Origin of the sequence: Noviherbaspirillum denitrificans (genome assembly GCF_002211445.1) — a bacterium.
GTDB classification, from domain to species: domain Bacteria; phylum Pseudomonadota; class Gammaproteobacteria; order Burkholderiales; family Burkholderiaceae_D; genus Noviherbaspirillum; species Noviherbaspirillum denitrificans.
On sequence record NZ_LSTO01000001.1, the window covers coordinates 563,626 to 618,636 of the forward strand.

Consider the following 55,011-nt stretch of genomic DNA (forward strand, 5'->3'; position numbering starts at 1 on the left):
AAAAAGAAAGCCGCAATACAAATGACCGAACACAAGAGACGGCGCGTCTACTTGATGCGCCATGGCAGCGTCACCTATTTCGACGACCAGGGAAAACCCTTCCTCCCGGAGCAGGTTCCACTCAACGAACTCGGCCGCGCGCAAGCGACGGCAGCAGGCAAGGTCTTCGCACAGGCGGGCCTGAAGTTTGACCGCGTGATCGTTTCCGGCCTGCCCCGCACCGTCGAGACAGCGACTCGAGTACTTGCCGAAACCGGCCAGCAGATCGAACTCGAACGCTGGCAAGACATGGAAGAACTGCGCGGCGGCAAACTGTCGGCCATCCCGGATGAAAGCTTGCGCGAAGCCTTCGTCGGCGCCTTCGACGGCCTGGTGCCGGAAGAGCAGCAATTCCTCGGCGGCGAAACCATTGGCCAGCTGATGGACCGCATCCATCCCTGCATCGACCGGCTGCGCGAGGACAAGTCCTGGGACACCGTCCTGCTGGTCCTGCACGGCGGCGTCAACCGCGCCATCCTCTCCTACGCGCTGACCAACCAGCGGCTCTTCCTCGGCAACCTCGCCCAGACTGCCGGCTGCATCAACGCAATCGATGTCGGCGATGCGCAGTCCGACTGGGTGGTACGCATCGTCAACTACTCGCCGATCTCGGAACTCCAGGGCGAAACGCGCCACACCACGATGGAAGTCCTGCTGGATCAGTACAAGAAATCACGGGGCCTGTAAGCCCCGCCCCAGGAATCGCACGACCGTACGTTTTTCTGTTGTAGAATGTGGCGATAACCATTTCGCTCGTTTCGCAAAGGAGACAAGATGTTCGAAGAATTCATGGGCACACGTCCGGTATCCGACCGCCAGAAGTTCGATGTCGGCGCCATGCAGGACTACATGCGCAAGCACGTCGAGGGCTTCAGCGGCGAGCTGGCTGTTGAGCAGTTCAACGGCGGCCAGTCGAACCCGACCTTCAAGCTGACCGCGGACGGCAAGAGCTACGTGCTGCGCACCAAGCCCGGCCCGGCCGCCAAGCTGCTTGCCTCCGCCCATGCGATCGACCGCGAATTCCGCGTGATGGACGCGCTCAACAAGGCCGGCTTCCCGGCTGCCAAGCAGTACGCGCTCTGCCTCGATGAATCGATCATCGGCCGTGCGTTCTACATCATGGAATTCGTGCAGGGCCGTGTCCTGTGGGACCAGTCCATGCCCGGCATGACGCCGGCCGAGCGCGCCGCGCACTACGACGAAATGAACCGCGTCATTTCGCAGCTGCACACCATCGATTACGCCGCCATCGGCCTGGCCGACTACGGCAAGCCGGGCAACTATTTCGTCCGCCAGATCGACCGCTGGACCAAGCAATACAAGGCATCCGAGACCGAGAAGATCGAGGCGATGGACAAGCTGATCGAATGGCTCCCCGGCAATATCCCGCCTGGCGACGACACCAGCATCGTCCACGGCGACTACCGCCTCGACAACATGATTTTCCACCCCACCGAGCCGCGCGTGCTCGCCGTGCTGGACTGGGAACTGTCGACGCTGGGTCATCCGCTCGCCGACTTCTCCTACCACTGCATGAGCTGGCATATCGCGCCCGGCCAGTTCCGCGGCATCGGCGGCCTCGACCTGAAATCACTCGGCATCCCATCGGAAGAGGAATACATCGCGAAATACTGCGAGCGCACCGGCAAGACCATCCGCAAGGAAGATTTCAACTTCTACCTCGCCTACAACATGTTCCGCATGGCGGGCATCCTGCAAGGCATCATGAAGCGTTACGTCGATGGCACTGCATCGAGCGAGCAGGCACTGAAGGCCGGCAAGTCGGCGCGCCCGATGGCTGAAATGGGCTGGAAATACGCATCCGGGGGATAAACCCTAGAAAACGAGGAGACAACATGGAATTCGAATACTCAGACCGCTGCAAGCAACTCCAGGAAAAGCTGCTGCGTTTCATGGATGAGCATGTCTATCCGAATGAGAAGTCTTTTGAAGCGGAGGTCGACCGCAACGGCCGCGAAAAAGGCAACCGCTGGATCCCGACGCAGATCGTCGAAGACCTGAAGCCGAAGGCACGCGCCGAGGGCCTGTGGAACCTGTTCCTGCCGAAGTCGGCCCGCGCGCCGGAAGGCCTGTCCAACCTCGACTACGCGCCGCTGTGCGAAATCATGGGCCGCGTGCCCTGGGCGCCCGAAGTGTTCAACTGCTCCGCCCCTGACACCGGCAACATGGAGACCATCGAACGCTACGGCACAGAAGAGCACAAGCGCCAGTGGCTGGAGCCGCTGCTGCGCGGAGAAATCCGCTCCGCCTTCGCGATGACTGAGCCGGCCGTCGCCTCCTCCGACGCCACCAACATCGAGACGCGCATCCAGCGCGACGGCGACGAGTACGTCATCAATGGCCGCAAGTGGTGGATCTCGGGTGCCGGCGATCCGCGCTGCAAGGTGTTCATCCTGATGGGCAAGACGGATCCGGATGCGCCGCGCCACGCGCAGCAATCAATGATCCTTGTCCCCGTCGATACCAAGGGCGTCACCATCAAGCGTCCCCTGTCGGTGTTCGGTTACGACGATGCGCCGCACGGCCATTGCGAAATCCTGTACGAAAATGTGCGTGTGCCCGCGTCGAACATCCTGCTCGGCGAAGGCCGCGGTTTCGAAATCGCCCAGGGCCGCCTCGGCCCAGGCCGCATCCACCATTGCATGCGTTCCATCGGCGTCGCGGAGCGTGCACTCGAACTGATGTGCAAGCGGCTGAATGAGCGCGTCGCCTTCGGCAAGCGCATTTCCGAGCAAAGCATCTGGCACGAGCGCATCGCGGAATCGCGCATCATGATCGACACCGCGCGCCTGCTCACGCTGAAGGCCGCCTACATGATGGATACAGTCGGCAACAAGCATGCGAAGGCCGAAATCGCGATGATCAAAGTGCTGGCGCCCAACGTCACGCAGAAGGTGCTCGACTGGGCCATCCAGGCCTATGGCGCGGGCGGCGTCTGCGACGACTTCCCGCTCGCGGGCCAGTGGGCAGGCAACCGCACCCTGCGCCTGGCCGACGGCCCGGACGAAGTGCACCGCAACGCCATCGCCAAGCTGGAGCTGGCCAAGCACATCCCGATGCCGAAGAAGGACCTCGAACTGCCGATCACACGCTCCTGAGCATCGAAAACAAAACCGCTGCATAATCATGCAGCGGTTTTGATTCCAGTCCAGGAGAACAATAATGATCGACGTTTACTCGGCCGCCACGCCCAACGGCCACAAGATCCACATCATGCTCGAGGAATGCGGTTTCCCCTACCGGGTCCACTACGTCAACATCCGCGAGGGGGACCAGTTCAAGCCCGACTTCCTCGCGATTTCCCCCAACAACAAGATTCCCGCCATCGTCGATGCCGATGGTCCCGACGGCAAGCCGATCTCGCTGTTCGAATCCGGCGCGATCCTCGTTTACCTCGCCAGCAAGGCCGGAAAATTCCTCGGCAAGACCGACCGTGAGAAATTCACGACGCTGCAATGGCTGATGTTCCAGATGGGCGGTGTCGGCCCGATGCTCGGACAAACGCACCACTTCCGCGTCTACGCGCCCGAAAAGATCGACTACGCAGTCAACCGCTACACGAATGAAGCGAAGCGCCTGTACGGTGTGATCGATACGCAACTGTCGAAGCACGCCTACCTTGCCGGCGACGAATACACGATCGCCGACATCGCCACCTTCCCGTGGCTGCGCTCATCGAAGAACCAGGGCATCGATTGGGACGATTACCCGAACGCGAAGCGCTGGTTCGACGAGATCGCCGCACGCCCCGCAGTCGTGCGTGGCGTGCAGGTGCTGGCATCGGACAGCAAGCCGATCACCGACGAGAAGTCGCGCGAAATGCTGTTCGGCGCGACGCAGTACAAGCGTCACTAAGGATAAAAAAACCGGGGCGCAGGTCTCGCGCCCCTGCTTTCTGTTTCGCACTCATGGTGCCGGCGCCGCATCCCGCCTCACGTCATTAACCGGCACCGCTGACAACGTCACCTTTGCCGCCTCCCGCCGGAGTTGGACGCCGGCATCCGTTTCGAACACGCTTTCCATCTAGTTAATACCCGAGGCAGTTGCCCCCATCTTCATCCAAACGCATTTGCCTGAGCGCCGATGTGGCCGTGGATTGTGAACATTTCCTCTTGCAGACGTGCGGCAGAGTTTTTATAATTGATTCGTATTGTACAACCAAGGTGTACATTGTACAACCACACTGCTCGGTGGCTTAATTTGTGAGCCCCGCCCGCAACGCAACGACCAGGAGAGTACCGTGCAGCACGCGATGGAGACTTTACCGACACCGCTGGAGGTGTCGACGATGCGAAAGGTAACGCTTCGTCTCGTTCCCTTTCTGATGCTGTGCTATTTCTTTGCCCTGCTCGACCGCGTCAATGTCGGGTTCGCATCACTGGAAATGAACAAAGACCTCGGCCTTTCGGCTGCAGTTTTCGGATTGGGCAGCAGCTTGTTCTTCGTGTCCTACTTCTTCTTCGAAGTACCCAGCAATCTCGCGCTGGAAAAGTTTGGCGCAAGGCGATGGATCGCCCGAATCATGGTTACCTGGGGCATCGTCTCCGCATGCATGGCACTGGTAGTCGGCCCGTACTCTTTTTACGGCATGCGCTTGATCCTCGGCGCGGCGGAAGCTGGCTTCTTCCCGGGCGTGCTCTTGTTCCTGACGTACTGGTTTCCCGCCGCTTACCGCGCGCGGATTGTCGCCACATTCATGGTGTCGATCCCGGTGGCCAGTTTCGTCGGCTCGCCGATCTCCGGCCTCCTGCTCGGACTGGATGGCCTTTGGGGTATGAAGGGCTGGCAGTGGCTATTCATTATTGAGGGCGTGCCGACCGTCCTCCTGGGTACGATGTGCTTCTTCTTTTTGACGGATCGCCCGGCAAATGCCAAATGGCTGACCGCGGAGGAGCGCGAGTGGATCACGACGCGCTTGCAGCATGACGTGAAAAAGGAGAAGACGAGCAGCGGTCATCTCTCCATGTGGCAGCTGTTCCGCAACAAGCATTTCCTCATCATGGCCATGGTTTGCGCAGGCGCTTCGGCAACAGGAAGCAGCCTGTCGATCTGGCAGCCGCAGCTGATCAAGTCGTTTGGCCTGACCAACTTCGAAACAGGATTGATCAACTCGATCCCCTATGGCGTGGCTTCAATCCTGATGATCCTGTGGGGCCGCCACTCCGACCGTACCGGTGAGCGTCGCTGGCATACGGCGCTGGCGCTTCTCCTGATCGCATGCGGGCTGGGATCACTGTTTTTTGCCAAGTCCATGCTGGCTGCCACCATCTTTGCACTAAGCGCGGTGCTTATCGGCGCCTATTCCTTTAAAGGCCCGTTCTGGGCGCTTTCGTCCGGATGGCTCGCCCCTTCGACGGCGGCAGCCGGCCTGGCCGGTATCAATGCCATCGCCAATCTGGCAGGCGGCGGCGCAATTTCCCTGGTTGGCGTCATCAAGGAAGCGACCGGAAGTTATGGAATCGCCATGCTGCCGCTGGTCGCCCTGACAACCATCGGCGCCATGTGCGTCCTGTACATCAGCCGGCCGCAGCGCGCCGGCGCGGCAGTCAGGACGACGGCGGAGACATCGCAAGGAGAGCGATCCGCCGCTTGATCATTTCGACGGCGAGGTTGACTGAACAACGCGAATTGCCGCGATAAAAAAAACCTCCGCCCCTTTGAAGGTGGCGGAGGTTTTCATTTCCTGAAGCTTATTCGTAGCGCCGCACAATCGACTCCGCCACGCACACCGGCTTGTCGCCGCCTTCGCGTTCCATCGTCACCAGCCAGCTGACCTGCACGCCGCCCTCGATGTCTTCCACATCCTTCAGCGTCATGCGCCCGCGCACCTTGCTGCCGACCGGCACCGGTGCGGGAAAGCGCACCTTGTTCAGCCCGTAGTTCACGCTCAGCTTTGCTTCCGGCATCGATATGGCACTCTGCACGATCATCGGCAGCAGCGACAGCGTCAGGAATCCATGCGCGATCGTCGTGCCGTACGGCGACTCCTTCTTGCTGCGCTCGACGTCGAGATGGATCCATTGATGGTCGCCGGTCGCTTCGGCGAACTGGTTGACCCGTTCCTGGTTGACGGTAAACCAGTCGGTGACCGCGACTTCCTGGCCGACCAGCTCCCTCAGCTCCTGCACTGATGCGATATGCCGCATGTTGTCTCCTGTCTGTTTTCTAGTTTTGCGGGCGGCGCCCGAACATGCCCATGCCCTTGATGGTCGCCACCACCTCTCCGTGCTGGTTCTTCGCCTCCCACAGCGTGACGACGACACCCCGGTTCGGCTTGCTTCCGGACGGCCTGACTTCGAGCGCGGTGGTCGTTACGTGCAAGGTATCACCGCCGCGCACGGGCTTGATCCAGCGGATCTCGTCTACACCCGGCGAACCAAGGCTGGCCGCCTGGTTGAGGAAGCCGTCGACCATCAGCCGCATTATCATCCCGCAGGTATGCCACCCGCTGGCGATGATGCCGCCGTACATCGACTTTCCCGCCGCGACCTTGTCGATGTGAAAAGGCTGGGGGTCATACTTCGTTGCGAACTCGATGATCTCTTCTTCTGTTACGGTCAGCGTTCCAACCTCGATGGTCTTGCCAGGCTCGAAATCTTCAAAGTACCACTTCACCTGCGACATATATGCCCCCTTTCGGACGTCAGGCTGCCTTGCGGAAGCCGGGCAGCGAGGCGAACCGGGCCAGGTGGTGGTCAGTATCGCCCAGCGTCAGTTCGATCATGGTCAGGCGCTTGAAATGGTGCGCCGCCGGCAGTTCATTGGTCACACCCATGCCGCCGTGCAATTGCACCGCCTGCTGGCCGACGTATTTCAATGCCTGCCCCACGCGCGCCTTGGCAGCGGACACGTTGCGGCGGCGTTCGTTCGCGTCCGGCGACGAGACCTTGACCGCGGCCAGCGTGGCCATCGAACGCGCCTGTTCCGCCTGCATGAACATTTCCGCCATGCGGTGCTGCAGCGCCTGGAACTTCCCGATCGGCACGCCGAACTGCTGGCGGGTCTTCAGGTATTCGAGCGTCGCACCATTGAGCGCATCCATGGCGCCGACCGCTTCTGCGCACAGCAGTGCGCAGCCGTAATCGGCAGCGGCATCGAGGATCTCCCAGCCCGCTCCTGCCTTGCCCAGCAGCGCCGATGCAGGAACCCGCACATTAGCGAACGTGATGTCAGCAGCATGCTGGCAATCGATCGTGCGATAGTCCTTGCGGGTCACGCCGGCAGCATCGCCGTCAACGAGGAACAGGGACACGCCTTCGGTATCGCGCTGGCCCCCGGAAGTGCGCGCGGACACGATGATCTTGTCCGCTTGCGCGCCGTGGATCACGACGGTCTTGGTGCCATTGAGGACGTAACCGTCGCTGTCTGCCTTCGCCGTCGCGGCGATGTCGAACAGTTCGTGGCGCGACTGTTTTTCACCGAGTGCGGCCGCCAGCTTCAGCCCGCCGCCTGCAACCTGCTCCAGCAGCTCGTCATGCCCGCCCGCCAGCTTCAGGAATTGCACGCCGAGCACGGTGGCGAAGTACGGCTCGATGACGATGCCGCGTCCCAGTTCCTGCATCACGACCATCATGTCGACGGCGGAGCCGTTGAAGCCTCCCTGCTCTTCAGGAACCGGCAATGCGGTCATGCCCAGCTCGGCCAACGTGGCCCAAGCTTCGTCGGAGACGCCTTTTTCAGAATGCACGATCTTATTGCGATGCTCGAAGGTGTAATCCTTGTCGATGAAGCGGCGCAGCGCATCGCGGAATTGTTGCTGCTCGGGGGTGTAGTTGAAGTCCATTATTGTCTCCGCCTCACAGTCCCAGGATCATCTGGGAGATGATGTTTTTCTGAATTTCGTTGGAACCGCCGTAGATCGATGTCTTGCGGAAGTTGAAGTAGTACGGCGCCAGCGGTGCGGCATCGTCGTCCTGCGTGACGCTGTGCTCGTGCTCGCCTTCCAGGTAGGCCGGATCGAAAGGCATTGCATACGGGCCCGCGGCTTCGACCATCAGTTCGGTCAGCGCCTGCTGCACTTCCGTGCCCTTCACCTTCAGCATCGACGCTTCCGGTCCCGGGCCGCGCTTGGCGCTTTCCTGTGACAGCACGCGCAGTACGGTCATTTCGAGTGCCATGATCTCGATTTCCAGGCTGGCGACCTTGGCCGCGTAGACCGGATCTTCCAGCAGCGGCCTGCCCCCCTTCATCTGCTTGCCGGCGAGACGCTTCAGGAACACCAGCTCGCGCTTGGCGCGGCCGACAGCGGCAATGTTGGTGCGCTCGTGGCCGAGCAGGTATTTCGCGTAGGTCCAGCCCTTGTTTTCCTCGCCGATCAGGTTCTGCACCGGCACCTTCACGTTGTCGAAGAAGACTTCGTTCACCTCATGCTCTTCATCGAGCATGATGATCGGACGCACCGTAATGCCCGGCGTATGCATGTCGATCAGGAGGAAGGAAATGCCTTCCTGCTTGCGCGCATTCGGATCGGTGCGCACGAGGCAGAAGATCATGTCGGCATGCTGCGCCAGCGTGGTCCAGGTTTTCTGGCCGTTGACGATGTAATAGTCACCGTCGCGCTCGGCGCGGGTCTTCAGCGATGCGAGGTCGGAGCCGGATCCCGGTTCGGAGTAGCCCTGGCACCACCAGTCGTCGCAGTTGAGGATGCGCGGGAGGTAATGGCGCTTCTGCGCTTCGTTGCCGAAGGCCATGATGACCGGGGCAACCATGTTCACGCCGAACGGCAGGATCGCCGGCGTACCGGCGTGCGCGCATTCTTCTTCCCAGATGTGGCGCTGCACCGGCGTCCACCCCGTGCCGCCGTATTCGACCGGCCATCCTGTGCCGACCCATCCCTGCTTGGCGACGATCTTGTGCCAGCGGACGAAGTCTTCCTTCGACAGGCGCTTGTGGTTGAGTACCTTTTGCTGCAGATCTTTGGGGAGGTTCGCTTCGAGGAAGGCGCGAACCGTGTCGCGGAAGGCCAAATCTTCCGCCGTGTAGTTCAAATCCATGCTGTCTCCTAGTTGTCCCGGCTTAATAGCACGACCGTTCGAAAACGATTATACAGCGGATTTTTCCGATATGTGTCGAATTAAAAATAGCGGAAAATCAAGCGTGGACAACTTGTCAACGCGGAGTGGCGAGAACCTACTGGAGAGGCTGCTTCAGGGCGTCGGAAATGGGAAGCGGAAGAACGTCGATGCCTTCCTCGGAAAGCGCAGCAAATTCCTGAGCCGACGCGACACCGCGAATGGCGCGGTCCGGTGCTTCGTTGTAATGAATGCGGCGGGCTTCTTCCGCAAAGCGCTCGCCGACGTCTTCAGTGTTGGCAACGATCTTGCGAACCATTTGCAGGAATTGCTTCTGCACCTGCTCCACCTCGGACTTGGCCGCCTGCATACCTGACAGGCTCAGGTGCGGTGCCGACGGCAGCTTCTTTATGGCATGGCTTTCACACACGGGGCATCCGATCTGGTGTGCTTCATTCTGGGACTTGAAATCTTCTTCCGAAGAAAACCAGCCTTCGAAGCGGTGATCGTGCTCGCAGATGAGGTTATAGACTTTCATGCCGTGGTGCGGATGGAGGGGAAGCGCGTGTTACATGGCAAACCATGCTTGCATTCTACTTCCTTCCTGCTCTATCCGCTCGGCACAACTCCATGACGCGCCGCGGCAAGGGAGGGATTATTGCTTGAATTCGAATTGCTGCTGGCCGTGGTCCAGCAGGCCTGGAAGGCGCTGCGCCAACAGCACGGCCTTGGCACGCCGGCGTGCGGAATGCGCCTCCAGCACTCCAGTGAGGCGCCGGACGTTTTCCTTTATTTCAACAACCTGCTCCGCCTTGGCAAGCCGCACGAGATTGCGCAGGTTTTCACGAAAAAGGTGTCGTTGCCGCGCAGGCGCATCTAGGCCAAGCGTGGCTGCGATCAGGTTGTCGATGACATCGTCGGTATCAAGCTTTCTTTTCATGGCCTGGCGCTAACTCGTGGTGGGGAGAAAAGGTAATTTTCTGAGCTGCAAGTATGCGGAATTTGCGGTGGGGAATGATTGAGAAATCTCAACGCACATGTAAGAAGGTGTAACGAGAAAGCATCATGTAAGAAACACCAAAAAAAATGCCCGCACGCTGGCGGGCAAGTACTTCCTGGGAGGCTTAAGGGGCCGAGTTCATCCTACATTTCCCGGTTCCCGCCACATTTGCGATTACGCAATGATCTTTGCAGGCAAAACCTCGGTGTTGATCCTTGTCATAAGTTATCCACGGCAACTGTGAAGAACCTTGTTGATAACACTGTTGATAGTGCTCCATCCTCCTGATTTAAAAGGAGAAACTTCGGGGGCGATTCCAATAGGCAACGAAGCGTTACTCTTTCGGAATCGCCTTGAATTCGCCCTTCGCCTGCAAGTCCGCGTGATAGGAGGAGCGCACCATCGGACCGGACGCGACATGCGTGAACCCCATCTTCTCGCCGGTCACGCGCAATTGCTCGAATTCTTCCGGCGTGACATAGCGCGCCACCGGCAAGTGGTGCGCGCTGGGCTGCAGGTATTGCCCAAGGGTCAACATGTTGATGCCATGTGCCCGCATATCGCGCATGACCGCTTCCACCTCTTCCAACGTCTCGCCCAGCCCAAGCATCAAACCCGACTTGGTCGGCACCGACGGGTGCTGTTGCTTGACCTGCTCGAGTAAGTCGAGTGACGTGTCGTAGTCAGCCCCAGGACGCGCCTGCTTGTAGAGGCGCGGCACCGTTTCCAGGTTGTGGTTGAAGACGTCAGGCGGCGTCTGACCCAGGATCTCGAGCGCCTTGTCCACCCTGCCGCGGAAATCCGGCGTCAGGATTTCGATGACGATGCCCGGATTGATGCGGCGGGCCTCGGTAATGCAGGCGGCGAAGTGTGCGGCGCCGCCATCGCGCAGGTCGTCGCGGTCCACCGATGTGATCACCACGTATTTGAGCCCCATGGCACGGATAGTCTCCGCCATGTTCTTCGGCTCGTCGGGATCGAGGGGATTCGGGCGTCCGTGGCCGACGTCGCAGAACGGGCAGCGGCGGGTGCAGATGTCGCCCATGATCATGAACGTCGCCGTGCCGCTCTTGAAGCATTCGCCAAGGTTCGGGCAGTTCGCTTCCTCGCACACGGTATGCAGCTTGTTCTCGCGCAGGACCGCCTTCAGCCGCTGCACTTCGCGCGATCCGGTGAATTCCGAGCGAATCCATTTCGGCTTGCGCAGGTACTGAGAGGGCTCGGTCGGAACGACCTTGATCGGAATGCGCGCCATCTTCTCCGCGCCGCGCAGTTTCTCGCCAGCCTTCACGCTTCGCTGCTCAGGCTGGTCACCCGTCGTGGCCTTCGTGTCGCTCATGGCTCAGCCGCGGTAGTAGCGTTGCGGTGTGAACGGCGTCTTTGCCACTTCCACCGGAACAGGCTTGCCGCGCACGATCGCCTGCAGCGCGGTGCCGAGCTTCGCATGTGCGGTTTCCACATAGCCCATCGCAATCGGGCCGCCCACGGTCGGCCCGAAGCCGCCGCTGGTCACCTTGCCAATGACTCTGCCCTCGGCATCCACAAGGTCCGCGCCTTCACGCACCGGCATCCGGTCCTTGACCAGCAAGCCGACGCGCTTGCGTGCAACACCCTCAGCCAGGTTGCGCAGGATGACGTCCGCGCCGGGATAGCCACCGGGACGCGCGCCATCCGCACGACGCGCCTTGGACAGCGCCCACCCGAGGCTGGCCTCGACCGGCGTCGTGCCGGTGTCCATGTCGTGGCCGTACAGGCACAGTCCCGCTTCGAGGCGCAGCGAATCACGCGCACCGAGGCCGATCGGCGCCACTTCTGGCTGCGCGAGCAGCAGGCGCGCCAGCTCCTCTGCCTTGTCATTCGGCACGGAAATTTCGAAACCATCCTCGCCCGTGTAACCGGAGCGGCTGATGAAGCACTCGGCACCAACGAGGGTCACCTTCCCCGTATTCATGAAAACCATCCGCGCGGTCTCGGGAGCCAGGCGCGCCATCACGGCGCCGGCTGCCGGGCCTTGCAGTGCCAGCAATGCGCGGTCGGAAAGTTCCTCCACCTTGCAGCGGCTTCCTATTTGCTTCTTGAGATGTTCCACGTCCTGCTGCTTGCAAGCGGCGTTGACAACGACGAACAGATGGTCGCCGCCATTGGACACCATCAGGTCGTCCATAATGCCGCCCTGCTCGTTCGTGAACATTGCATAGCGCTGCATGTTGACCGGCAGGTCGACGATATCGACCGGCATCAGCGATTCAAGTGCAGCCGCTGCATCGGGGCCGGACAAGCGGACCTGGCCCATGTGCGAGACGTCGAACAGGCCAGCCTGGGTACGGGTATGCGCATGCTCCTTCAGCACGCCGGTCGGGTACTGCACCGGCATTTCGTAACCGGCAAACGGAACCATGCGCGCGCCGAGTTCGACATGCAGGTTGTACAGCGGCGTACGGGAAAGTGCTTGCGTGGCTTCCATCATTCCATTCCTTTTTTATTGAATCGCTACAGATCGAATCAGCACTCGATCACATTGACCGCGAGCCCTCCGCGCGCAGTCTCCTTGTACTTGATCTTCATGTCGGCACCGGTCTCGCGCATGGTCTTGATGACCTTGTCCAGCGAAACGAAATGGTGCCCGTCGCCGCGCAGCGCCATCCGTGCGGCATTGATTGCCTTGATCGAACCCATTGCATTGCGCTCGATGCAGGGTACCTGCACCAGTCCCCCAATCGGATCGCAGGTCAGGCCGAGGTTGTGTTCCATGCCGATTTCAGCGGCGTTTTCCACCTGCGCCGGCGTGCCGCCCATGACTTCCGCAAGCGCACCTGCGGCCATCGAACACGCGACGCCGACCTCGCCCTGGCAGCCTACTTCCGCCCCCGAAATAGACGCATTTTCCTTGTACAGGATACCAATGGCCGCAGCGGTCAGCAGGAAGCGGATAACCCCCTCCTCGCTCGCGCCCGGAACAAAGCGATGGTAGTAATGCAGCACCGCCGGAACGATGCCCGCAGCGCCGTTCGTCGGCGCGGTCACCACGCGCCCGCCCGCCGCATTCTCCTCATTGACGGCCAGCGCATACAGGTTCACCCAGTCCAGGGTCGTCAGCGGATCGCGCAAGTTGGCCTCCGGCTGGCTGGACAGCTTGCGATAGAGTTCGGCCGCGCGGCGGTTCACCTTCAAACCGCCGGGCAAGGTGCCCTCCTTCTCGCATCCACGCTTGACGCACTCCTGCATCACCTGCCAGATCCTGAGCAAGCCGCGCCGGGTTTCTTCCTCGGGACGCCAGGCCTTTTCGTTCTCCAGCATCAGCTGGCTGATGCTCATGCCCTTGTCACGGCAAGCGGCAAGCAGCTGTTCCGCACTCTTGAACGGAAACTGAACCTGCGTGGTATCCGGCACGATACGATCCGCGCCGACAGCATCTTCATTCACCACGAAGCCGCCGCCAACGGAGTAATAGACCTTGTTCGCGATTTCGGCGCCGCTGCTATCGAACGCAGTGAAACGCATCCCGTTGGGATGGTGCGGCAGCGACTGCCGCTTGTAGAGCAGCAGGTGTTCGCTCTCGATGAACGGCACCGGGGCTTCGCCCAGCAGGGCGATGTGCTTCTCGCTCCTCACCTGCGCAAGCTTTGCATCGATCGTTTCGGTATTGACCAGGTCGGGCGCCTCGCCCAGCAGGCCGAGAATGACCGCCTTGTCGCTGCCGTGCCCCTTGCCCGTCGCACCCAGCGAACCGTAGAGCTCCGCCTTGACCTGCGCAACCTCGTTGAGGCGACCAGCTTCCTTCAGGCCGCTGACGAACTGCAGCGCGGCACGCATCGGGCCCACGGTATGCGAACTCGACGGCCCGATGCCAATCTTGAACAACTCGAAAACACTGATGGCCATGTCACCGCCTTTGCCACCGGCCGGAAAGCGCGGCGGCGTATACCGTTCAAAACCAGGCTGCCGCAACTCGCACGGCAGCCCATCCGGTTTTACTCGTAGTCCGACATCGGCGGGCAGGAGCAGACCAGGTTGCGGTCACCGTAGACGTTGTCGACGCGACCGACCGGCGGCCAGTACTTGTTACCGCGCAGCGAAGCAACCGGGAAGGCCGCCAGTTCGCGCGTGTACTTGCGGTTCCACTCGCCGGAAATGATGTCCGACGCAGTGTGCGGTGCATAACGCAGCACGCTCTCTTCCGCGGTCATCTCGCCATTTTCGACGGCGCGGATTTCCTTGCGGATCGCAATCATCGCGTCGCAGAAGCGGTCAAGCTCGTCCTTGGCCTCGCTTTCCGTCGGCTCGATCATGAGCGTACCCGGAACCGGGAAGGACATGGTCGGCGCATGGAAACCGTAGTCCATCAAGCGCTTGGCCACATCATCCACGGTCACGCCGGTCGCATCCTTCAGCGGACGCAAGTCGACGATGCACTCGTGCGCGACGATGCCGTTCTCGCCCGCGTACAGGATCGGGTAATGCGGCGCCAGGCGCTTGGCGATGTAATTGGCGTTCAGGATTGCTACCTGGCTCGCTTCCTTCAATCCCTGGCGGCCCATCAGCTTGATGTAGGTCCAGCTGATCGGCAGGATGCTGGCGCTGCCCCAAGGCGCGGCCGAAACCGGTGCGACATGGTTTTCCATGGCGCGATGGCCAGGCAGGAAAGGCGCGAGGTGCGACTTCACCGCAACCGGACCGACACCCGGTCCGCCACCGCCGTGCGGAATGCAGAAGGTCTTGTGCAGGTTCAGGTGCGATACGTCGCCGCCGAACTTGCCGGGTGAGCACAGGCCGACCATCGCATTCATGTTCGCGCCGTCGATATACACCTGGCCGCCGTGCGAATGCACGATTTCGCAGATTTCACGCACCGCTTCCTCGAACACACCGTGTGTCGACGGATAGGTAATCATGATCGCTGCGAGGTCGTTCGCATGCTTCTCGGCCTTCGCCTTCAGGTCTGCAACGTCCACGTTGCCGCGCTCGTCGCAAGCGACGACCACGACCTGCATGCCGGCCATCTGCGCGGTAGCCGGATTGGTGCCATGCGCTGAACTGGGGATCAGGCAGACATTGCGGTGCGCTTCACCGCGGCTCTTGTGATAGGAGCGGATTGCCAGCAAGCCGGCATATTCGCCTTGCGAACCGGCGTTCGGCTGCAGCGAGACGGCGTCGTAGCCGGTGCAGGCAGCAAGCATCTGCTCGAGTTCGTTGATCAGCTGCTGGTAGCCCTGCGCCTGGTCGAGCGGTGCGAATGGATGAATGTTGCCGAATTCCTTCCAGGTGACCGGAATCATCTCGGTCGTCGCATTCAGCTTCATCGTGCACGAACCGAGCGGAATCATCGTGCGGTCGAGCGCCAGGTCCTTGTCGGCCAGCGCGCGCAGGTAGCGCAGCATCTGGGTCTCGGAATGGTGGCTGTTGTAGACCGGATGGGTCAGGTATGCGCTGGTACGCGCGAGCGCGGACGGAATGCGATCGATCGCATCCACTTCGCAGGTAGCGAAGGAAGGCGCCGGCTTCGCGCCGGCAAAGACTGTCCAGAGCGCTTCGACATCTTCACGCGTCGTCGTCTCGTCGACGGAAACGCCAATGGTAGTCGCATCAACTTCGCGCAGATTGATCGAGCGGCTGCGTGCAGCAGCGTGGATTTCCTGGGTGCGCGCGCCAGTGCGGACGATAAACGTGTCAAAGAAAGACACCGTAGGCACGTCAAAGTCCAGCTTGCGCAAGCCTTCGACCAGGGTCGTGGCGACGCGATGCACGCGCTGCGCGATCGTCTTCAGCCCTTGCGGACCGTGGTACACGGCATACATGCTCGCGATGTTGGCCAGCAGGACCTGCGCTGTGCAGATGTTGCTGGTTGCCTTCTCGCGGCGGATATGCTGCTCGCGCGTCTGCATCGCGAGGCGGTACGCCTTGTCGCCGTGGCTGTCAATAGACACGCCCACGACGCGGCCAGGCATCACGCGCTTGTTTTCATCCTTGGTCGCAAAGTAGGCAGCGTGCGGGCCGCCGTATCCGAGCGGCACGCCGAAACGCTGCGCCGAACCGATGGCCACATCCGCGCCGAATTCGCCGGGCGGCGTGAGGACGGTCAGGGCCAGCAGGTCCGCTGCAACGACCACCAGCGCATTCTTGGCATGCGCCTTCGCCACGGTATCGGCGTAGTCGTTGATCTCGCCGTTCAGTGCCGGGTACTGCAGCAGGACGCCGAAGCATTCGGCATTGTCGAGGTCCTTGCGATGATCGCCGACGACAACTTCCACGCCGATCGGCTCGGCGCGCGTGCGCACCACATCGATGGTCTGCGGGAAGCAATCCTGCGACACGAAGAATACCTTGCTCTTGCTCTTCGACAGACGCTGGCAGAAGGTCATGGCTTCGGCCGCCGCCGTCGCTTCATCGAGCAGCGACGCATTGGCGATCGACAGGCCGGTCAGGTCGGAAATCATGGTCTGGAAGTTCAGCAGTGCTTCCAGGCGGCCCTGCGAAATTTCGGGCTGGTAAGGCGTGTACGCGGTGTACCAGGCCGGGTTTTCGAGCAGGTTGCGCAGGATGACGGTCGGCGTGTAGGTGTTGTAGTACCCCATGCCGATGTACGACTTGAACACCTTGTTCTTCGATGCGATCTTCTGCAGCTCGTCGAGCACTTCCGGCTCGCTGCGCGCGCCGTCCAGGTTCAGCGGGGTTTCGGAGTGAATCGCGTCGGGAATCACTTTCCGGATGAAGGCATCCATCGACTCGAAGCCCAGCGTTTCCAGCATGGCCTTCCTATCGCCCTCGCCGGGACCGATATGCCTGTCGATGAAATCCGTGTGCTGCTGCAAATCCTCGAAGGCAGCCCGTTTCTGAACCATGGTTTCCTCTCAATACTTGAAAAATCGGTGTGCCGCGCGGGGGCGCGGCGCGGTCGCGGACAGATCAGCCCTGCGACTCGACGAAAGCCTTGTAGCCTGCCTCGTCCATGAGACCGTCCAGGTCGCTCGCCTGGCTGACCTTGAATTTGAAGAACCAGCCTGCGCCCATCGGGTCTTCATTGACCTTGCCCGGCTCGTCGGCCAGCGTACCGTTCACTTCGGTGACGACGCCTGCTACCGGCATGTTGATCTCACCCGCAGCCTTCACGGATTCGATGACCGCAGCCTCGTCACCCTTGGCGAGTTCCTTGCCGGCTTCCGGAAGCTGAACGAATACGAGGTCGCCGAGATGATCCTGGGCGTAATCGGTGATGCCAACCGTAACCAGACCATCCTCCTCAATGCGCAGCCATTCATGTTCCTGCGTGTACTTGGTCTTGCTCATCTTCTTATCTCCAAAAAATTGATTGAACAGAATGCCGTCGGCAATAGGGAAAAACGATGGGCTGCTACGGAAATGCGCGGTTTAGCCAATGGCGCAACCTCAGCCGTAGCAGTTTATTCATGCGGCAAAATTTTAGAGGGTTCCATGTCTTTATTGTGCTCAATACACCCGCCAAAACATTTAACTTTTTAAATTTTTGCAGATGCTTTGATTATTTATGAAAATTCGACCGCGGAATTTTTCATTGCCGAAAGCGCAAAATGCATCCGCATTTTGGGATCGAAAAGACAAGGAAAAGCCAGCCAAGGACAAGTGTGCCCATGTATGACACATGGACAGGAATGGATGTTCCAGAGGGAAGTAAGGATGTGTGGTGACTTGGTGCCCGAGACCGGAAACCGAATTCCTTAATAATCAATGACCTTGCATGAAGATTCGTAGATCTTTCGTAGGCGCATGGAAACTTCCAAATGTGAAATGCGTCGAAATGCGAGAGGTTTCGGGATTCGGTGCGGTTCCCATATAAACAGGTACTAGGTATACCTCTAAGGCGCGCTCTTCAATGGAGGCGGGGCAGAAATCGCTCCAGCCGCTTTTACACCCGCCTTTGCTTGAGCTGCTGCAATTACTTTTTGCATGTGTTGTTCACGCTCGTAGCGATGGACATACCACTCCTCCAAAAGGACCTCGATCAGGCCGATCAGCAATTCGGCTTCATCCGGGTCGACATCTACAACAATGTTGATGTCCTTTTCCATATGCGCGCCGATATTCCCAATCTTTCTCACTGCATCGATTGCATCCCATGTAACGGAATCAATTTTTCCCGATAGTGCATCAATTTCGTCAACTAGGCGGGCCTTCTTGATATTCCAAAAATCACGGATGATGCCTTGCAGGCAACGCCGGGATAACGTAGCGGACGCTTTAGGACTAAGCGATGCAATCTTGCACGCTTCTTCATAGTCTTGACGAATTGCCTCCGGAATATAAGCGGGGAAAGATTTCGCTTTTGAGTCCGGCTTCAGACTCCATGTGAGCAACGGGGAGCCGACGACTGATCTGTTGGGGGCGTACTTTATTCGGTATAGCGCAGCTTCAATTGTATATTCCTTGCAATCTCCATTCGGGCAGACAATTACGCTCGTATGAATGCCCAGATCCCCTTCTTTGTTGTCGCAATTAAAATAATGAATGTTGCCACTGCGATTGGCGTCGATAATCGTTGCGTTTTGTTTGCAATAAGGACACGTCCACACATTTGCCATGGCTCACTCTTTCTAGATAGCCCAAAAGGCAGACTGTACTATACTTTCTCTCGATCCCCCCTTAGTTCAAGGGATAGAATCCCGCACCAGCACTGGCTTAGCGCCGACCCCGTATCACTCCCGTATCACTCGAATTTCTCAGCAACAAAATGAGTTGCTTCGCTTTTCCCTACGAGTAACCACCAGGCGCGACAATGGATTGCCGTCAGCGCTTGTCGGGAGAGCCCGTATGCAAGTGCGCGGCCGAGTTCCGGCGAGGATCTCCGCCAACCCGGCGCTCCTCGCGTGATGCCTCGACCAGCTCGATCTCGCCATAACGCGCCCTGGCATCGGCTTCGGTGAGCTTGTACCGCGTCACCGCTTTCCGCTTGCGGACTGGATCGAAGTAGCGGACGAAGTAGACGATTTCAATGCGCTCGGGATCCATGGCGAAATACTGTATAAAAGATCAGTATAGTAGCGCCACGAAACCCCGCAGGCAATCAGGAAGATCGTGCCGGCGCTCACCTTGCGCCGCTCCCTTGCGCCAGCATTCGCGTCTTGTTCTGCGAGTCCGAGCTGGACCCGTAGTAGAAATTGACCACCGCGCCCCAAGCTGCGCCGAGCGCACCGAGCATGATGAGCAGCGCCTGGTTCTCGGACGTCTTGAGCATGCCGCTCATCATGCCGAGCAGAATGCCGAAAAACCCGACCGTGATCAGGATTGCCAGCGCGCCAGGGATTCGGCTGCTGGTCGTCATTTGCATGGTCCGAGCACTGGCGCGATCGTCGGCCGCAATCTTCTCCAGGGCCTGCACGTTCTGGAAGCCCAGCTCCTGCATGCGGACCGCGAACTCGGAATCCGCCTTTTTAAGTGCGAGCATCTGCTCCGGCGTCGCGCCCGACAGCGCCTGCTTTAAGGCGGCCTCCGTCTTGTCAGGCAGGCCGAACGCGTCCGCGATTGCGGAGACGGCCATCCCTCCCAGCGGCCCGCCGAGAGCGGTGCCGATCCATGGCGCAACGGCCGAGACAATGCTTTTCCATTCCATTTATGCATCCTCCGCTTGATACCGCAAATTGCCGGCGACTCGACGCGCCCACCCCTTGCCGAACTCCGGCCAGGTGGACAGCTTGGTGTAGAACTCCAGCCGCTCCGCGTTGAAGCGCGACAGGACGTCCGTGATGCTCATTGCCTTGAGCGCGGCCAGGGAGACCGGCCCGAAGTGACCATCATCGGCGACGCCGATCGCGCGCTGCAGGAACCGGACGGCCGTCTCGATTCCATGGTTGTAGGCCGCATCGAACACCTGGAACCCGATCGCGCCGTCATACTGGTCCGCCTGGACGCGATCCCAATACGCCGCCTTGGCAATCTCCCGCGCCTTTTCCCGGCTGAGCGTGCGCATCGGTCCGGAATAACCGTGCGCACGCGCAACCCTTGCCGTCACGCCGAACATCGTTTCCCCGCCGGGATCGGACGGATGGTTCACATATCCGCCCTCATGCCCGATCAGGCGATCAAATGCCTGGTTGAAATCCATTCCCGCTCTCTCCTATTTAGACGGCCAGTTGCCGTGCAGGATCTGCCACATCATCAAGCCAAATCCATAGAGCGCCGTGCCGGCGGCAGCGATGCCGCCGAGCCACTTCGCCCCGGTCCCGATCCAGCCAAGCACGCGGAACCCGCCCTTGACCGCGTTGAACACTTCCAGAAATTCCCTGGTGTCCGCCTTGAGTTCCTCGGTCAACCTGGTGTTTTTCTGGATCTCGGCCGTATTGGCATTGATGCCGGCCTCCAGCTTGTTCATACGCTCAGTGCCATTGCGAAATGACTGTGCGACGTAGTTTTTCCAATCATCTTCGGTCCTCGGCATATCGTCCCCCTGCAGCTGCTCTACCACATAGCCCCCCGTTGCCTATTTATGTTTGCCCAGCAGGTATGGCCCCGCCGCTCAGCCCTCGGTGATCGGAGTGGTCGACGCGCCGGATCCACCTGCTGCCAGGCAGGCGCTCGCAGATGCGCGCAAAACTGTTTGGATTGAAGCGCCAGGCTTCAGAGAGGCCGCCGGCCGTGCCGACCGCTTCATTGCAAAACCACTTTCGAATAGCCTGCCGAAACGGTGCCGACGTCGCCAGCAAGCCGACCAGGTCATAGCCATCGCCCCTGTGATCGGCAAACCAGCGCAGCGCGTCCTCGCCTGACATGGCCGGGACGTCGAGCAGGTCCCAGTGCTCCGGATCCAAGGTCATCACCTTTTTGCGCACGCCCCCGTCCATGTAGGAGGACGACCAGCAAAGCACGGCTCCGGTCATGCCGCTTCCAAGCTCGAAGACCGCCTCGCAGTGCGAGTAAGGTCCCGATGTCCACCAGGACACAAACCTGTTAAACAGGCGACTCTTACCCCGGTAAAAGGCGATCAACATGACTCATCCTCCATAGATCGACGGCCAGCCGGCACTAAAGTCGTAAGTAGCGGGGTTCGCTGCCGCCTCCATTGCCGCCTTGTGCTGCTCGGCCTTGGCGAAAACCGCCTGATCGTGTGCCGCCACCGCTTGGAAGATCTGCGCTGCGAGCGCCGGCGTCATCGCAATGAAGGAGCCGTCCATCGTCTTCCACTGCAGGCCGGCGGGAATATTCGCCCCCATCATCACGAGGCCGATCTGCTGGATCCGACTCGTATCGTCCGAGTGGAACCACTTGTCACCCACCCTCACGCCGCCAACCTTGCGCCTGTCGCGCTCCTCCTTGATCCGCTCCCACACGACCTGCGATGCCACTTCTGCAGCGCGAGCAATACGCGCCTCAATCTCGGCATTCTCGTCCGGAGTAGCGTCACGTTCCTTTTGCACCTTTTCAACCGCGTCCCAATAGCAAACTTTGTGGGTCATCATTTCACCTGTCAGGTATTGTTGTAGCCGTAGATGCGGATCTTCCCCGTCGCCGCGAAGTTATTCCCGCTACCCCAAAAGAAGCGGACTCCTGAGATTACATTTGCCGCTGGATACGCCGTATGAGCACCATTCAAAACAAATGTTGGAGTCCCGGCGTTTTGCCAAATCACCTTTCCCCCTAGCACCTTCAGGCTTGCCGCATCGTTGGCGTTCAATATTTGTAGAGCAAAACTACACCCTTTTCCTGTCGAGACGACCGATGCCCCACTCGTCAGGACTACGCCTGTAGTAGCTGCAGAAATTGCACCTCCTGCCTCACCACTTTGGTTGTAGTAGTTCGAACCGGCATCAGCAGCACCTGCAACGGCAAATCGAAGTTGAAGCGAGTCGCTAGCCGCCGGCAAAATTCCTTGCCCGAGAATCAGGTAATTGTCGTATGCCGCCGTAAAGACATTTAGTGCGTCAACGTTTGCAGCTGCAGTTGGCGTAAGCACTGCGAGCGGAGATGAAAGGCCATTCTGCGCGGAATCACCCTTGTCTCCCTTTGCGGTGAAATATGCAACGAGAGGATCTCCATTAACGAATGGATTTGCAGCGCTCGACGCCACCGGAGCAACCGTGATGTTCTTGTAGCCGGCCGGAGATGCAATCGACGAGACACTGAAAATCAACCACTTCGTTGCATCCGTAGCCTTTACCAATCGAATGAAGCCCTTGATTGTGCTGGTCGAGTCGTCCCATGTATCAATCACGCTAGTCCACGTCGAGCCATCAGATCCCGCGACGTCGAGGCGAATTACTGTCGATGTGTTTTGCGTCGCGCTGCTCAGTCGCAGCTTTCCCGCGCCGGGATCTGCGTCGCTAGTGGTCGAATCAAACGTATACGGAATAGTCATCGCACCACCTGCAACCATCGCAGTTATGGCCGCGGCCAAGGCATTTGCCTCGGTCACAAAGGTCGGCAGCGCGGCCAGGAGGCCGTCAGCAAGTGCGGCAAAGGTCGAAGGATTCGATGTGCTAGGCGGTGTCGGAAGCGACGTAATCGGCATGTTTAAATTTCCTCCAGCTCAAGGCTGATAACTGCATGTTGAGGGTGTCTGAGGTTGATACTGAATCGCTTGTAAATCCCGAGAATCAGGAGCGCCTCGAAGTAGTCGTCGGAACTGTCATCCAGGCCTGCCCATACGGCCGGCGTTGCGTTGAGCGCATCCCGCAAGTCGCGCACGCGGTTGACGCGGCTCTTTTCAAGCCAGATCTGCTGAACCGTCTTTGGCACGTTCCGGCGCGGCACCAGTTCGCTGCTGCCGTCGAAATTCCGCGTCACCGTCGAGAAGTTCAAGACGTCGGACTCCGCCGAATACTGGACATCCCCAATGTATTCATAGGACCCGAGCACGCACGCGCCACACTGCACATTTCCGGACGTTGCCGTGAGCGTGACCGTGATTACTGCGCCGGTATATGGCGGGAGGTCGAATAAGGCAAGGCTAGGTTGCGTCGCAAATGCACGGAAAAAGTAGTCATACCAGTCCAACACCTCGCGCTTGTTCAGGTCCTTGGTGATCGTGTACACGGTCGAACCACCGTTTGTCACCGTTATGGTTGCCGAGTTGGCGACTACGCCAAGCAAGGCAATTGAGTCCACGCGCCGCCCCGGCGTGATCACCACCGTCAGCGAACCAGGGACGGACGTTGCCGTGTTCCGCAGGACGTCGAACATCGCCCATTTGTTCGTCGGACCGATCTCCAGCCACTTTGTCGTGTTTGTCAGCGCGTTCCCTGTATTACCGGCGGCCAGCGACTCGTAGACCAGGTGCGCCGTCGCATCGATCACCCTATCGCCTAGCGCATAGGTCGCACCACCGGAATAGGTTTGATAGGTCGTCCCGATGACCGTCCACCAGCTCGGCGAACTCGCTGGCGTGTTACCGGTATTGCCGCCTTGCAGCGACTTATAAATGGTGAGCAAGCCCGCGCTGCCAGCAACACTGGCCGTTGCATCAAGCGCATACGTTGTCGCCGCATTGTAGGCAGCCGGCGCTGTCTCAACGACGGTGCTGCTCGTCAGCATCACATCCGTAATATCGAGAGGAGGAATTACATTCATGCCGTCACCGTCACGTTAATCGACGCTCCGTCCGGAGAGATCCGGCGGAAGAAACTTTCTTGCGCATTCGAGCTCGCCGCAATGCGCTCTAACGCCGCTTGCTGTTGCTCGACCTTTTGCGTCAGGCGCTCAACGGCGCCAGCGAGAACCGCGCTGCCACCGCTGAGAATTTCCTGCGTCTTGGCCGCATTGAAGATACGCGCCGCACCGGTATTGATGATTTCCGGACCGTCCTCACCAACCAGCGCGATGCCGGCTGGCTTATCACCTCCACTGGCATAGCCGCGCACGGCCTTCACACTGTCCCGGAATGCCTGCTCAATTTCGGGAAGCGGGATTCCCTTATTGAACTGGCCAGCCCAGTACGCTCCGCCCTCCTCCGTCAAATAGGACATGTCACTAAAGGTCGCATAAAGTCGTTCGACGGCAGACAGCTTATCGGTCGCGCCCTGGCCATTCGCAGCGCCGCCGTATCCGCCACCTGCACCGTAACCGGATCCACCAAACACGGCGCTATTGGCTCCGCCGCCGGTCGCACCTGCTACCGTCGCGCCCGCGATCGTGGATTTGAAGGAAGTGAGCGCATCAGCCACCGACATGATTGACGTGTCGATTCCCCTCAACACGTCAATCTGTTGCTTCGCCGAATTGACAATGTCATCCAGTCGCTGAGTCTCGGCGCGGTAACCATCCTCTGTCGCCTTCTTCTGATCCTCCAGCGCCTTGAGCGTCTTTTCCTCAACAGAGAGTTGCGCATCCGTCAGACCGGCCAACTCCTCAATGTTGTTGCGGTCGCGCATGAAATCGCGACGGAAGTCAGTGAGCGTCGCATACAGCTGCTCGTTCGGCTGCGCCACGGTGTCCAGCGCGCCCGCCAGTACATCAGCGTCCGGAAGAACGCCGCCCGCCCTGGCGATTGCAAGAGCGGCTGCGATCTGCGCCGAAGCCTGCGCACGGCCAGCCGCAGAATCGGCCGGGAGCCGCATCCGATCCACCGTGGATTTCAACGAGCTGGCCAGGCTCGACAGCTTGCCGATCCTGCCATTGACCGTGTCAATGCTGACGCTCAATCGCGCCATCGCATCTTCATATGCCTTGGCGACGGTGTCTTTCTGCGCCTGGACGGCACGCTGCAGCGCAGAGAATGCACCATCGACGGCACCCATCGCCTTGTCCAGCGTAGGCTTGCTAACCTTTTCCGCCGATTCCATCATCGTTGCAAACGCACCGGACACCTTGAGAAGCGCCGCCACTGCAGGAGCGCCAGCTTCACCGAGCGCCATCTCTGCATCGACCAGGGCACGGAATTGCTTCTTCGTCTCCGGCACGGTCAGGCCGACTTCCTGCAGGACGTCGGCAATCTGCTTCATCGTATTGGCACGCTTCTCTTCGTCGGAATAGAAGTTGTCATAGTACGAACCCGCCGCGCTCGCCAGCGCATCGATACCCCCTGCCGCCTTGATCAGTGTGGAAACCGCCTTGTCACTCAGATTCGCAAATCCCTTGAGCGTATCGCCCATGATGACGAGCGCCCTCTGCGTCGCGTTGATCTTGTCGACCACCGTAGCGAGATCAGCAAGCGCCGGCGAATCGCCGAGTTGGTCGAGCATCGACTTCGCCCAGTCCGGCAAACCGACGTCATTGAGCGCATCGCGCACGGACCGGCTCAACGCGGCCAGGTACTCGTTGCGACCGGCTTCGCCGTCGTTGAATTCCCGAGGTGCCCAACGGCTCTGGCGATTGCTGTCCCAGTCGATCAGCGTCTGCCCCATCTTCTGCACCAGCAGCGCGCCCCATGCGCCATCCTTGCTGGTGTCGTCGGCAAACGCGGTTGCGGCCGAATAACCGGCCGACTTCCCGAAGGTCTCGGCGGTGCTGTTGAGGATGCCGGCAATGCTGGAGGCCAAGCCGGAGACCATTGCCTCCGATTCCTTTGCGGTCGCAATGTCCATAAAGCCGAGCGACCGTGCGTCGATCAGCGCTGTCCCGAACTGGTCGGAACGCGCAGCGCCGCCGGTGTGCTTAGTGCCGGAGTCGTCCAGATGCTTAACCAGAGCCACTACCGCACCGATGCCAAGTGCAATCGGTCCGAGGTAGCCCGCAACCTGCCCGAGTGCCGTCGATAGCGAGCCCGCCCCGACGTCGAGCGCCGACGACAAGGCCGACAGCGGATTGACCCCGGCCGTCAGCTGCGCGAATCCCGCAGAGATCCCGCTCCCGAAGTTGCCGGCAAGTGCACCGATGCCCGACATGATCCCGCCAACGTTGCCAAGCGCCCCGGCCTCGCCGGCAGCGCCGGCCGTTGCCGCGCTGGCAGCGCCTGCTCCGCCCATGACGCCCGACATCACGCCCTGGATCGCAAACTTGAGGCCATTCGTTTTGACGTAGTTGCGAATACCGTCCCAGAATGACTTAAAGAAGCCCTTCCCGGCTTCAAAGCCACGATATAGGGAATCGGTCAGGCCTTGGCGGACGCTGTCATTGAACTTGGTCCACTCTTTGGCCGCTTCCTCCGCCTCATCGGCGAGAACCTGCTTTGCAGCCCCGTCACGCTTCGCGTTTGCCAGCTTGTTCTTGGCAGCGGCCGCACGCTCCAGGTCAGCCGCATACTGCAGATAGGCGTCGTGCAGAGGTCCGGCATAATCCGCCGCCGCTCGAAGAGCCGCAGCGGCCTCTCGATCGGAGGCCGCCTCCAGGTCGATTTTTTCCGCAATCAGGTCGGCGATCTGCTCCTTGCTCAGACCGATCTCTGCGTTGTGCTCGCGCTGTTTTTCCAGCTCGTCCTGAACCTTTTTGACTTCCTTCTCACCGACGGCAATCAGCTCGTTTGATGCCTTGGCCATTTCGCGCTTGATCGCGACATTGCGCTCGGACACAACCAGCGTGTCGAGCAACTGCCGGACGCGCGCCTCTTCCTTCTCTGTCAGGCTGATTGTATTGTTTTCCAAGTCAGCGTTGACCTTGGCAAGCAGCTTCTGCCCGTCCGTCGCCTTCTCATCGATCCGCAACTCCATCTCCTGGACCGAGATTTTTTCCTTGAGCGTCGCGACCAGCTTCTGATAGTCGGAAATGCTTTCCTTCTTGTCCTTGTCCTTGTCGTTGATGTTCGTAAAGTCGAGCTTCTTCTTCACGCCCTCAGCAGCGGTCCCAGCGGCCGCCATGTCTGCGATCCGCGCCCGGAGCTTCTGACCAAGGGTTTCTTCGGACCAGGTTTCATCCAGGGTTTGCTTCAAGCCGTCCCAGATCGCCTTACCCCGCACGCCGCCGGCCTCGAAGGCTTTCAGCGCGCCGGAGAAATCGCCACGCTTGACGGCGTCGAACACTTCGGCGACCGTCGTAAATTCGCTGCCGAGCTTGGCCGCCACAGCACCAATGATCTCGCCCAGGCTGAGGACCACGCGCTTGACACCGGCAAAGGCATCCATGACATAGGTTGCACCGGTAATCGCGTTCTGCGTCCAACGCGCAATGCTGCCGTCGGCCGACAGTCTCCGGATTTCTTCCCGCAGTCCGCCGGTCCCGTTCGTCACATCGAGGAACGCCTGCAGCCCGATATTGAGCGCAGGGATCATGCCGACGGCCAATTCCTTCTTCCACGCCCCGCCGCTGCTCGTCAACTTCGTCAGGTTGTCGCCGAAATTGTCCGCTGCGGCAGCCTGCTCGGTCGTGATCTTTGCCTGCAGGTCAGCAGTTTCCGCGAGATCTTTCATGAAAGGCAGCATCTGCGCGCCTTCCTTGCCGAGCAGCGCCATTGCAACAGCCGCTTTGCCGGAGCCGTCCTCGAACTTGTTCATTGACTCAGCAATGGTGCGCATCTGCTGGTCGGGACTGAGGTTTTTGAAGGTGTTGAAATTGATACCAAGAGCTTCGAGCGCCTTGCCAGCGCCCTTGCTTTCCTCGGTCGCGCCGGACATGTTCTTGGCCAGCTTGTTCATCGAGCCGGCGATCTGCTGGACACTGACGTCGCTGTATTTGCCGACTGACGCAAGGCCCGACAGCGCCTCGACAGATGCACCAGTCTGGATGCTCAGGTCGTGCAGCGCACCGGCCGCCTCGGTTGTGTCCTTGACGATGCCTGCAAAGGCCGCGATCGAAAGGCCGCCACCGATTGCAGTAAGGCCGGCGATCGACGCGGACACCTGGCCGATCCGGTCCCCTACCTGCTTCAAACCGCCCATCACGGTCTGAACGCCTTCCAATGCCAACTTGATTTTTGTTTCAGCCATGATGGGAGTCTTGTCCGTTATTGTGCCGCTTGCTCTAACTCGTCAAGGTATGCCGCCTCCATCGCGCGCAACCCGTCAAACAGCTCTTTTCGCTTCTTCTTCGGCACCAGGAGGACGTCTTTCATGTACGCCACCACCGAACCGTAATCCAGACCTTCCTTGCCGTTCACCCCTACGCGCCACTGCGTCTGAACCTGCAACCAAAGATTGAAGTTTTCGACGCATTCAGGCCATAGGGCAAACTCCTCTTCGACCTCCAACCGCCCCTCAGGAGACAGACCGAAGAAGGCGGCCGCGGCGTTGACCTCCGCCTCGGGCTCGGGGTCGCTGCCATCCCTGGACGGAATTCGCAGCTTCCCGCGTGCCAGAAGCGCCGCCGCGCGCCTTAGTTTTTTTCCTTCGCTCCACACTCCTTGAGGTAGGAGTTGAAGGCGACGGCGGGCAGGCCCGGCAGGCTGAGCATGACGTCGAACGCTTCGGCGCTGAAAGGAACCGGATTGTTTTCGTCGTCGATCACCAGGCGCTGATCGCTCCAGTTCCGCGTGACCCCCTTCATGAAGTCCGAAATCAAGCCATCGCCCTGCTTGGTCTTGGCCGTGATTTCGTTCTGCATCAAGCGGGCGCAATCGAGCGAGAAGTTGTGCTGCTCCTCCTTGCCGGCGTTGTTGACGGTGAACTTCACCGGCACGATCACGGTGTTGGCTACTGCGAGTTTGAATGCCATGTTGTTTTGTCCTGGTTATGTAACTGGTTGAACCCGCCGCTTACACGCAGGCGAGACGGAATTCGTCGTTGCCGGACTGCGGCACGAAGCGCATATCGAAGCCGATGAGGCGACGCCCATTCTTGTCGACCTTCTTCGGATTGATCAGCTGCACCGCCGGCGCATGGATGATCATCTTGTAGCCGGTCGCCGTGCCGATCGTGAAACCAAGGCTTTGCAACGTGTTGGCCTTCACGCTGGTCATCAGCGTGACTTCCTGTGCGGCCGTCAGGTCCAGCTCAGTAGATCCGGTTACCTGCCGATCGGTAATGTCGACGGTCTCCGAGCCAAGCAGCGCGGTGAAGTTGACCGAGTTGCCCAGGTTGATCTCGATGCCGGAGCTGGAGTAAGCGGTGCCGCCGGAGAGCGCCCCGGTTGCGTAGCTCGCGCCAAGCGTCACATCGACCACGTTGCTCATCTTCATTGCCACCGGAGCCTTCCACGCGGTATAGGTCGGCGTTGCGTTTGCGGTCGCAGTCACGCCGCCGTCCACGCCGACGACGTCGAATTTGAGAACCGGACGCTCGCCCACCTTTGCGCTCAGCGTCACGTTGCCCATTACGCCGAGCAGCTTGTGCAGGACGCCGTCGTCGTAGTAGTAGACGGTCGCCGTCTTCAAGGACGAAGAGACAGGCGTGTATTCGACGCGTGCCGGTGTCGCGAGAATGCCTTCGGCGATCGCGCATGCCTGCATTGCAGCACCCCATGCCGGAGCCGTGCCTGCAGCGCCAGAGCCGGCAAGTTCCAAAGTGAAGGATGCCTTGACGCTTGCGACGCCTACCAGCTGCTCACTCGCTCCGAAGTAGCCGCGCATCAGGTTGCGGTCGACGTTCTGCGCATCCAGCGGCGCGATGCTCATGTCACTGACGAGCAGCGCATTCGCGGCACCAGTCGGAACGGCATCGGTGCCCGCAGTAACTTCATTTTTCAGCAGGATGACGGTGTTGCGAATATAGCGGGGCATGATTTACTCCTCGGTTTGGTTCGTCGGTTCAGTCGGCTGCTCGCGCGGAATCCATTGCTTTGCATCGTCATCCCACGTCCAGCTTCCGCCGCCAGGCGGGTTGGGAATCGTTTCAGGCTGTTGCTGAATCGTTTCGGGCTGTTGCGGAATTGCCTCCGCCTGGCTGTTTCTCGATTTGCTCATGGTCAGTCCAGTGTTGAGTTGTTGGTACGGTGCTCGACCGGATACATCATCCGAATCCAGCCTGTTTTCTGCCCCTTCGAGTCATACTCCGCGTCGATCGACGGAATGCCAACATAGGCAACAACACCGCCGAGCGTCGGATCTGCTGCGATGCGCTCATAGACACCCTTAAGCAGCGGATCAACTGCGAGGTCCCCCGTCTGCGCGGTGCTCTTTGCATACAGTTCGACAGAGATCATCGAAATCCAGTCGATTGGAGCGCCTGCGATCGTCGACTCTTTCGGCCTCGCCCCGTCGAATTGCACATTCACGGCATTCGTATGTTGCTCGGCGATTTCACGCGGCATCGCGCGTAAGACGTTGCTCGACACCGAGGGGCTTTCCTCTAAGCGAGAGACGAAGGCGGCAACGATGCCGGCAAAGATGGTATTGCTCACGCCGTTTCCTCCAGCAGGAGAATGCTCATGCCAGTCCCGTCCGGATGGTGCTCAGCGATCGCATACGTCACGCTGCCCACGATAAGCAGCTTGCCAACGGGATTTGCAGGAACGCTCTCGGTGCCCAGGGTGAAGGCAGGGTTTGATACGGCCATGCCGACACCAGCGCCGGCATGGCTGTAGGCGTTGTCGAAAATACCGCGCACGGAGACGCCGTCGAGCATGGCTGCGACGCCGAAATCAGAGAAGAACGGAGCGGTATTTTCAACAAACATTACTGACCGCCTGCGCCGGTGTTGTCGTTTTCGTTGCCGCCGTTGCCGTTGGCGCTGCCGTCATTGCTGCCGGTCTGTCCGTCCTGCTGCTGACCGCTCGCGCCGTCCGTCGTCGCGCCCTTGGCAGCGCTCTTTGCAGACCCCTTGGCCTCGGCCTTGACGTACTCGGCACGACCCATGCCGACAACAACGGCCGCGTCATCCACGTCCACCTCGACCTTGACGCCGCGTGCGTAGGACTGGCCGCCGATCATCACCGGCTCTTTGATCTTGATCATCGCTTTCATTGCTTGCCCTCGATTGGTTTGGAAAATGGCGGACGCCTGGTTAAAGCGTCCGCCGTTCAAAGTGCAGACGTCTGCACTTGTGGCTTGGTCAATTACGAGGTCAGGCCGTCAGTCATCGCCGAGAAGCTGGCAGCCAGACGTACTGCCACGTCGATGTACTGGTTCGCAGTGAGGATCACTTCGCCCGTGCCTGCTGCGGTGTACGGATCCACCACGATGTCCAGGCCGCCAAACAGACCGATTACCAGGTCCGACCAGTCGGAGCCGAACGCCAGCGAGGAGCAAACGCCGTTCGCCGTGCCCTTGGTGCCAGTGCTGGACATCGTGTTGGTCACGGCAGCGCGGTAGCCGTTGAGCGGCTGCGCAGCGTTTTCCCAGATGAACGGCAGGTTGGCGGCCTTTTGCTTCTGCTTGAGCCAGCCGCGAGTCTTGGTGTTGACGATGTAGCCGGAACGCTGGTCAGGCTCCGCATTCGCGTTCGCGCATGCGGTTTCCAGACCAACGATGTGGCTCCAGTCGATCTGCGCGCCGTTCGTGCCGCCAATTACCGAGCCGATGCCAGCAGTTGCCAGCAGGCCGCGCGCCTCGTTGCCGGTAGCGGTGCCGTTGATCGCCTGGTCCTGAATCTTGACCGCGATCGTCTGCGTGAGGTCGTCGCGCAGCATTGCGTCCACGTCGAGCGAGCCCTGGAGGAGGGCTTGCTTGGAATACGGGACCTTGCCGGTCACGCGCTTCGGATTGAGCGCGATCTGGTTGGTTGCAACCGAGCCGGACGATGCGTTGCCGTTTTCACCCGGCATGTTCACGGTGGAGCCGGATGTCTTGCGCGGAATGGCAATGTTGCCGGTGAGGCCGCCCAGGAAGCGGACGCCCATCGCAGCCAGGACCATGTTGTTGCGCAGAACGTCGACGAACTCGTTACCCAGGACCGAGGTCTGGATCAGATTGCCGCCTTCGGCTGCAGTGCCTGCAGCAAAGCTGCGAGTAAAGCTGTCGACGGGCACAAAGAATCCCTCCGGCGTCATGCCGGCGCGCTTCGCGACCGCTTCCGATGCGGCACGCTCCAGACCGGCCTTGGACCAGTCGCCGGAAAGCTGAGCCTGCACGGCGCGCAGGATGCTGTACTGCTTGCGCTCTTGCGCGCTGAGACCGATCTCGGCCTCGGCCGCGCTGGAATGACGCGAGGAGATCTTCTCCATGAGCGCATCCTTGAACTGCTCGACCGTCTTGCCGCCGCGAATGAAGTCAGCGACCATTTCGCGAGCGCCGAATTTTTCGTAGGAGTCCGCGATCGCGAGCAGATCTGCGGTGCGTTTTTGTTCGGCCTGACGGCCTTGTGCGACTGCGTTGTCATCCATGACAATGACCCTTTCAGGTGTTGGGGTTGTGGGTTGGGAACGGACTTCGACAGCAGGCGGAGTCGCCTCCGGCCGCTCAATGATGGTTTCGACGTCTTCGGCTCCCGCCGATCTGCCTACACCGACAGTGGGATCCGCAGGAACAGCAACCAAGCTGATTTCCATCGGCTCCCAATCTGTAACTCGATACACTTCTTTTTTGAACTCGGCCTCTTCGAGCACCATCTTGTGCACGATGTAACCGACCGAGATGCAGGAACGGATGCCGTCAACGACATCCTGGAAAATCTCTTCTGCCCGCGCGCTTCGCGAGAAGCGAACGATTGCGCGACCGACGCGGTCCTTGTCGATCCACGCTTTCTCGATGACGCCGATTTGCTCGGAGGTCCGGTGATCCAGCAGGAACGCGCAGCAGCCCGAGGCTAAGCGATCGAGGCGGACGGACTTCGGGCCATGGTCAAGAATCTCGGTGCCGAAGTAGCGCTCATACGGCTCCTCCGAAGAGAAGGCGACAGGAACAGTGCGCGCCTCCTGGTCGACCCCGTCGCGTTGCAGGCTAAAGTCGCGATACAGAGTTCCGGTCTTGATTTTCGACGTTGTCATGCGTGCTCTCGCTTTCGTGTGTTACGTCTGGCCGATTACTGCGCCGGAGTGAAGTCGACGTAGAACTCCTGCCCAAGACCGAATTGCTTGCCGGCCTCACCGTTGATCGTTGCGAGTTCGATCTGACCGCTCGGCGTCGCAGCGTAGAACGCTGCGTTTTCCTCACTGCCAGACGTAACAGGTGCCAGACGGACCGTCTGGATCTCACCCTTCGCTTTGTCCCAGTGCTCTTGCCTGGTGATGCTGGTGACTTTGAACTTTGCGCGGACGGTCATTTGTTTCCCTCAATAATCACGTTGACGATGTCCGGCATGATGCGTGTTGCCGCGTGACATTTTTAGGGAAGGATGTCACTTTCGATTAGTCGTAGCGGATCGGCACCCGGATGACGCCCCCGGAAATCCGCTCGATACTGCGGTCATCTGGCAGGTTGGCGGTCAATGGTTTGCGATTGGGACAGTCGACGTGTGAGCATCCAATCTCGAATTGCTTATTGCACACGGGGCACGGCTGCTGCTTCGTCTGTCCCATACGCTCTACTCCTCGGCCGCCGGCGCAGGAGCCGGATCCGGAGTCGGAGGAACGGGCTCGCCGCTGAGATTGATCTTGAGGCGCCGCGCCTCTTCCTCCTCGGCGGCCAGCTGCTGGAACACCTCATCGATGTCGCCGCCCTGCTCCGTGATGATCTGCTTGCGACTCTTGAGCCCGCCGCGCACGGCCGCCATGTTGGCCTCGACGTCCTTGAGCGGATCCACCCACGCCCAGCGACGGCTCTGCCATGCGTGCGCGCCGAACTTCTCCAGCTTGGCGATCGGCAGCGCGCTCCCGTTCGGCATCGTGATCGCGCCCCGCATGAGCGCCATCTGCAGCCAATCCATGAACACTGGCTCGCAGAAGGACTCAACCATCCAGGCCTGCAGCGCCATCCACACGTCACGCTCCTCCAGGAGGCCGGCACGGATGGAGCTAAAGTTCACGCCCTCCAGATCGTTGGCAAGCGAGTTGTAAGAGACCAGGAGGCCGCTCGCGATCCCACGCAGGCAGAGTTTGATAAAGACATCCGTGTTTTGCGCCGGATAGTCCGGATCCCATGCCTTGAAGTCGTAGCCCTTCGGAAGGACGCTGAACGTTCCCGGATCCGCGTCCGTGACAAATTCGCCCTCCTCGTCCTCGCCGTCGGAAAGCGGTTCGGCATCGCCGTCCGGACTGGTGAAAAAACCCATCTTTGCCGCGCCGGTGCGGGCCGCGACAACAACGGCCTCCTCATAGCCGGCCAGCATGTTCATGCGCAGCATGGCCGCATGCGCCCAGGGAATCCCGCGAGACTGCTCCAGGAGCTCCGGCACGAAGCAATGGAAGATGTCATCGGCCGGCACGCGCTCGACGCGGACAGACTGCCCGTTGATCGTCACCGGCATGCTCTCGCCTGGATGCAGCGTGAGGAGGTGATAGGCAACCGGCCGCCCGTAGGAGTTCATCTCGATCCCCATACGGATGAAATTGCCGTTGGAGAGCGTCTGATTGAACGCGACCGGCAAGCGGGAGATGTCCAGCACCTGTAGTGCATAGCCGAACGCATTGACCGTCTTGCCGCGCACGCGCCGGATCAGGATCTCGCCATCGCGGGCGACCGACTTGATGAACAGCTTTTGAATGTCGACGAAGCTGAGACGCCCCGTCACATCGCAGACGCCGCGCTTTGCCCACTTGAGAAACGCTGCCTCAATCGCATTGTTGGCCAGCTCGTCCTTTTTCCCGCCCGGATCCGTGACTTGGCACTGCAGCTGGTGCCCCTTCGGGCCGACAACGCCATTGCCCACCATGTTGAGGAACTTGCGGAAATAGTCGTTGTTGTTGCCGAGGTCCCTCGATCGCGCCCGCATGACGTCGAGCGATCGGAAAATATCCGCGTCCGCGCTCACGTTGCTGACATTCCATCCTGCAGTAAGGCGCGAGCTCGACGCAGCGGCAAAGGTGCGGACCCGAATCGGACGCAGGACCGGCTCGGTCCTGACGATTGCCGGCTGCTCTTTCACGTAGCCAAGGCGCGAAGCCAGGCGCGTTAATACATTTGCCATTAGAACCTCACGCGGATTTTGTTCTTGGGTTTCTGGCCGCTGGCAATGCGCGCTGCGCGATCCTCGGCGTTGACTTTGTTCTGCCAGTATTCGATCTGGTTGAGGATCTCGACGGCCGAATGGAACTTCATGCGACGACCGGCAATTTCATACTCAGCGACGTGCGCATTGCCGCCGGTGATGTATGTCTGATACGCGGCCTGCAGGGCCTCCAGGGACTTGCGCGCATCGGAGCGGCCGTCGTAGGTATTGAGCGTCGCAAGGTTCGGCTTGACGATCATGCGGCTGGACGCCACGGTCAGGCGCTCAGCTCCAGCCTCGACCCATGCGGTCCAGTCATACGCACCGGCCGGATAGTCCTTGCTCGTTGCGGCCGGAATCTGCACCAGGTGATCCGCGCCGGACGCACCGGCCGTGATCTCGATCTTGGCCGATGCGTTAAGCAGGCGATACTTGAGCGTCCAGCCGGAGGTTGCCGGGAAGTCGGCCAAGGACCGCAGCCAGGAGATGGTGTCGCCGGCGACGATGATCGCGGGCTCTGTAGTCGGAGTCGTCATGCGGGCATGATGCTGGTTGCCGCGTGACATTTTTAGGGAAGGATGTCACTTTCAAGCCGCTCGCGGTTTGGCGTGCACGATGCGCCGGATCTGGCGCTCGTTAAGTTTGAAACGCTTCCCGAGCTCAGCATAGTTCGCGCCGGTAAACAATGACCGGATCAGCCCGTCACGCTCGGCGCGGCTCTGACTTCCGCCCACCTTCGGAATGTAAATCTTTTCCCCGCCCAAGTTGGTCCGCAGTTGCTCCTCCAGCACCGTAGCGACGACATCGGCAACGGCCTTGGTGAAGGCAGGATGTTGCACCACGCGCTTAGCCAGGTCCTTGATAAAGTCGCTCATTGGTTATCCCCTCCAGCCCTGAACAAATCCTGATTGCCGCACCTTGCGGGTTTTTGTCTTGCGTGCCGGCGCGGCCGGCGCTTGCTCCGTCGCGCCCTGGTCGACCTGCTCGGCCGTCTCCTGCGCCGCCTCTCGCTCGATCGGCGGCTCCGGCAGCGCGAAGAGATCGCCCGTCGGAGGCTGGACGATGGACTCCAACTTGTCCCACATCTTCTGCGTGTATCGATGCAGGTCGAGCGCGTGCGCGGCAAAGGTTGCATAGACTGTGCAGTCCAGCACCTCATTGCGCACGCCGGCGCTTTTCTTCACCCATCGATAGACCTCGCCGACAGCGGTGCGCTGCAGGATCCGGATCTCCGCCGTGAGCTGCGTATAGAACTCGTCCGGCAGCTCTTTCGAGAAATGCACGAATCCGGGCCCCGGCGTCATCACCTTGAGCTGTCCATGGATCAAGTCCTTGGCCGTGTCGGTGCCAACAAACCACAGTTTGACGCCGCGCTTGATCACCTTGCCCTTGCTGTTGACGTCCTGCATCGAGGCCTTGCCCTTGATCGGCACCCCTTGCTTGTTGTCACCCTTGACGGCGAAGATCCGCCGGCGCGCGCGCATGCGGCAGAAGTCATACACCTGGTGCGTGAAGTGACCGCCGGTGTCGATCGCCGCGGCCTCGATCGCGAGCAGCTGGCCGCTCGCGTGCCGGAACTTGGTCTGCAGGTACGTGTCGAGCTTTTCCCAGTCCCGCTCATCGGCAGGATTGGCCTGCAGGACGGTGTAGTCAATCGTCCACCGCTCCATGCCTCGCCCCCATCCGTAGACGGTGATCTCGAATCGGTTGTCCTGGACGTCGACGCCGGCCGTCAGCACCAGACAACCCATCGGCACGGTGCGCAGCGCAAACGGCTCGGCGCGCAGCTTGAGCTCGTTCTCGTCCGTCTGCTCGACCTCCTCCTCCCAGGACTCGCCGAGCGTCGTGTTGACGAAGGTCTTGAGCTCGGCCTTGTCGCCGGCTTTTGCCTTGGCAACTGCGGAGAGAAACTCGCGCACGATCTGCGCCCAGCTCGTCATCGGGCTATAGGCCGTCCAGATATGGAACGCGACCGAGTGCGGAGCCGGGACCAGGCTTCCGTCACGGTCCCGGAAGTTGCCCTCCTGGTCGATCCAGACGCCCTCGCGATCGACCCACCGGCCGCGCTTCCAGACTGAGAGATACTCCGCCTGCGTGTAGTGCACCCCGCAGGCCTCGCAAAGGTGCGTCACGGTCTCCGGATCGTCGTTGATCCACTTGAATCCATACGGCAGAGGCTGATCGTTCTTGTCCTTGCCGCCCCATCGGATCGTGTGCTCGGTGCCGCAATGCGGGCAAGGGATGTTGAACCGGAAACTGCGCTCCGCCTCCTGCTCACGCGCCTCGATCATGCTCAAGTGCTTGAGCTTCGGTGTGCTGCCGCCGATCTGTTTCGGGAACGTCGCGCCCTCGATCCGCTTGCCGGACAACGTGATCGGACTGCCCTCTTTTTCAATGTCCGTATCGAATCCGTCGACCTCATCAAGGATTGCGACATCAACCGACAGTCGCCGGTAATTCTTCGCAGCCTTCCCGCCGCGAATATGCAGCACGGAGCCGAGGAAAGTCTTTTGCCGCAGCGTGTTGTTCTTGTGCCTGGACAGGTACTCAGGGAACACGCGCTGCATGGTCTTGACGTCGCGCAGCATCGGATCGACATCCGTCTTTACAAAGTCGTCCGCGTCGTCGTCTGTCGGCTGCCAGACAGCCTGGTTCCGCCGCTTGTGCTCGGCAAAGTACGCCATGGCCGCAAGGATGATCTTCGTGTAGCCGACGCGCGCCGACTTGCGGACCCATACCTCCCTGATGTCGTCGTTGCTGATGCAGTCCATGATCCCGATCTGATACGGGAAGGCGGACCACGCCTGCTCGACATAGCTCGACTCGGCCGAAAGGTAGAAGTGCTCCTCCGCCCACTGCGACAGGCGCACAGGCGGAGGGACCTCGAACGGGGACAAGCCCCGGTCAATCGCTCGCTGAATTTCCGACAAGTCCATCGATCTCGTCCCAGTCCAGTTTTAGTGCGGCCGCCATGTTGCGCGCCTTGGCAATTTCATCGGTGATCAGTCTCAGGTCCTCACTGCTGAGATTCTTTGCTGCGCGCTTGATCTGGATCGGCAGCGCCTCCAGGACGCCGGCGACTTGCCGCGCCATGTTCGCCAGGACCAGCTCGATCAACGAGATCGGCGCGAGCTCTTTGCGCGTCTGCGCATTGACCATCGCGAACTTGTCCGCTTGTTCCTTGGCCAAGCGCGCGCGCTCCTGGACGAGGTCGAGCCCGCCCTCGGAGGCTCGGCCGGCGGCCTGCTCCCGGAGGTTGGCGCAATACGAATGCAGCCACGCGCCAGCGGGATCCCCGTTTTTTAGGACGCCTTTTGCGACCAAGGCGCTCACTGCAGGCTGAGAGATCCCGACCATGGCAGCGAACTCGCCTTGAGTGACGCGAGACGAAAGGTCAGGCATAAACATAACCCCCTAGGAAAAATGCCATGACTAGAACGCGCTCGAGGACTGAATTACCCTCAGGCGGACGCTGTAGGAAGGACCCGCGCATAACTCAGAACAATCCCTGTTGTTGTGTCGGCATGGCGGTCCTCATTGCCTTTTCGAGTTCACGCTCGAAGTGAATCGGCAGGCGCTGCTCAGCAACGCGGCTGGCCACCCCGAAGAAGTCGAAGCGCTTCGCGTATCCGGCCTGCGACGTGAAGATAAAGACCGGCCTGATTGCAGAGCCGCGCGAGAACCGCTTCTTCAAGTAGATGCCCGGCTTCAACCCTCGCACCTGTGTTGGCAGCGCGAAGTAGGTAACACCTTGCCGCGCAACGGTCCGCCTCGATGCCGCGCTGTTACTTCGGCGTGACTCAAAGCCTGACGCCATCTGCACCCGCAGCTGTGAAAGGATCTGTACGATCTGGCTCCGCTTGACGTTGCCGAAGGCATCGAGCTGCGCGCCTGCCGCAGGGATTGCGTAATCGCCCGACCGCATGAGACCTGCTGCCTGCAGTGCGCGCTCCATCCCCTTCTGCGTCCGCGCCCCCCCGTAGATCTCGGGCCCGAGGTAGCGATCGGCAGGCGTGCCGCTCCCGAAGGTGTTGTCCTTGACCCATACCTGCGCCTCCAGGTTGTCTCGCGTTGCGCGCCGGAGGAAGAGACTGTTGAGCGTGTACGGTGTCGGCTTATCGAACTTCCGCGCCATCTCGCTCTTGAGCTCATCGCGAACGTCCTGCCCTGTCTTGGTCAACGCCACCGCTGCCGCGTATCTCGCCTGCTTGCCGATATCGGCGATCTTGGACTTAATCTCGTCCAGGTTGTGGGATACGGTGATCTTCATGCCTGCTGTCCTCCTGACTTTGTGCAGACGTCTGCACTACTCGTGAATACCTTGCGCAGCTCATCCGCCTCGCGCTTGACGTCGCGATAGTCCGCCTGGTTGGCCGGACGGATGGTGATGCCGCGCCGCTTGGCATCGTCCCTCGCGAGCTGGATCCACTCAGGCTCGCGGGATTGAGCGATGCCGCGCTCATCCCAGTACGTGATCGAGGTGATCTCCAGGTTGTGCTTGGTGCCGACCTGGTGCCCGTTCTCCTCGGCATAGAAGACCGGCTCACCCCTCAGACTCCGCCGGATCTGGCCGTCAACGAACTCCTGCCCGAACACTTCCCGCAAGTGATCGACGACTCCTGCAACCCAGGGCATTTGATCTCTCAGACTTGTGCTCACTTTGTCCAACCTCCTATTGGTTGGACAAAAGGTTGGACGGCTGAAACCCGCTTGAATGCTGGTCCTGACCAACCTCCCAACCTGCCCAACCTGTTTTGAAGTTTTGCCGAAAAGGAAAAGACGGAATCCTCCCGTCGCGTATACGCGTGCGTGCGTGTGTGCGCGTGTCCGGAATCGGTTGGCGAGGTTGGGAGGTTGGCGGAGCCAATAACCACGCGGGTTTGCGCCGTCCAACCTCGAAAACAGAAGGTTGGACGACGTCGGACGAAAGCCCATCGAACCAGACCCAATGCCCTTTTCCGCCCGCAGCAATGCCGCGCACGATCCCTGGTGCAAAGTTGTCCGGTTCATCACCGATTGATTACAGCGGGAGAGCAACATCGTTCTCCTCGCTGACTTGTTGGACAGGTGCGGCCGGCGGAACTGGACGCTCATAGAAGCGCTCACGCGCCCCGTCCGTCTCCCGTCCCTTGGTCCACCCCAATTTGCGCATGCAGGCCGCGATCCGCATCGTCTCCTGCTTGGCAGGACCGAGCTTGCCGATCTCGATATGCAGCGCCCTGGTGAGCAGCTCCCGGCATGTCACGCGGTTTCGCTTGCCGAGTGTGGTCTCGCCGTCTGCGTCGATGCCCTGCACGTAGTCATAGATCCGGCCGAGCCATGGATCCGCGATCTCGCGCTTTTCCTGCTCCGGCGTGATGAGCGTTGCCTGCTCGTCCGGTGTCGGATACCAGAGCTCGCCCTGGCGCATCAGGTGCACGGCCTCGCCGAGCAGCTGCTCGCGATCGCGCCGCAACCCCTCCAGGTCGATCCTGCCGGTCTCCACCGGCCAGAATCGCCGGTTGCCCGTCGTGTCCTTGAAGTATTCGGCCTCGTTGGTCGTCGCAGCGAACACGGTCCGCCGCGCAACGTTCTTCATGCGCCGGCCGTATGGCTCGCGATAGCGGTCCGTCTGGCTCGACATAAAGGCCTTGATCGCCGTCACCTCGGAGCGGTTGAACTGCTCCAGCTCGGCGATCTCATACAGGAGGATCCCCTGGATCGAGAGGAAACCGTCCTTGTCTCCCATCTTGAACGGCGTATCAGCAAACCACTGTCCGCCGAGGATGGAGAGCGCTGTCGACTTGCCCTGCCCCTGGCCGCCTTCGAACACCGGCGCATAGTCATGCTTGACGCCAGGATGGAAAGCGCGCTTGGCCAGGCCGACGAAGAACATGAGCGAGATGAGCTGCAGGTACTCGGACTCGACCGCGCCCCAGTACGTTGAGAACGCATTGACGACACGATGCTGCCCGTCCCACTTGTCCGCACACTCCTCCAGGAGATCCGTGACCGGATTGAAAGCGTTCTCCCTGGCGGACTGTGCAACGGCTTTCTCGATCTCGCTGACCGAGGCCATCACCAGCGAATACGTATTCGCGAGGTACATGCCGAGGTGGAAGTCATCGCCCTCGGTCCACTCCCCCGGCTCGGACGGCCAGGGAGGACTCTTGCGCTTGACCTGCAGCTGCGAAAACTGATCGAGCGCGACGAGGCCGATCAGGCGCGGATCATTCTGCAACGCGATGTAGACGTTCTCGCGGCAACCCTTCACGCCGCCGCTCGCGGTCCCGATCATCATCGCTCGGATCTGCTGGAACGTCTTGCGTGCGCCAGCCGGCGGAGCGGTAGAAGCGCCCTCCGGCGGAGGTGCATCCATGTAGTCCGGGATCTCGTCCGCCGGCGCTGCCTCGACGTCCGGCAGCGGCCGCAGCTTGTCCAACCATGCCGCGACGTCGTCCGGTGTCGCACCCTCGCCGAGGAGGTCCGCGATGTCCCATCCGTCCGGCTTCACGCCAGGCGCAGGAATGTCGATGAGTCGCACCTCGCAACCGATACCGGCGAGGATCTCGCTGATCTTCGTCGCTGCAACCATCCCCGGCTGCTCATGCTCCGGCCGGATCTCCCCGGCCTGCGGATGTCCGTCCTTGTAGGTCTTCGCGTCCGCGTCCGCCCAAATGATCACCTTGCGGCCTGCGAGCGGAGACCAATCGGCTTTGCTCACGGCCTTGCCGCCGCCTGGCCATGACACGACGTCGACCAGGTGTCCGAGGACATCGAGCGCCGCGTCTGCGCACTTCTCGCCCTCGACCACCAGGACCGGGAAACCCTCGCGCAGCGGTGCCGGCAAATAGAGCGGCCTTGGCTCAGGGAAAGACAGCCAGCGCCAATCTGCTTTGCCGGTGACGGCATGGCGCGCATAGACGCACGGCAGGACTTCCTTGCCGCCGTCCGAGGTCACAAAGCGATAGATCACGCCGAGGAGACGGCGCTCCTGGTCACGATACTCCCAAAGGCGCTCCGGCTTGCCGCGCACCACATGCGCACGCGGATACGGTCCAGCATTTTCCGGCACCGGCAGGACTGGAACCCACTCCGTCCGCGCTTTCTTCGGAGCCTCTTCCACCCCTTTTGCCGCTTGCGCAGGCGCTGGTTTCTGTTGATTTTTTGGCTTCGCCGAGGAGGCCGCGGGTTTGCCGGTGTAGTTCGGATCTGGCGTGAGCTCAATGCCGAGATCGCGAGCGACCGCTGCGCAGGCCTTGCCCTGGCTGAGATCGTTGACATAGGCATAGAGGGAGATCAGATCGCGGCCGGCTTCGCCGTCCATGGCAAAGTCAGACCAGTATCCGGCCTTGTGGCCGGATAGACGAATACGCATTGATTTGCCGGCTTCGCCGGACTTAGAACCAATACAAAACTCGTTCCCGTCGCGCACGCCCTGCGGAAACCAATCCGTGAGCAGGCTCTCGATTGACTGGAGAGCTGCGTTGGCTACGCGATCAAAATCGTCAAGGTTCAAATCTGCACCATTCCCTTAAGCGGCCGCAGCAAGCGATGCCTGGAGCGCCTGCCTGGACTGCTCCATGAGCCACTGCGTGACAGTCGTGTTGCCGACTGCAGCCTCGAATGCCGGCAGGTATTTCGCCGGCATCTCGCGCCGCTCTTTCCCGTTCTTGTCGTGCCCCTCGGTCGACAGGTAATCACTGATATGGGACGGCCGCATGCCGGTCCGCTCGGCGAGCGTCGCCTGCGTCATGCCCTTGATGCGACGATGCGACCAGGCTGCGACAACGGCCTCACGATAGGTCCGCAGCTTCGCGATCTCGGACGCCGGAACGGCGCCAGGGCCTTCCAAGCAGCCCAACAGGCTCAATTGCAGCTGATCCATGATTCCCTCCTGACGCATCCCAGTGAGTTACCCAGTGACCTTGCGGCCAAATTTTTTTACTTGCTTCCCTCGGCGCGTGCGCGATACCGCTCACGCAGCTCGACGATCGCGGCAAGCGCCTCCTGCGTTTCCTTCTCCAGCTGGTCCAGCTCGGCCGCCGTGACGCGACCGTCCGCCAATGCCGAGGACGCGCTCGCGGTGACGTCGCTGCATTCCTTCATTGCGCGGCAAAGCGCGTGCGTGAGGTCGTCGTCGGAGAGGTGCTGGACTGCCGGCATGGGGAACGCAATGAGGCCGTGCCGGTAGTTCTTCGCGATGAGCGCACGGCACGGCTCCTCGACGTTGGCCTCCTGGCTGAATTCGATGATCAGGGAGTCCTCTTCGTCGTTGACGTGGTGCGTCTTGATTCCCGGCGCGAGCTTGTTGCGGAGGACGGCAACAGACATGCCCATCCGCTTTGCCAGCATTTCGATACCGCCGGGATATTCCCGCGCCAGGTTGTAGCGTGCGTCGTGCTGATTGATGTCGGAGTAGCGGTAAGTCACGGTAAACATCCCCTTTTATTAACGTCGCGCAACTCTTGCGAGACGGATAACCTTTGAATCAGTTCAAACAACAACACAAACGACGGCCGGAGATCCAAAGTGCGAGCAACGACCAAAAGGACAACGAATGACCTCAACACCTCATGTGCAAGCGATCGGCATTCCCTGGTATCGATCGGAGGACTACTCGCGCCTGCGCGCCCTCTTCACGGACGGCGATCGTCTGCCGGCGACATTCAGGCAATGGGAGAGTCGTGCCGAGGAGGTGCGCAAGAGATACGCGAGCAAGGGACACACCGTGATCAAGGCCTACATCGACCCGCAGACCTTCCCGGCCTGGTGCGCGGCCAACGGTTGCACGCTGGACGTAGACGGCCGGACGAAGTTTGCGAACGTCGAGGCCTACCGCGCCCTCATGGAGTCGAAGAGTCGCCGCTGACATCACGCGCCTTTTATCGGTCTGACCGACGCAACCACAACGACCGCATCCTCCTGGACGTCCGCTCCGGCCGTGACGACCGCATAACGATCGAGCGCCGGACGGATAAGCCAGAGGAGGAGCCGTGCATACATGGCTTTCATACGACCACCTTCAAAAAATGGGCGGGAGGTTCCAGCGTGATAAATTGCAGTTTCCACACAACAACGATCAACAAGGGAACTCCCAATGCAACTGGTTTGCTTTTGGCCGACACGAGTCGGCACGGCGAAGATTCTTTTCAATCAATCGACCCGTCGCTTTCAAGTCGCCGTGGACGACGAGGTTCTTGGCGACTACCTGACTGCACAGCAGGCAGTGGACGATTTTTGTGGTGGGCATACGTTCAGTCACTCGTCCGGAGTCGACACGTCCACACTCGGCGCTCCGGACGACGTTGGGGATTGGCAGCGGATGAGGTAATACTCGAGATCCGCAATCATTCCGCGCACATCCATGACACCCAGGCGCAACCGCACGACCTCGTCTCCCACATTGAAGCCGATACCGATCTCGTTGTAAGCGGCATCTACCGGAGTCACATTGCGCAAGCCGGCCGCGAGATAGCTGCTCGGTATGCGCCGCTTTGGCTGCTCATCCGACAGCACCTCTGCAACTGGAGCGCTCTTGCACGGTTTCGCCCCCTCAGCAGGAGGGACAAGGCACGACTTGATGGTTTTCATGCAGGCACCTGCTCAGGACAGTTCACGACCGCTGCAGGCAACTGAAGGAGCTGCTCGCGAGTGCACTCGAACTCTGTGCCCTTAGATGCTTCGGCGATAAGCGCTGCGTAATTCGTCTCGCCGGTCCACTCGGTACGCGGCAAGCGACCTTTTTTCAGCCACTTGTAGACAGCAACTGGAGAGACGGAGCAAATCGAAGCAAGCACCGGCACGCCGAGCACCTCGGCTGCTTTCTTGATCGGAGGAATGATGGTCGTTTCCATGGCGCAAATTAAACCACAGGTTAAATTCGCTGTAAAGCACCGGTTGGTTGAGTCATCAAATAGATCCTTTGACAATCACCTCATGGCACATCCGCTCGGAATCATCATTAAAGACAGGCTTAAAAGCCTGAAGAAGACGCAAGGCTGGCTCGCAGAGCAAGCCAACGTCTCGGATACAGCCGTATCAAAATGGATTGCTACAGGGAAGATTTCTCGCGAGAGCGCGAAGGATGTTTCCCAAATCCTCGGCATTTCGCTCGACGTCCTGCTCGGCGTGTCTGAGGATGCTCTCGCCCAAAGTCAGCCGTCGCTTTCCCTGGTCTATGTTGACGCCGAAGAACTCCGGCTGATTACCGCTTATAGAGAGTCGACCGCTATCGGCAAGGCCCTCATTTCAGCAGCTGCCGAGGGAGCCCCACGAAGCGAGTCACTTGACATTATTCCGACTCGACACAAGTCGTAGCGGGCTCTGCGGCCGGAGCGGGAACTGCCTCCTAAACCGCTGCGCCGCCTCCATCAGTACCATTCTCGCCTCCGGCACCATCCCCCGGTAGGAATCACTCAGCTCCAAGATCTCCGCTTCGAGCGCGCTCGCATCGTTCAGCTTCGTTTTCATCTCTCTACTCGTTGTTAATCGGAATTTACACTTAGCACATTGCTAAATGGCAACAAATCCCATGAACATGAGATAAGTAAAGGTTAAAATTTTCCCCCAATATTAAACCCTAGGTTGACTATAAAAATAAACCCATGGTTTAATTTGCCCCGTCGCAACCTTATTGACGGAGCGCAAAATGGGAAATCAGAAGCCGCAGTACCGCAACACCTTCCGCCGCATCCGGCCGGTGACAGTGCGCGCAATGCTGTCACTCGCCATCAAGCCCGCCGCCAACCGGATCCGCCGCTGGCTCATCAATTTCGAGCTGCAGCACAACGAATACCAGCTCGGACACATCCAGGAGAACCGGCTCAACGACTTCCTCGTTGAGGGTGAGCTCCACAAGCGCCAGGTGCACCTCAAGTCCGAACTCCGCCGCCTGGAGGCGTGATGATCGCGGCCGAGCTCCCCGTTCAAGCAGACGACACCGCAGCCGCGAGCAAGATCGCCGTCATTCTGGAACGCGTCACCGACCCGGAGGCGCGTTCCAAAGTGCTGGCAATCGGATCCCGCATCGCCGCCATGGAGTCCGCCGGCTACCAGGTCAGCACTCCCGTCCGCGTCCGTCCCCGCACGCAATACGTCTTCGCCGAATGGCACCTCCTCGTCAAGAACGCCGGTTTCCGGTGCGTCCTGTCCTTTTTCATCAATGAGGCCTTCGAGCCCACTCCGAAAGCACGCCGCAAATGAATCTCGAAAACTGCATCCTCACCTACTCCGGCCGCTACGTGAACCTCCTCAAGCCGGATCCGACAACGATCCACATCACCGACATTGCACACGCGCTGTCGCAGATCAACCGCTTTGGAGGCCATACGCGCCGCTTCTACAGCGTCGCGCAACACTGCGTCCTGGCATCGCACCTGGTGCCGCTCAAGTACCGTCTCCATGCCCTCCTCCATGACGCCGCCGAGGCCTACTTCGGCGACATGGTCCAGCCGCTCAAGCGCCTCGACGGCAGCGCCCAATACCGCACATGGGAAAGCATGATGCAGGCCGAGATCTTCGACCGCTTCGGCCTCGGCATGGAGCAGTCCGACGAGTGCAAGGCCTGCATCCAGGAGGCGGATCTCATCATGCTCGCCACAGAGCGCCGCGATCTCATGCCGCCCGATGCAACGCCGTGGGCAATCCTCGAAGGTGTCAAGCCGCGCAACGGGAACATTAGTCCGGTGTCCTCGCACCTGGCCGAGTCGATGTATCTGTCCCGCTTCAAAGAGCTCGCCGGAGTCCTGTGATGATCGCTACAGCCGTCGCATTTAGCGAGAACGACCTGGTCGAATGGGACAGCTCTATCGACGGGACGAACACTGGCGCTGTGCGCCACCTCACCCGCAGCATCGAGAACGGGCAGGCCTTTGCGGTCGTCGAGGTGGACCATGAGCTACCGGGAATCCTGGAGTGCGTTCCCCTCAACCAGCTCCGCAAGACCAAATTTGGCAAGCCTCGGCAGGAGGCATCCAAATGAAACGCAAAGACCGTCAAACGCTTGCCCTGCTCCACTTAAAAGATCACGGCCGCACAACCGGCAAATCCCTTTCCGAGTCCATCGGCGTGACCACAAAGAATATCGCTACGGTCATGAAGCCCCTCATTGCCGCACAGGCTGTAATCAAGGGACGTGACAAGGCAACGCAGTCCTCCACCTACACCATCACGAAAACGGGCCTCGCCGCACTTGTTCGCAAAGATCCTCCGGTCGAGGCCCCTCGCTATAACCCGTCGGATCCGTTCGGTTTGCTCGCAAAGCTGCGTGCTGCACAGACCTCCATCCCCACTGTCGCATCCCATCGTTGAAGGAAAAGCCATGACCGCAACCCAAACCAATTTTGCAGAGCCCCACTTCGGCACTATCCCCCTTGCGTGCGTGATTCCCTCCAAGACCAACCCGCGCAAACACTTCGACGAGTCCGCACTGCATGAGCTCGCCGAGAGCATCCGGCAGGTTGGCGTCGCACAGCCGATCCTTGTCCGTCCGCTGCCGACCACCGAGAGCATGATCGACTGCGTCGAGATCGTCGCCGGCGAGCGCCGTTACCGCGCCTCCAAACTGGCAGGCCTGCAGTCCATCCCTGCGATCGTGCGCGAACTCACAGACGTCCAGGTGCTGGAGATCCAGGTCATCGAGAACCTGCAACGCCAGGACGTGCATCCGATCGAGGAGGCGGAGGGATACGACCAGCTCATGCGCCAACACGACTACACCGCAGAACAGCTGGCCGACAAGGTCGGCAAGAGCAAGGCCTACATCTATGGCCGCTTGAAGCTGTGCTCTCTCGCATCCGAAGCACGCGAGGCCTTCTTCGCCGGCAAGATCAACGCCTCGATTGCAGAGCGAATCGCCAGGATGCCGGTCCTCGCCCTGCAGGCAAAGGCAACGCAGGAGATCGTCCACAACTACGGACAACCCGAGCCGATGTCATTCCGCCGCGCCGTCGAGCACCTCCAGGCGCGCTACATGCTCGATCTCGCTCACGCAAAGTTTGCGATCAAGGACGCCAAGCTCGTATCAGCTACTGGATCCTGCCTCTCCTGCCCAAAACGGACCGGTAATCAGCCGGAGATCTATCACGACGTCGATGCAGACGTCTGCACTGATCCGGATTGTTTCGAATCAAAGGTTAACGCACACAACGAGCGCAAAGCCGCAGCCGCGCAAAAGTCAGGTCTGCCGATTTACGCAGACGGCATGGAGGCCTATACCAAGCTCCGGGAAAACAACCAGGTGTCCGCATATGACGGCCTCTACAAGATGGACCGGTTGGCCAAGTCCTCGATGTCCAACACGCCCATTGAGGACGTCATCCCCGCCGACCAACTGCCGAAGCCTGTCGCGTATGTCAAAGGCAATGACGGCGAAATTGATGCGGTGTATGAAAAGTCCGCTATCCAGTTCGCCTTGGAGAAGGCGGGCCTCTGCCTCACCCTGGAGAAGCACAATGCGCTCTTGCAGGAAAAGATGAGCGGCAACGCACGCGATCCGAAAGTCTCGGAGAAGGAAAAGCAGGCCGAGGCTGAGCGTCGCGAGCGCACGAAAAAGGCCGAGCTGGAGACAACAATCCGGAAAGCGGTATATGCAGAGGTCCGCAGCAAGATCCTCCAGGGAGACGGGCACTTAACCGCCCTACGTCATATCGCAAAGCGTCTTTGCGACGAATGGTCTTTCCCACACGTCATTGCGAGCGACTACAAGTTCAACGTCCTCAACTTCAATGAAGCTGCGAAGTTCATCGATTCCGCCAGTCTCGAAGAAGTTGTCGCCTTTATCCTCGGAATGACGATTGGCGAGTGCGTCCAGGTTGACGCCTTCGACATGGACGACGACGAGCACCTTGAGAATCCTTGGTATCTCGGCCTCCTCGATGTTGCAAAGGCCTGCGACATCGAGCACGACAAAATCCGATCGGAACATACCCCGAAACCTGCAGAGCAGCAGGATCTGCCAGTCGCAGCTGAAACGCCGAAGAAGAAGGGGCAGCAAAAGACTGCAGAAACGGCCGCAGAGGCACCGAAAATGGCCGAGACGACCAAGGATGCCACCGACACGAAAAAAGCGGCTCCAGCGAAGCCTACGCCAGCCAAAAAGGCCGCGGCAACAAACGCAAAGACCGACGAGGTCCCCGCTACCGCATGGCCGTTCCCCACCGCCGCGGAAATGGCCGCAAAGGGCAAGTGACCATGTCTCAGAAGTTCAATTTTCTGGCACGCCGCACCGCCTCGACGAAAGCCGAGCAGGAGCTGCGTCGCCAGTTCCCCAGGCGCTCCCGCGCCTGGATCTCAGCCAAGGCCGCAAGAATTGCGGGCAACACTGACATCACCAGCGAGCTGCGCGCTCCAACACGCGCAGAAGTGAAATGAGCGAAACCGAACTCCTCACCAAGCTGGCCGACCTCCTCGGCAAGCAACTCCGTCCGGCGCTCCCGGTTGACATTGACCTTTGGGACGTCTCGACGATCGCCCAATTCTTGAAGCGCAGCGACTCCGCCGTCCGCGAGCGGATCTGCCCGCTCCCCGACTTCCCGAAGGCGATCCGCCTCCCGTCGCAAGGCGGCCGCGGTCATCCGCTCTGGAAGGCAAAAGAGGTGATCGAGTGGGCGGAGAAATATCGCGAAATTAGGACGAGAAATTAATCGCCAATGACCAATCTAATTTACCGGTATTTCTAGAGTAGTGATGAGCAGCTCATCCTCTTTTTTCGGTGCTTTAGTACTGTATTGGAATGCCTTATGTACATGGTTGTGATCGGCATACAAACCCTTAATCACGTCATGACTGTCATAGCTCAATATCCAATTGAACTTGGCACTTTTAAGAGAAGAGGATAGCGCCACATGGTCCTTCAGCTTGTAGTGATGACGATAAAGCTTACGTCCCTGAATAAAATAGGGTGGATCCACATAGAAAAGGCTAGTAGTTCTTCGCTTGTATTCCGTAATTACGTCGAGCGCATCTCCATACCGGACTTCCACTCGGTCTGCGAGATCACTGAGTCTTTTAATCTTATCGATCAAATCTTCTTTATTGAAGCGACAATCAATGCTATAGGCAGACGACTGCTTTTGCCCGCCGATCGGCCCCGAATGCAAGACTCCTGAGAAGTTTGTTCGATTAAAGAATAAGGCCGCAAACGCCAGCTGAACTTCATCTTCTTCTGATGGCTCTTCGCACTTCAGCAAAGGTTGAAGTTCATGCCACGTTTTGAGTGAAACGGTCACATTCTTGATTTTTTTTATGAGCTTATCTGGATGCTCAAATGCAACCTTCCAGAAAGAGTACATGAGGGGATCGCGCTCCGAAATTACTGCTTCCGAGCAAACTTTTTCTGACAGGAGCGCTAACGTTACAGCTGCGCTTCCGGCATAGGGTTCCACGAGCTTCTTCCCCTCGAGCCCGTTATAAATGATCAGGTCCTTAATTACCTTTGTAAACGACGATTTACTTCCGGGGTAGCGGAAGGGAGTTTTGACAATCTCGGTCATGCCGTGGCAGCCTGCTTCAGCTCTGTGATTCGTTCAGTAACCCAAGCGGCTATCTCAGGAAAATCAGTGGTACGTTCAACTGTAAGTCTTTGATCTGCCGTTAGTCCCAGCCCCCTGTAGGCAAGTACTGGGATCATATATCGATAGTAGATCGCGCCATACCTCTTCGTTAGCACATGCAACTGTTGCTTGAGTGTCGCTCCACCGGTGAGTGGGATACAGAATGGGATGAAGAGTGCGGCCGTCGGCTCGGAAGCTGGTATTTCTGAAAACCAGTTCTCGTGAAATGGACGGAAATATTCGAGTACGCTCTTACTTGGCCAGTTGCCACCGGAAGCCGCTTGCCCAAGCATATAAAAGGTGCCTGCTGCATTATCGTTTCGAGGCTTCCATGCGATGACGTCAATACCTTCATCTTTGGGATTTGTTGATACCCCTGGCAGAGGAGCTTCCCGTACAGTGCCCTCCCCAAACAGTGCATAAGTTGAACGCAGTTTGTCCAGGTAGGGAGATCCATCTGGACGAGGAAATCCGAATGCTATAGCACAGCCTTCAAGTGCTCCGGCTGCTGCCCAAGTAGCGCACGCCTGAAACAAGTCTCGAATCCTGTTATTTAACTCAAAATCAAAGCGATCAAGCTCGAAAATCTCGGAACTCTTTACGCTCGACAGGAAGAGGCAGAAAAGATAAAGCATCGCCCCGTCGGATATATCGTTTTTCAGGAGTAGCTCTTCCTCAGTGTCGTTAAACTGGAAGGGATAATGATCACCCAAGCATTCCATTCGCTTTTGGAATTCTGCAAGTATCTCTTCCAAAAACTGCTCATCCGGAGCGCCGTCTTCTAACGCGCGCCCTTCTGGATCTGAGCTTTCGGAGTTTCGCCTACGGTCCCATGCTCTTTGCAAACTCCGGAGCTGACCAACCGAGTACTCAGAACATAAGACATGAAATTCAAACCAATCTGCGATTACGTGAGGATCGCGATCCAACGGAATTTGGGCTAACGGCATTTGCGGTTACTTTACTTCTTTTGGAGTGGCTTTTTTGTGCCTGGAGCACCCTTGCTTTTCGGCGTCGCCGGAGGATTTACTTCTGCACTTTTCTTCTTCATTACGGTAAGGAGAATATCAGCCTGCTGCGAGATCTCACGCGCTATCGCGAGGAGGTTCGGTTCACCATTGTATTTTGGTAGCGCATCTATAACAGAACTGAGCCGCACATGGGCTTGCGCCAACACTTCGCTAAACACGTCGTAAGGCGAGCGCACCTCGTTATAAGCGACACTAAGCTTCTCCCCGGTGCGAATTCTCTCGAGAGCAACTGGGTGGGCAATTACCTCACCCACATGCTTCAAGTCAGGGTTTTGAGACTTAACTAATGGTTGAGCGTCATCTCGTTTGTCGCCGTAAAGATAAAGTAAAACCTCTTTTAGCTTGCCCTCATTTGCTCTTGGAACTGGCGAAGTTACAGGCTCCTTGCTCCACCCTTTGTCAAGTCCGAGGAAGTCCTGATATTCCGTCCGTCCAAGCGCGGTATACAAATGCGAAAACGCGAATTTTCCTTTGTTATACCGGTTCTTAATGTCAAAAAGTTTACGTCCCTCTGCTTGCTCCAGTACGAAGATGCTAGAGATGTACGCGCGAATAGTATCGTTATCATCACCAAGCTGCCGCGCGATTTGATCGATAGTGAGTCCATTCTCGCGCTCGCGCTTATACCAATCTGACACGAAGCGTGCCTTGGCATAAGCATCCCATCGACTAGGGCCGTTAATATGCTTAAAGCCAATGAATGCCTGTGCGTCGCTCTCTTTGTCGACACGCCAGACTGTGACTTTTTCAACGGACCTGCGAACATCCGCGCGTATCCTTGGAAGGGAAATTCTGCATTTCGCCGCCAGGTCCGGATCTTTTATTAGCTTTATCGATGCAAGCCGGCGATTGCCCTCTAGGACTCTATACGGCCCCCCATTGGGTCCCATTACAATTAGAGGCTCAAAGTCTAAGTAAGTATTGGTGCAAATCGACGTAATGACTTCGTCGAGAGGTGAGATCTCGTTCAACGCCGAGATAATGTCCTCATCGTTCGAAGTGCTGTAGTCGTTTCCATTCAGTAGACGAGGATTTTGGCGGTCAAACTCGAGAAGGTCCGTTGGACAGCCACGAGTTGGCGCTCCTGATATCGGCGAAAAGGCGGGCATAATTTCCCAATATTATCTTGTTTTTGCAGGCGGCTATTGTACCGGTAGGCCACAAAACCTTAAAGTACACTGTTACACAACTTCGGATACGATTGTCCTTCAGCAAAGTAAATGGGTCGGGAAGCTGACTTTTCGTAAGGATTAGGTTGTGCAGACGTCTGCACTTCTTCCGGGTAGCACTTGCGAATTTCCGCATACGCCATTCAGTTGCTAGTCAAGGCGACTGGCAATTTCAGCGGCCGTCGCGTTGTAGTAGATCTGCAGCATCCTCAAGTCCCTATGCCCCACCATTCGGGCCAATTCCAGAACGTTCAATTTCTTCGCCAGGCGCGTGATCGCCTCATGTCGCGAGTCATGGAAAGTCAGGTCCGTGATCCCGCATCGATCCTTGGCCTTGCGGAATAACGCATCGAGGGACTTCGAAGTGATCCCGAAAACGGTCCCACCCTCCTCCGGCTTCGGCAAATAGGACAGCAGCTCGACGGCACGCTTGGAGAGCGGCACATCCCGCTTTGTCCCGTTCTTCGTCTGCGGCAAGTGCGCAACCTGCCCCTGGACGTGCTCCGGCACCAATGCGCAGATCTCGCCGGCACGCATTGCAGTCTCGATTGCAAAAAGGAACGCAACAGCGACGCGTTGACTCACCGTCATCGCCGGTCCGTCATCGAAGCCGAGCGACAAGCACAGGCGCTCGATCTCGTCCTCCCGGATCCGCCGATCGCGAGGAGGCGGGTTTTTCGGCCGTCGGACGTCTTTCGTCGGACTTTCGGCAAGCCACTTCCACTCACGCCGCGCCGTGTTGAAAACGTGCGACAGGAGGTTAAATTCACGGTTGACGGTCGATCCGCTCACGGTCCGGATCGGTGCCGGATCCGCCCTCTCGATCTGCCGCTGCGCGACCTCCATACTCATGCGGGCATCACGCAACATGCCAAGATGCTCAGACGTCAGATCGGATAGCTTGATGTCGCCGAACTTGACCGGCCGCTCACCGACCTCGATCTCGGCCAGCACGCCCATCCGGAGCGCCTCGTATCGGTGCCCGCGCTTCGTCCTGGAGACTTCCTTCTCATACCGGTGGAACGCGTCACGGACGGTCTTGCCGGCAATGACCGCGGTTGACTTGTTCTGCCGGAGCTCCGTCTCACGCTGCGCCGCCCAAGCTTGCGCCTGCGCCTTGGTCTGGAATGTGCCGGAATCGCGCTGCCCTTTGACATACACCTGCACGCGCCACACGTTGCCGTCTTTTTTGAAGCTCGCCATTTCGTAAATCTTTCGGAGATTTTTCGTAAATGGTAGCAGTAAAACGCGGTATTTTTAGGGGATTTGCGAGTCGCGCCGAAAATGCAAAAAGGCCGTAAACCCTTGCATTTACTTGGATTGCGGCCTTTTAACTGAATACTGGAAATATGCTGCTGGTGCCCGAGACCGGGGTCGAACCGGTACGCCCCCTCTCGGGTAAGCGGCGGATTTTAAGTCCGCTGTGTCTACCAATTTCACCACTCGGGCCTGTGCGTACGATAGACCGGACGTACAAGTAAAAAAAGCGCACGCGGCGCTTTTTTTGAAAAACTGGAGGCGGGGGTCGGAATTGAACCGGCGTAGACGGCTTTGCAGGCCGCTGCATAACCACTTTGCTACCCCGCCACGGGGAGGTTATTTAACCACAAAATCGAAAAACTGGAGCGGGAAAAGGGTCTCGAACCCTCGACCTCAACCTTGGCAAGGTTGCGCTCTACCAACTGAGCTATTCCCGCGTAATGCTGTGTTCACAATTCGGGCGAAAGCCACCTAACCTTGTGAAATAAAAAAGGAAGCTTGCGTAAGCTTCCTTCGAAATCTTGGAGCGGGAAAAGGGTCTCGAACCCTCGACCTCAACCTTGGCAAGGTTGCGCTCTACCAACTGAGCTATTCCCGCGTCGTTCACAACAGACGCACATTATAGAGACCTGTCTTTTTTTGTCAAGCATGGCCAAACAATCAAGCGCGCGACTCTGCCTTCTCCTTGATCAGCGGCCATGCCTTCTGGAGATAGTAGAACATGGACCATACCGTGAGCACAGCAGCAATCACAAGCAGCCACGCGCCCCACAGACGGGTATCGACGAAACCGAACAGCGTATCGCTATACAGCAGCATGGGTATCGCAATCATTTGCGCCGTCGTTTTGATCTTGCCGATCGAACTGACGGCCACCGACTTTGACGCCCCGATCTGTGCCATCCATTCGCGCAGTGCGGAAATGGCAATCTCGCGGCCGATGATGATGAACGCGATGACCGCATTGACGCGATCGAATTCGACGAGGACCAGCAACGCCCCTGCGACCATCAGCTTGTCTGCCACGGGATCGAGGAAGGCGCCAAATGCGGATGTCTCGTTCCACCGTCGTGCAAGGAAGCCGTCAAACCAATCCGTTACCGCTGCAACGATGAAAATCGCCGTCGACGCAATGCCTTTCGCCTCGGATGAGAGCCAAGTGTCTGGAAGATAAAAGACGCCGACCACGAGGGGGATGAGTGCCACACGCAGCCAGGTCAGC

Annotated in this window: 62 protein-coding genes and 4 tRNA genes (1 of these 66 only partly in view); 15 read left to right on the top strand and 51 right to left on the bottom strand. The window is 59.4% G+C overall.

The genetic code is table 11. The features are described 5' to 3' along the window. Window positions 1-21: 21 nt before the first annotated feature. The 5 genes from AYR66_RS02835 to AYR66_RS02855 all read left to right on the top strand — a co-directional run bounded on the left by AYR66_RS02835 (window position 22) and on the right by AYR66_RS02855 (window position 5,653). Window positions 22-726, top strand: coding sequence for a histidine phosphatase family protein (locus AYR66_RS02835; RefSeq protein ID WP_170942043.1), 705 nt, complete (start codon window positions 22-24; stop codon window positions 724-726). Between the two features lie 87 nt (window positions 727-813). Beyond that, a complete protein-coding gene (locus AYR66_RS02840) occupies window positions 814-1,872 on the top strand; it encodes a phosphotransferase family protein (protein WP_088706259.1) in 1,059 nt (352 codons plus the stop codon). A 23-nt stretch (window positions 1,873-1,895) separates the two neighbouring features. Then, window positions 1,896-3,158 (top strand): acyl-CoA dehydrogenase family protein, encoded by a 1,263-nt coding sequence (locus AYR66_RS02845; protein WP_088706260.1) that lies wholly within the window; start codon window positions 1,896-1,898, stop codon window positions 3,156-3,158. Window positions 3,159-3,222: 64 nt separating this feature from the next. Further along, entirely contained in the window at window positions 3,223-3,915 is a 693-nt protein-coding gene (locus AYR66_RS02850; RefSeq protein WP_088706261.1) for a glutathione binding-like protein, read from the top strand. 397 nt (window positions 3,916-4,312) lie between these two features. Continuing rightward, window positions 4,313-5,653: an MFS transporter gene (locus AYR66_RS02855; protein ID WP_206047262.1), complete on the top strand. Its 1,341-nt coding sequence runs from the start codon at window positions 4,313-4,315 to the stop codon at window positions 5,651-5,653. Window positions 5,654-5,750: 97 nt separating this feature from the next. Here the strand turns inward: AYR66_RS02855 and AYR66_RS02860 are convergent, their stop codons facing one another. The 40 genes from AYR66_RS02860 to AYR66_RS03050 form a co-directional block, all read right to left on the bottom strand. Next, complete coding sequence (locus AYR66_RS02860) at window positions 5,751-6,206, bottom strand: MaoC family dehydratase (RefSeq protein WP_088706263.1); 456 nt, start codon at window positions 6,204-6,206, stop codon at window positions 5,751-5,753. Between the two features lie 19 nt (window positions 6,207-6,225). After that, window positions 6,226-6,684, bottom strand: coding sequence for a MaoC family dehydratase (locus AYR66_RS02865; protein WP_088706264.1), 459 nt, complete (start codon window positions 6,682-6,684; stop codon window positions 6,226-6,228). A gap of 19 nt (window positions 6,685-6,703) precedes the next feature. Beyond that, on the bottom strand, window positions 6,704-7,843 hold the full coding sequence (locus AYR66_RS02870) for an acyl-CoA dehydrogenase family protein (protein WP_088706265.1): 1,140 nt from the start codon (window positions 7,841-7,843) through the stop codon (window positions 6,704-6,706). 13 nt (window positions 7,844-7,856) lie between these two features. Beyond that, window positions 7,857-9,053 carry an acyl-CoA dehydrogenase family protein gene (locus AYR66_RS02875; protein WP_088706266.1) on the bottom strand — a complete coding sequence of 399 codons (1,197 nt, stop codon included), beginning with the start codon at window positions 9,051-9,053 and terminating at the stop codon, window positions 7,857-7,859. A gap of 136 nt (window positions 9,054-9,189) precedes the next feature. Further along, on the bottom strand, window positions 9,190-9,609 hold the full coding sequence (locus AYR66_RS02880; protein WP_088706267.1) for a DUF1178 family protein: 420 nt from the start codon (window positions 9,607-9,609) through the stop codon (window positions 9,190-9,192). A gap of 117 nt (window positions 9,610-9,726) precedes the next feature. Further along, window positions 9,727-10,011 (bottom strand): hypothetical protein, encoded by a 285-nt coding sequence (locus AYR66_RS28170; RefSeq protein ID WP_141104008.1) that lies wholly within the window; start codon window positions 10,009-10,011, stop codon window positions 9,727-9,729. Between the two features lie 394 nt (window positions 10,012-10,405). Further along, entirely contained in the window at window positions 10,406-11,410 is a 1,005-nt protein-coding gene (lipA, locus tag AYR66_RS02890) for a lipoyl synthase (RefSeq protein WP_088706269.1), read from the bottom strand. Between the two features lie 3 nt (window positions 11,411-11,413). Then, window positions 11,414-12,538 carry a glycine cleavage system aminomethyltransferase GcvT gene (gene gcvT, locus AYR66_RS02895; RefSeq protein WP_206047032.1) on the bottom strand — a complete coding sequence of 375 codons (1,125 nt, stop codon included), beginning with the start codon at window positions 12,536-12,538 and terminating at the stop codon, window positions 11,414-11,416. Window positions 12,539-12,573: 35 nt separating this feature from the next. Continuing rightward, window positions 12,574-13,953 carry an L-serine ammonia-lyase gene (locus AYR66_RS02900; RefSeq protein ID WP_088706271.1) on the bottom strand — a complete coding sequence of 460 codons (1,380 nt, stop codon included), beginning with the start codon at window positions 13,951-13,953 and terminating at the stop codon, window positions 12,574-12,576. An 89-nt stretch (window positions 13,954-14,042) separates the two neighbouring features. Continuing rightward, window positions 14,043-16,910, bottom strand: a complete 2,868-nt coding sequence (gene gcvP / locus AYR66_RS02905) for an aminomethyl-transferring glycine dehydrogenase (RefSeq protein ID WP_088706272.1) — start codon at window positions 16,908-16,910, stop codon at window positions 14,043-14,045. A 64-nt stretch (window positions 16,911-16,974) separates the two neighbouring features. After that, the gene (gene gcvH, locus AYR66_RS02910) at window positions 16,975-17,355 is read right to left on the bottom strand and encodes a glycine cleavage system protein GcvH (protein WP_088706273.1); all 381 of its coding nucleotides are present in this window, start codon (window positions 17,353-17,355) and stop codon (window positions 16,975-16,977) included. Window positions 17,356-17,900: 545 nt separating this feature from the next. Continuing rightward, the gene (locus tag AYR66_RS02915; RefSeq protein WP_088706274.1) at window positions 17,901-18,623 is read right to left on the bottom strand and encodes a DUF4145 domain-containing protein; all 723 of its coding nucleotides are present in this window, start codon (window positions 18,621-18,623) and stop codon (window positions 17,901-17,903) included. A 205-nt stretch (window positions 18,624-18,828) separates the two neighbouring features. After that, window positions 18,829-19,050 carry a hypothetical protein gene (locus AYR66_RS02920; protein ID WP_088706275.1) on the bottom strand — a complete coding sequence of 74 codons (222 nt, stop codon included), beginning with the start codon at window positions 19,048-19,050 and terminating at the stop codon, window positions 18,829-18,831. Between the two features lie 76 nt (window positions 19,051-19,126). Continuing rightward, complete coding sequence (locus AYR66_RS29265; protein WP_206047033.1) at window positions 19,127-19,651, bottom strand: hypothetical protein; 525 nt, start codon at window positions 19,649-19,651, stop codon at window positions 19,127-19,129. Further along, a complete protein-coding gene (locus AYR66_RS02930; RefSeq protein WP_088706276.1) occupies window positions 19,652-20,143 on the bottom strand; it encodes a glycoside hydrolase family 108 protein in 492 nt (163 codons plus the stop codon). It lies immediately after the preceding gene. Window positions 20,144-20,155: 12 nt separating this feature from the next. Then, the gene (locus AYR66_RS02935; protein WP_141104009.1) at window positions 20,156-20,410 is read right to left on the bottom strand and encodes a hypothetical protein; all 255 of its coding nucleotides are present in this window, start codon (window positions 20,408-20,410) and stop codon (window positions 20,156-20,158) included. A gap of 112 nt (window positions 20,411-20,522) precedes the next feature. Beyond that, the gene (locus AYR66_RS02940) at window positions 20,523-21,026 is read right to left on the bottom strand and encodes a hypothetical protein (RefSeq protein ID WP_088706278.1); all 504 of its coding nucleotides are present in this window, start codon (window positions 21,024-21,026) and stop codon (window positions 20,523-20,525) included. 3 nt (window positions 21,027-21,029) lie between these two features. Next, complete coding sequence (locus AYR66_RS02945) at window positions 21,030-21,494, bottom strand: DUF4376 domain-containing protein (RefSeq protein ID WP_088706279.1); 465 nt, start codon at window positions 21,492-21,494, stop codon at window positions 21,030-21,032. Window positions 21,495-21,502: 8 nt separating this feature from the next. After that, window positions 21,503-22,543 carry a hypothetical protein gene (locus AYR66_RS02950; RefSeq protein WP_088706280.1) on the bottom strand — a complete coding sequence of 347 codons (1,041 nt, stop codon included), beginning with the start codon at window positions 22,541-22,543 and terminating at the stop codon, window positions 21,503-21,505. A 2-nt stretch (window positions 22,544-22,545) separates the two neighbouring features. Then, window positions 22,546-23,601, bottom strand: coding sequence for a hypothetical protein (locus AYR66_RS02955; protein ID WP_206047034.1), 1,056 nt, complete (start codon window positions 23,599-23,601; stop codon window positions 22,546-22,548). Beyond that, a complete protein-coding gene (locus AYR66_RS02960; protein ID WP_206047035.1) occupies window positions 23,598-27,515 on the bottom strand; it encodes a mitotic spindle assembly checkpoint protein MAD1 in 3,918 nt (1,305 codons plus the stop codon). Before AYR66_RS02960 ends, AYR66_RS02955 begins: the two co-directional genes overlap by 4 nt. Before the next feature lie 329 nt (window positions 27,516-27,844). Beyond that, complete coding sequence (locus AYR66_RS28695) at window positions 27,845-28,237, bottom strand: DUF1799 domain-containing protein (protein WP_170942044.1); 393 nt, start codon at window positions 28,235-28,237, stop codon at window positions 27,845-27,847. Continuing rightward, on the bottom strand, window positions 28,213-28,551 hold the full coding sequence (locus tag AYR66_RS28700) for a hypothetical protein (protein WP_170942045.1): 339 nt from the start codon (window positions 28,549-28,551) through the stop codon (window positions 28,213-28,215). Before AYR66_RS28700 ends, AYR66_RS28695 begins: the two co-directional genes overlap by 25 nt. 40 nt (window positions 28,552-28,591) lie before the next feature. Then, complete coding sequence (locus AYR66_RS02970) at window positions 28,592-29,554, bottom strand: phage tail tube protein (RefSeq protein ID WP_088706284.1); 963 nt, start codon at window positions 29,552-29,554, stop codon at window positions 28,592-28,594. Window positions 29,555-29,557: 3 nt separating this feature from the next. Beyond that, window positions 29,558-29,737 (bottom strand): hypothetical protein, encoded by a 180-nt coding sequence (locus AYR66_RS02975; protein WP_088706285.1) that lies wholly within the window; start codon window positions 29,735-29,737, stop codon window positions 29,558-29,560. A 2-nt stretch (window positions 29,738-29,739) separates the two neighbouring features. Then, complete coding sequence (locus tag AYR66_RS02980) at window positions 29,740-30,174, bottom strand: hypothetical protein (RefSeq protein WP_088706286.1); 435 nt, start codon at window positions 30,172-30,174, stop codon at window positions 29,740-29,742. Beyond that, a complete protein-coding gene (locus AYR66_RS02985; RefSeq protein ID WP_088706287.1) occupies window positions 30,171-30,449 on the bottom strand; it encodes a head-tail joining protein in 279 nt (92 codons plus the stop codon). The genes AYR66_RS02980 and AYR66_RS02985 overlap by 4 nt, the downstream gene beginning before the upstream one ends. Next, window positions 30,449-30,727: a hypothetical protein gene (locus tag AYR66_RS02990; protein WP_141104011.1), complete on the bottom strand. Its 279-nt coding sequence runs from the start codon at window positions 30,725-30,727 to the stop codon at window positions 30,449-30,451. Before AYR66_RS02990 ends, AYR66_RS02985 begins: the two co-directional genes overlap by 1 nt. 101 nt (window positions 30,728-30,828) lie before the next feature. Continuing rightward, window positions 30,829-32,697: a phage major capsid protein gene (locus AYR66_RS02995; protein WP_088706289.1), complete on the bottom strand. Its 1,869-nt coding sequence runs from the start codon at window positions 32,695-32,697 to the stop codon at window positions 30,829-30,831. A gap of 35 nt (window positions 32,698-32,732) precedes the next feature. Next, complete coding sequence (locus AYR66_RS03000; RefSeq protein WP_088706290.1) at window positions 32,733-32,972, bottom strand: hypothetical protein; 240 nt, start codon at window positions 32,970-32,972, stop codon at window positions 32,733-32,735. 261 nt (window positions 32,973-33,233) lie between these two features. After that, window positions 33,234-34,733 carry a phage portal protein gene (locus tag AYR66_RS03005; RefSeq protein WP_170942046.1) on the bottom strand — a complete coding sequence of 500 codons (1,500 nt, stop codon included), beginning with the start codon at window positions 34,731-34,733 and terminating at the stop codon, window positions 33,234-33,236. A 41-nt stretch (window positions 34,734-34,774) separates the two neighbouring features. Beyond that, complete coding sequence (locus AYR66_RS03010) at window positions 34,775-35,332, bottom strand: hypothetical protein (protein WP_141104012.1); 558 nt, start codon at window positions 35,330-35,332, stop codon at window positions 34,775-34,777. A gap of 51 nt (window positions 35,333-35,383) precedes the next feature. Further along, window positions 35,384-35,671, bottom strand: a complete 288-nt coding sequence (locus tag AYR66_RS03015; RefSeq protein WP_088706293.1) for a Mor transcription activator family protein — start codon at window positions 35,669-35,671, stop codon at window positions 35,384-35,386. A gap of 3 nt (window positions 35,672-35,674) precedes the next feature. Next, complete coding sequence (locus AYR66_RS03020; RefSeq protein ID WP_170942047.1) at window positions 35,675-37,693, bottom strand: phage terminase large subunit family protein; 2,019 nt, start codon at window positions 37,691-37,693, stop codon at window positions 35,675-35,677. 7 nt (window positions 37,694-37,700) lie between these two features. Next, on the bottom strand, window positions 37,701-38,198 hold the full coding sequence (locus AYR66_RS03025) for a terminase small subunit (RefSeq protein WP_088709569.1): 498 nt from the start codon (window positions 38,196-38,198) through the stop codon (window positions 37,701-37,703). 94 nt (window positions 38,199-38,292) lie between these two features. Beyond that, on the bottom strand, window positions 38,293-39,066 hold the full coding sequence (locus AYR66_RS03030; RefSeq protein ID WP_088706295.1) for a hypothetical protein: 774 nt from the start codon (window positions 39,064-39,066) through the stop codon (window positions 38,293-38,295). Continuing rightward, entirely contained in the window at window positions 39,063-39,431 is a 369-nt protein-coding gene (locus tag AYR66_RS03035) for a hypothetical protein (protein ID WP_088706296.1), read from the bottom strand. The genes AYR66_RS03030 and AYR66_RS03035 overlap by 4 nt, the downstream gene beginning before the upstream one ends. Window positions 39,432-39,816: 385 nt before the next feature. Next, window positions 39,817-42,153, bottom strand: coding sequence for a virulence-associated E family protein (locus AYR66_RS03040; protein ID WP_088706297.1), 2,337 nt, complete (start codon window positions 42,151-42,153; stop codon window positions 39,817-39,819). Window positions 42,154-42,309: 156 nt separating this feature from the next. Then, window positions 42,310-42,663, bottom strand: a complete 354-nt coding sequence (locus tag AYR66_RS03045; RefSeq protein WP_088706298.1) for a helix-turn-helix domain-containing protein — start codon at window positions 42,661-42,663, stop codon at window positions 42,310-42,312. A gap of 56 nt (window positions 42,664-42,719) precedes the next feature. Beyond that, window positions 42,720-43,208 (bottom strand): phage regulatory CII family protein, encoded by a 489-nt coding sequence (locus tag AYR66_RS03050; RefSeq protein WP_234814700.1) that lies wholly within the window; start codon window positions 43,206-43,208, stop codon window positions 42,720-42,722. Between the two features lie 127 nt (window positions 43,209-43,335). Between AYR66_RS03050 and AYR66_RS03055 the strand changes: the two genes are divergently transcribed. Further along, complete coding sequence (locus tag AYR66_RS03055) at window positions 43,336-43,647, top strand: hypothetical protein (protein ID WP_088706299.1); 312 nt, start codon at window positions 43,336-43,338, stop codon at window positions 43,645-43,647. A gap of 389 nt (window positions 43,648-44,036) precedes the next feature. Here AYR66_RS03055 and AYR66_RS03060 read toward each other — a convergent pair whose 3' ends face one another. After that, on the bottom strand, window positions 44,037-44,369 hold the full coding sequence (locus tag AYR66_RS03060) for a hypothetical protein (RefSeq protein WP_088706300.1): 333 nt from the start codon (window positions 44,367-44,369) through the stop codon (window positions 44,037-44,039). Beyond that, the gene (locus AYR66_RS03065) at window positions 44,366-44,632 is read right to left on the bottom strand and encodes a helix-turn-helix domain-containing protein (RefSeq protein WP_088706301.1); all 267 of its coding nucleotides are present in this window, start codon (window positions 44,630-44,632) and stop codon (window positions 44,366-44,368) included. The genes AYR66_RS03060 and AYR66_RS03065 overlap by 4 nt, the downstream gene beginning before the upstream one ends. Here AYR66_RS03065 and AYR66_RS03070 point away from each other — a divergent pair. The 9 genes from AYR66_RS03070 (at window position 44,631) to AYR66_RS03110 (ending at window position 49,420) form a co-directional block, all read left to right on the top strand. Then, window positions 44,631-45,095, top strand: a complete 465-nt coding sequence (locus AYR66_RS03070; protein WP_141104013.1) for a helix-turn-helix transcriptional regulator — start codon at window positions 44,631-44,633, stop codon at window positions 45,093-45,095. The two genes, AYR66_RS03065 and AYR66_RS03070, sit on opposite strands and share 2 nt — an antisense overlap. A gap of 331 nt (window positions 45,096-45,426) precedes the next feature. Then, entirely contained in the window at window positions 45,427-45,681 is a 255-nt protein-coding gene (locus AYR66_RS03075) for a hypothetical protein (RefSeq protein WP_088706303.1), read from the top strand. Next, entirely contained in the window at window positions 45,681-45,980 is a 300-nt protein-coding gene (locus tag AYR66_RS03080) for a hypothetical protein (RefSeq protein ID WP_088706304.1), read from the top strand. Before AYR66_RS03075 ends, AYR66_RS03080 begins: the two co-directional genes overlap by 1 nt. Continuing rightward, a complete protein-coding gene (locus tag AYR66_RS03085; protein WP_088706305.1) occupies window positions 45,977-46,528 on the top strand; it encodes a metal-dependent phosphohydrolase in 552 nt (183 codons plus the stop codon). Before AYR66_RS03080 ends, AYR66_RS03085 begins: the two co-directional genes overlap by 4 nt. Further along, a complete protein-coding gene (locus AYR66_RS03090; RefSeq protein WP_088706306.1) occupies window positions 46,528-46,758 on the top strand; it encodes a hypothetical protein in 231 nt (76 codons plus the stop codon). Before AYR66_RS03085 ends, AYR66_RS03090 begins: the two co-directional genes overlap by 1 nt. Then, window positions 46,755-47,087, top strand: coding sequence for a hypothetical protein (locus AYR66_RS03095; protein WP_088706307.1), 333 nt, complete (start codon window positions 46,755-46,757; stop codon window positions 47,085-47,087). The genes AYR66_RS03090 and AYR66_RS03095 overlap by 4 nt, the downstream gene beginning before the upstream one ends. Then, window positions 46,969-48,966 (top strand): ParB/RepB/Spo0J family partition protein, encoded by a 1,998-nt coding sequence (locus tag AYR66_RS03100; protein WP_141104014.1) that lies wholly within the window; start codon window positions 46,969-46,971, stop codon window positions 48,964-48,966. The genes AYR66_RS03095 and AYR66_RS03100 overlap by 119 nt, the downstream gene beginning before the upstream one ends. 2 nt (window positions 48,967-48,968) lie before the next feature. Then, window positions 48,969-49,148, top strand: a complete 180-nt coding sequence (locus tag AYR66_RS03105; protein WP_088706309.1) for a hypothetical protein — start codon at window positions 48,969-48,971, stop codon at window positions 49,146-49,148. Next, window positions 49,145-49,420, top strand: a complete 276-nt coding sequence (locus AYR66_RS03110; protein ID WP_088706310.1) for a hypothetical protein — start codon at window positions 49,145-49,147, stop codon at window positions 49,418-49,420. Before AYR66_RS03105 ends, AYR66_RS03110 begins: the two co-directional genes overlap by 4 nt. A gap of 15 nt (window positions 49,421-49,435) precedes the next feature. Here AYR66_RS03110 and AYR66_RS03115 read toward each other — a convergent pair whose 3' ends face one another. The 9 genes from AYR66_RS03115 to pgsA all read right to left on the bottom strand — a co-directional run. Then, window positions 49,436-50,269, bottom strand: coding sequence for a DNA adenine methylase (locus AYR66_RS03115; protein WP_088706311.1), 834 nt, complete (start codon window positions 50,267-50,269; stop codon window positions 49,436-49,438). Continuing rightward, entirely contained in the window at window positions 50,266-51,279 is a 1,014-nt protein-coding gene (locus AYR66_RS03120) for a hypothetical protein (protein WP_206047036.1), read from the bottom strand. The genes AYR66_RS03115 and AYR66_RS03120 overlap by 4 nt, the downstream gene beginning before the upstream one ends. An 11-nt stretch (window positions 51,280-51,290) precedes the next feature. Further along, a complete protein-coding gene (locus AYR66_RS03125; RefSeq protein WP_088706313.1) occupies window positions 51,291-52,469 on the bottom strand; it encodes a helix-turn-helix transcriptional regulator in 1,179 nt (392 codons plus the stop codon). Between the two features lie 210 nt (window positions 52,470-52,679). Further along, window positions 52,680-53,732 (bottom strand): tyrosine-type recombinase/integrase, encoded by a 1,053-nt coding sequence (locus AYR66_RS03130; protein ID WP_088706314.1) that lies wholly within the window; start codon window positions 53,730-53,732, stop codon window positions 52,680-52,682. Between the two features lie 153 nt (window positions 53,733-53,885). Beyond that, window positions 53,886-53,978 (bottom strand) — tRNA-Leu (locus AYR66_RS03135). 64 nt (window positions 53,979-54,042) lie between these two features. Then, window positions 54,043-54,116 (bottom strand) — tRNA-Cys (locus AYR66_RS03140). Between the two features lie 34 nt (window positions 54,117-54,150). Then, window positions 54,151-54,226 (bottom strand) — tRNA-Gly (locus AYR66_RS03145). An 85-nt stretch (window positions 54,227-54,311) separates the two neighbouring features. Further along, a tRNA-Gly gene (locus AYR66_RS03150) sits at window positions 54,312-54,387 on the bottom strand. Window positions 54,388-54,449: 62 nt separating this feature from the next. Continuing rightward, window positions 54,450-55,011 carry the 3' portion of a CDP-diacylglycerol--glycerol-3-phosphate 3-phosphatidyltransferase gene (gene pgsA, locus AYR66_RS03155; RefSeq protein ID WP_088706315.1) on the bottom strand. Its footprint extends 23 nt past the window's final position, so the window shows 562 of its 585 coding nt (coding positions 24-585); its start codon lies beyond the right edge, outside the window — the gene reads right to left on this strand; its stop codon occupies window positions 54,450-54,452.

What these genes read in the sequence shown, in the direction of transcription:
- AYR66_RS02840 (WP_088706259.1), top strand. Translation starts at nt 814, where the DNA reads ATGTTCGAAGAATTCATGGGCACACGTCCGGTATCCGACCGCCAGAAG.
- AYR66_RS03030 (WP_088706295.1), bottom strand. Translation starts at nt 39,066, where the DNA reads ATGAAGATCACCGTATCCCACAACCTGGACGAGATTAAGTCCAAGATC.
- AYR66_RS03105 (WP_088706309.1), top strand. Translation starts at nt 48,969, where the DNA reads ATGTCTCAGAAGTTCAATTTTCTGGCACGCCGCACCGCCTCGACGAAA.
- AYR66_RS02915 (WP_088706274.1), bottom strand. Translation starts at nt 18,623, where the DNA reads ATGGCAAATGTGTGGACGTGTCCTTATTGCAAACAAAACGCAACGATT.
- AYR66_RS03025 (WP_088709569.1), bottom strand. Translation starts at nt 38,198, where the DNA reads ATGCCTGACCTTTCGTCTCGCGTCACTCAAGGCGAGTTCGCTGCCATG.
- AYR66_RS03095 (WP_088706307.1), top strand. Translation starts at nt 46,755, where the DNA reads ATGAAACGCAAAGACCGTCAAACGCTTGCCCTGCTCCACTTAAAAGAT.
- gcvH (WP_088706273.1), bottom strand. Translation starts at nt 17,355, where the DNA reads ATGAGCAAGACCAAGTACACGCAGGAACATGAATGGCTGCGCATTGAG.
- AYR66_RS02950 (WP_088706280.1), bottom strand. Translation starts at nt 22,543, where the DNA reads ATGCCGATTACGTCGCTTCCGACACCGCCTAGCACATCGAATCCTTCG.
- AYR66_RS02930 (WP_088706276.1), bottom strand. Translation starts at nt 20,143, where the DNA reads ATGGATTTCAACCAGGCATTTGATCGCCTGATCGGGCATGAGGGCGGA.
- AYR66_RS02970 (WP_088706284.1), bottom strand. Translation starts at nt 29,554, where the DNA reads ATGCCCCGCTATATTCGCAACACCGTCATCCTGCTGAAAAATGAAGTT.
- AYR66_RS02855 (WP_206047262.1), top strand. Translation starts at nt 4,313, where the DNA reads ATGGAGACTTTACCGACACCGCTGGAGGTGTCGACGATGCGAAAGGTA.
- gcvP (WP_088706272.1), bottom strand. Translation starts at nt 16,910, where the DNA reads ATGGTTCAGAAACGGGCTGCCTTCGAGGATTTGCAGCAGCACACGGAT.
- AYR66_RS02975 (WP_088706285.1), bottom strand. Translation starts at nt 29,737, where the DNA reads ATGAGCAAATCGAGAAACAGCCAGGCGGAGGCAATTCCGCAACAGCCC.
- lipA (WP_088706269.1), bottom strand. Translation starts at nt 11,410, where the DNA reads ATGAGCGACACGAAGGCCACGACGGGTGACCAGCCTGAGCAGCGAAGC.
- AYR66_RS02990 (WP_141104011.1), bottom strand. Translation starts at nt 30,727, where the DNA reads ATGATCAAGATCAAAGAGCCGGTGATGATCGGCGGCCAGTCCTACGCA.
- AYR66_RS02860 (WP_088706263.1), bottom strand. Translation starts at nt 6,206, where the DNA reads ATGCGGCATATCGCATCAGTGCAGGAGCTGAGGGAGCTGGTCGGCCAG.
- AYR66_RS02995 (WP_088706289.1), bottom strand. Translation starts at nt 32,697, where the DNA reads ATGACAACGTCGAAAATCAAGACCGGAACTCTGTATCGCGACTTTAGC.
- AYR66_RS03075 (WP_088706303.1), top strand. Translation starts at nt 45,427, where the DNA reads ATGGGAAATCAGAAGCCGCAGTACCGCAACACCTTCCGCCGCATCCGG.
- AYR66_RS02850 (WP_088706261.1), top strand. Translation starts at nt 3,223, where the DNA reads ATGATCGACGTTTACTCGGCCGCCACGCCCAACGGCCACAAGATCCAC.
- AYR66_RS02935 (WP_141104009.1), bottom strand. Translation starts at nt 20,410, where the DNA reads ATGAACAAGCTGGAGGCCGGCATCAATGCCAATACGGCCGAGATCCAG.
- AYR66_RS02985 (WP_088706287.1), bottom strand. Translation starts at nt 30,449, where the DNA reads ATGTTTGTTGAAAATACCGCTCCGTTCTTCTCTGATTTCGGCGTCGCA.
- AYR66_RS03085 (WP_088706305.1), top strand. Translation starts at nt 45,977, where the DNA reads ATGAATCTCGAAAACTGCATCCTCACCTACTCCGGCCGCTACGTGAAC.
- AYR66_RS02835 (WP_170942043.1), top strand. Translation starts at nt 22, where the DNA reads ATGACCGAACACAAGAGACGGCGCGTCTACTTGATGCGCCATGGCAGC.
- AYR66_RS28170 (WP_141104008.1), bottom strand. Translation starts at nt 10,011, where the DNA reads ATGAAAAGAAAGCTTGATACCGACGATGTCATCGACAACCTGATCGCA.
- AYR66_RS03110 (WP_088706310.1), top strand. Translation starts at nt 49,145, where the DNA reads ATGAGCGAAACCGAACTCCTCACCAAGCTGGCCGACCTCCTCGGCAAG.
- AYR66_RS02875 (WP_088706266.1), bottom strand. Translation starts at nt 9,053, where the DNA reads ATGGATTTGAACTACACGGCGGAAGATTTGGCCTTCCGCGACACGGTT.
- AYR66_RS02960 (WP_206047035.1), bottom strand. Translation starts at nt 27,515, where the DNA reads ATGTCCGGCGCGACCGAGGAAAGCAAGGGCGCTGGCAAGGCGCTCGAA.
- AYR66_RS03130 (WP_088706314.1), bottom strand. Translation starts at nt 53,732, where the DNA reads ATGGCGAGCTTCAAAAAAGACGGCAACGTGTGGCGCGTGCAGGTGTAT.
- AYR66_RS03125 (WP_088706313.1), bottom strand. Translation starts at nt 52,469, where the DNA reads ATGCCCGCCTTTTCGCCGATATCAGGAGCGCCAACTCGTGGCTGTCCA.
- AYR66_RS02945 (WP_088706279.1), bottom strand. Translation starts at nt 21,494, where the DNA reads ATGATGACCCACAAAGTTTGCTATTGGGACGCGGTTGAAAAGGTGCAA.
- AYR66_RS02955 (WP_206047034.1), bottom strand. Translation starts at nt 23,601, where the DNA reads ATGAATGTAATTCCTCCTCTCGATATTACGGATGTGATGCTGACGAGC.
- AYR66_RS03040 (WP_088706297.1), bottom strand. Translation starts at nt 42,153, where the DNA reads ATGCGTATTCGTCTATCCGGCCACAAGGCCGGATACTGGTCTGACTTT.
- AYR66_RS03055 (WP_088706299.1), top strand. Translation starts at nt 43,336, where the DNA reads ATGACCTCAACACCTCATGTGCAAGCGATCGGCATTCCCTGGTATCGA.
- AYR66_RS03120 (WP_206047036.1), bottom strand. Translation starts at nt 51,279, where the DNA reads ATGCCGTTAGCCCAAATTCCGTTGGATCGCGATCCTCACGTAATCGCA.
- AYR66_RS02900 (WP_088706271.1), bottom strand. Translation starts at nt 13,953, where the DNA reads ATGGCCATCAGTGTTTTCGAGTTGTTCAAGATTGGCATCGGGCCGTCG.
- AYR66_RS03060 (WP_088706300.1), bottom strand. Translation starts at nt 44,369, where the DNA reads ATGAAAACCATCAAGTCGTGCCTTGTCCCTCCTGCTGAGGGGGCGAAA.
- AYR66_RS28700 (WP_170942045.1), bottom strand. Translation starts at nt 28,551, where the DNA reads ATGGCATTCAAACTCGCAGTAGCCAACACCGTGATCGTGCCGGTGAAG.
- AYR66_RS03115 (WP_088706311.1), bottom strand. Translation starts at nt 50,269, where the DNA reads ATGACCGAGATTGTCAAAACTCCCTTCCGCTACCCCGGAAGTAAATCG.
- AYR66_RS03065 (WP_088706301.1), bottom strand. Translation starts at nt 44,632, where the DNA reads ATGGAAACGACCATCATTCCTCCGATCAAGAAAGCAGCCGAGGTGCTC.
- AYR66_RS02845 (WP_088706260.1), top strand. Translation starts at nt 1,896, where the DNA reads ATGGAATTCGAATACTCAGACCGCTGCAAGCAACTCCAGGAAAAGCTG.
- AYR66_RS03015 (WP_088706293.1), bottom strand. Translation starts at nt 35,671, where the DNA reads ATGAGCGACTTTATCAAGGACCTGGCTAAGCGCGTGGTGCAACATCCT.
- gcvT (WP_206047032.1), bottom strand. Translation starts at nt 12,538, where the DNA reads ATGATGGAAGCCACGCAAGCACTTTCCCGTACGCCGCTGTACAACCTG.
- AYR66_RS03000 (WP_088706290.1), bottom strand. Translation starts at nt 32,972, where the DNA reads ATGACCGTCCGCGCAAAGTTCAAAGTCACCAGCATCACCAGGCAAGAG.
- AYR66_RS02920 (WP_088706275.1), bottom strand. Translation starts at nt 19,050, where the DNA reads ATGGATCCCGAGCGCATTGAAATCGTCTACTTCGTCCGCTACTTCGAT.
- AYR66_RS02940 (WP_088706278.1), bottom strand. Translation starts at nt 21,026, where the DNA reads ATGTTGATCGCCTTTTACCGGGGTAAGAGTCGCCTGTTTAACAGGTTT.
- AYR66_RS03080 (WP_088706304.1), top strand. Translation starts at nt 45,681, where the DNA reads ATGATCGCGGCCGAGCTCCCCGTTCAAGCAGACGACACCGCAGCCGCG.
- AYR66_RS03035 (WP_088706296.1), bottom strand. Translation starts at nt 39,431, where the DNA reads ATGCCCTGGGTTGCAGGAGTCGTCGATCACTTGCGGGAAGTGTTCGGG.
- AYR66_RS02870 (WP_088706265.1), bottom strand. Translation starts at nt 7,843, where the DNA reads ATGGACTTCAACTACACCCCCGAGCAGCAACAATTCCGCGATGCGCTG.
- AYR66_RS02880 (WP_088706267.1), bottom strand. Translation starts at nt 9,609, where the DNA reads ATGAAAGTCTATAACCTCATCTGCGAGCACGATCACCGCTTCGAAGGC.
- AYR66_RS03090 (WP_088706306.1), top strand. Translation starts at nt 46,528, where the DNA reads ATGATCGCTACAGCCGTCGCATTTAGCGAGAACGACCTGGTCGAATGG.
- AYR66_RS29265 (WP_206047033.1), bottom strand. Translation starts at nt 19,651, where the DNA reads ATGGAATGGAAAAGCATTGTCTCGGCCGTTGCGCCATGGATCGGCACC.
- AYR66_RS03045 (WP_088706298.1), bottom strand. Translation starts at nt 42,663, where the DNA reads ATGGATCAGCTGCAATTGAGCCTGTTGGGCTGCTTGGAAGGCCCTGGC.
- AYR66_RS03010 (WP_141104012.1), bottom strand. Translation starts at nt 35,332, where the DNA reads ATGACGACTCCGACTACAGAGCCCGCGATCATCGTCGCCGGCGACACC.
- AYR66_RS02865 (WP_088706264.1), bottom strand. Translation starts at nt 6,684, where the DNA reads ATGTCGCAGGTGAAGTGGTACTTTGAAGATTTCGAGCCTGGCAAGACC.
- AYR66_RS03070 (WP_141104013.1), top strand. Translation starts at nt 44,631, where the DNA reads ATGGCGCAAATTAAACCACAGGTTAAATTCGCTGTAAAGCACCGGTTG.